A 57,671-nucleotide genomic window follows, 5' to 3' on the forward strand; every position below is an offset into this window, starting at 1 on the left:
GACCGGCCCCGACACCCTCACCCCCCTGATCACCACCCTCAACCGGCTCCGCCGCCGCCACCCCGCCCTCCAGCAACTACGGAACATCACCTTCCACGGGACCGACAACGACCGCATCCTCGCCTACTCGAAGAAGGCCATCACCCCTGACGGCCTGACCGACCACGTCATCACCGTGGTCAACCTCGACCCCCACCACGCCCAGGAAGCGACCGTGACCCTCGACAGCGACCACAGCTTGAGCGTGCACGACGAACTCACCGGCACCGCCTACACCTGGGCCAGGCACAACTACGTCCGGCTCGACCCCGCCACGGGCCCGGCCCACATCCTCACGGTTCGGAGGAACCCTCAGTGACAGTCAACGAGCCCGTCGCCGACACCTTCGCCGAAACCTCCCCCAGGAACCTGGATCCCGAGTGGTTCAAACGCGCGGTCTTCTACGAGGTCCTGGTCCGCTCCTTCCAGGACAGCAACGGCGACGGGATCGGCGACCTCAAGGGGCTCACCTCCAAGCTGGACTACCTCCAGTGGCTCGGCGTGGACTGCCTATGGCTGCCACCCTTCTTCGCCTCCCCGCTGCGCGACGGCGGCTACGACGTGGCCGACTACAAGTCGGTGCTGCCGGAGTTCGGCGACCTGGCCGACTTCGTGGAGTTCGTCGACGCCGCGCACAAGCGCGGCATGCGCGTGATCATCGACTTCGTGATGAACCACACCAGCGACCAGCACCCGTGGTTCCAGGCCTCCCGCAACGATCCTGACGGACCGTACGGCGACTTCTACGTCTGGGCGGACGACGACAAGCAGTACCCCGACGCCCGGATCATCTTCGTCGACACCGAGACCAGCAACTGGACCTACGACCCGGTCCGCAAGCAGTACTTCTGGCACCGGTTCTTCTCGCACCAGCCCGACCTCAACTACGACAACCCGCGGGTGCAGGAGGAGGTGATCGCGGCCCTGCGGTTCTGGCTGGACCTCGGCATCGACGGCTTCCGGCTCGACGCGGTGCCGTACCTGTTCGCGCGCGAGGGCACCAACTGCGAGAACCTGCCGGAGACCCACGACTTCCTGAAGCGCGTCCGCAAGGAGATCGACGCCGACTACCCGGACACCGTGCTGCTGGCCGAGGCCAACCAGTGGCCCGAGGACGTGGTCGACTACTTCGGCGACTTCGGCTCCGGCGGCGACGAGTGCCACATGGCGTTCCACTTCCCGGTGATGCCGCGGATCTTCATGGCCGTACGCCGGGAGTCGCGCTACCCGGTCTCCGAGGTCCTCGCCAAGACGCCGACCATCCCCTCCGGCTGCCAGTGGGGCATCTTCCTGCGCAACCACGACGAGTTGACCCTGGAGATGGTCACCGACGAGGAACGCGACTACATGTACGCGGAGTACGCCAAGGACCCGCGGATGCGGGCCAACGTGGGCATCCGCCGCCGGCTCGCCCCGCTGCTGGAGAACGACCGCAACCAGATCGAGCTCTTCACCGCCCTGCTCCTGTCGCTGCCGGGCTCACCGGTGCTCTACTACGGCGACGAGATCGGGATGGGCGACAACATCTGGCTGGGCGACCGAGACGGCGTCCGCACCCCCATGCAGTGGACGCCCGACCGCAACGCGGGTTTCTCCTCCGCCGACCCGGGCAGGCTCAGTCTGCCGCCCATCATGGATCCGGTGTACGGCTACCAGGTGACCAACGTCGAGGCGCAGCAGAGCAGTTCGTCCTCCCTGCTGCACTGGACGCGTCGCATGATCGAGATCCGCAAGCTCAACCCCGCGTTCGGCCTCGGCAGCTACACCGAGCTGCCCTCCAGCAATCCCGCGGTGCTGGCCTTCGTGCGCGAGCACGAGGGCGACCTGGTCATGTGCGTGAACAACTTCTCGCGGTTCGCGCAGCCGACCGAACTGGACCTGCGGCGTTACGGGGGGCGGTACCCGGTCGAGCTGATCGGGGGCGTGCGCTTCCCGTCCATCGGCGAATGGCCCTACCTGCTCACCCTGGCGGGGCACGGCTTCTACTGGTTCCAACTGCGCAACCCCCGCACCAGGTAAGGACGGTGGGAGCGGCGGCCGCCGGGAGACGGCCGGGAAGTAACGAACCATCAGGTTCCACCCCCCGGGGGCGCGCGAACCACCCCCCGCGCCCCCGGATTCTCTCTGCACCACCGCGTACGGCTAACAGCCCAACGGCCACCCACACTATGGCGTGACACCCGAGCCCACCTCGCGTGCCGTCGCCGCCGCGCCGCCGAAATCCGGAAGACTGACGGACCCGGCCAGACCCGTCGGGCAGTCGGCCCGCTTCCGGGGAAAGGGAGTCATGTCCGAAACCTCCCGTTCTCAAGCCCATGTGCACAGCGATCCCGCACAGCCGGCCACCGGGCCCGTCGGGACGCGCAGCACCGGGGTGCGGAGGACCAGCCCCGGGGTCAGCGAACTGGTCCAGGCCGCGCTGCCGCTGATCGCCGCCTGGCTGCCCGGTCAGCGTTGGTACGCGGGCAAGGGGCGTGCCATCACGGGCCTCACCCCGGTGGTGGGCACGCCGCTCCAGGTCGGCGACCCGACCCTGCTACACCTGCTGCTCAGGGTCGAGCACGCCGGCGACGGCTCCGCCGCGTACGGCGACATCTACCAGCTGCTGCTGGGCATCCGCTCGCAGCCGCCGAACTCGATCGCCCCCTCCGCGGTGCTGGGGCGGCTCAGCGGCGGCCAGCACGACGGCGCGCTGGTCTACGACGCGGTGCACGACCCCGAGCTGACCGGCCGCCTGCTCGAACACATGGCCACCGGGGACCGGTTCGGCTCGCTCTCCTTCCGCCGCACCCCGGGCCCCGGGCTGCCGGGCAACCTGCCGGGACGGGCCTCCACCGCCGAGCAGTCCAACACCTCGGTGATCTACGGCACCGCCTTCATCCTCAAGCTCTTCCGCCGGATCAGCCCCGGTACCAACCCGGACCTGGAGCTCTCGCTCGCCCTCTCCCGGGCCGGGTCCACCCGGATCCCCCGGGTCGCCGCCTGGTTCGAGTGCCGGCTGGAGCGATCGGAACCGGCCACCCTCGGCCTGCTCCAGCGCTACCTCCCGGACGCCGAGGACGGCTGGGAGCTCGCCCTGGACCAGGTCGCCAGGCTCAAGGGCGACCCGTCCCCGGGCAACTTCGCGATCGAGGCGCACCGGCTCGGCCGGGCCACCGCCGAGGTGCACCGGGTGCTGGCCAGGTCCATGCCGGTGGCCCGGCTCGACCGCGCCCAGATCAGCCTGATGGCCGGGGCGATGGCCGAGCGGCTGGACAGCGCTGTGGCCGCCGTCCCCGGCCTGATGCGCTACCGGGCCGCGCTGCGCACCGCCTTCCGTCAGCTGACCGCCGACCACCTGGACGGGCTGCCGGTGCAGCGCATCCACGGCGACCTCCACCTCGGCCAGGCCATGCGCACCCCGCACGGCTGGGTGCTGCTGGACTTCGAGGGCGAGCCCGCCAAGCCGCTCGCCGAGCGGCGGCTGCCGCAGCCCGCGCTGCGGGACGTCGCCGCGATGCTCCGCTCCTTCGACTACGCCGCCGCCCATCTGCTGGCCGGTGCGCCACCCGATCCCGAACTCGCCCACCTGGCGGCGGCCTGGGCGGGCCGCAACCGGACGGCGTACTGCGCGGGCTACACCGCGGGCGGCGGGAGCGACCCGTCCGCCTCGCCGGAGCTGATGCGCGCGCTGGAGATCGACAAGGCGGTCTACGAGGTGGTCTACGAGGCGCGGCACCGGCCCAGCTGGCTGCCCATCCCGCTGGCCGCCATCAACCGCCTGGCCCTGACCGTCTGACCATCCCCCACACCACGACGGGGGTCGGCCCGCCCGGTCCCCCGACATCCGATGCCCAGGAGGACTCCGCCGTGACCCCGCTCGGCCCGAAGCCCGACCGCTCCAAGCCCGCGGTGCCCGCCACCTTCCTGCCGGGGCGGACCGGAAGGTCCGGCGAAAGTGCTCAGTCCAAGGCTGCCGCCCCGGCGCCGGCGGCACGGCCGACGACACCGGACCGGGCACCGTCGCCCGCTCCGGCCCCCACCGTCCCGGACCGGCCCGAGCAGGCCGAGCGCCCCGAAGCGGCACCGGCGGCGCTGCGCCTCCCGGAGGCGCCGCTGCCACCGGCCGAGATCGAGCGGCTGCTGCGCGGCGAGCACCACGACCCGCACTCGCTGCTCGGCGCGCACGTCACCGCCGAGGGGATCGCGATCCGGGTGCTGCGCCCGTTCGCCGAACGGGTGGTGGTGGAGACCGAGCACGGCCCGGCCGAGCTGACCCACCTGCAGGGCGGCCTGTTCACCGGCCTGCTGCCGGGCCGCGTCATCCCGCCGTACCGGCTGCAGGTCAGTTACCCCGGCGGCGGGCCGCTGCCGCAGCACGACGGCTACCGGACCGGGCCCACCCTCGGCGAGCTCGATCTGCACCTGATCTCCGAGGGCCGGCACGAGCAGCTCTGGCGGGCGCTCGGCTCGCACGTCCGGGAGGTGGACGGCGTCCGCGGCACCGCCTTCGCGGTGTGGGCACCGAACGCCGTCGGGGTCCGGCTGATCGGCGACTTCAACCACTGGGACGGCACCGGCCACCCGATGCGCTCGCTGGGTTCCTCCGGCGTCTGGGAGTTGTTCGTCCCGGACCTGGGCGAAGGCGCCATGTACAAGTACGAGATCCACACCCGGCAGGGCTGGGTGCTGAAGAAGGCCGACCCGCTGGCCCGGGCCGCCCAGTGCCCGCCGGACACCGCCTCGGTGGTGACCGTCTCCCGGCACGAGTGGCAGGACGCCGAGTGGATGGCGCGCCGGGCGCACTCCGTGCACCACCGCGCGCCCATGTCGGTGTACGAGCTGCACCTGCCCTCCTGGCGCCCCGACCTCACCGGCTACCGCGAGATCGCCGCCGAACTCCCCGGCTACCTCAAGGACCTGGGCTTCACCCATGTGGAGTTCATGCCGGTGATGGAGCACCCCTTCGGCGGCTCCTGGGGCTACCAGGTCTCCGGCTTCTACGCCCCCACCGCCCGGCTCGGCAGCCCGGACGACTTCAGGTACCTGATCGACACCCTGCACCGGCACGGCATCGGCGTGATCGTCGACTGGGTGCCCGCGCACTTCCCCAAGGACGACTTCGCACTCGCCCGCTTCGACGGCGAGCCGCTGTACGAACCGGCCGACCCGCTGCGCGCCGAGCACCCCGACTGGGGCACCCTGGAGTTCGACTACGGCCGCACCGAGGTGCGCAACTTCCTGGTCGCCAACGCCGTGTACTGGTGCGAGGAGTTCCACATCGACGGCCTACGGGTGGACGCGGTCGCCTCGATGCTCTACCTCGACTACTCCCGCGAGGGCGGCGGCTGGAACCCCAACCAGTACGGCGGGCGGGAGAACCTGGACGCCGCCTCCTTCCTCCAGGAGATGAACGCGACCGTCTACCGCCGCTGCCCAGGCGTGATCACCATCGCCGAGGAGTCCACCGCCTGGGACGGCGTCACCCGGCCCACCCACAGCGGGGGCCTGGGCTTCGGGCTGAAGTGGAACATGGGCTGGATGCACGACTCGCTGGTCTACATGTCCAAGGACCCGGTGCACCGCAAGTACCACCACAACGAGATGACCTTCTCGATGGTGTACGCGTACTCGGAGAACTACATCCTGCCGATCTCGCACGACGAGGTGGTGCACGGGAAGCAGGCCCTGGTCGCCAAGATGCCCGGCGACTGGTGGCAGCAACGCGCCAACCACCGCGCCTACCTCGGCTTCATGTGGTCCCACCCCGGCAAGCAACTCCTGTTCATGGGGCAGGAGTTCGCCCAGGGCGCGGAGTGGCACCACGAGAGCGGACCGCAGTGGTGGGTGCTGGACGAGCAGTGGCCGGCCGCCGGGGAGCACCTGGGCGTCCAGCGGCTGGTGCGCGAGCTCAACCGGGTCTACCGCGACACTCCCGCCCTCTGGGAGCAGGACACCACTCCCGACGGCTTCCGCTGGCTGGACGGCGGCGCGGCCGACGACAACCTGTTCGCCTTCGTCCGCTACGCCGCCGACGGCTCTCCGCTGGTCGCGATCAGCAACTTCTCCCCCGTCGTCCGGCACGGCCACCGGGTCGGTCTGCCCTCGCTGCCGGGCCGCGACCAGCTCTGGAACGAGGTGCTCAACACCGACGCCGAGGTCTACGGCGGCAGCGGCACCGCCAACTCCCAGCCCATCAAGACCGAGACCACCCCGTGGAACGGGCAGCCCCGCAGCGCCGAGCTGATCGTGCCGCCGCTGGCCACCCTCTGGCTGCGGCCCGCCTGATTGGCCCCGCGATGAGCAGTCGGTAAACAGTCGGGGAACGACGTCCAGGTGTCTACGGCGCTGTAGTACGTTCGCGGGAGCCGACCTCTGAACACCCGTCGAGGTGCGTGGTCGTGCCCATCGAGAGCCGGATCTCAGAGCCGAGAGTGTGTGATGTCGTCCCTGACCTACCTGGAATCCGTCGGTGTGGGCCTGCTGCAGGGCGTCACCGAGCTCTTCCCGGTGTCCAGCCTGGGCCACAGCATCCTGATACCCGCGCTGATCGGCGGGCAGACCAAGACCGACCTGGACGTCACCGCGGACGGCTCGCCGTATCTCTCGGTGCTGGTCGGCCTGCACCTGGCCACCGCGCTGGCCCTGGTGGTGTTCTTCCGGCGGGACTGGATCAGGATCATCAAGGGCCTGTTCAGCTCGATCCGCGACCGCGAGGTCGCCTCTCCGGACCAGAAGCTGGCCTGGCTGCTGGTGATCTCCACCATCCCGGTCGGCATCGCCGGGCTCGCGCTGGACCACCTGCTGCGCGACGCCCTCGGCAAGCCCACGCCGGCGGCGATCTTCCTCGCACTGAACGGCCTGGTGCTGCTCGGCGCCGAGCGGCTCAAGCGCGGCGGCACCGGCCGCCGCCGGGCCGGGCAGTCCGCCGGCCACGCCCCGGACAGCGATCCCGAGCTGGAGTCCGACCGCCGGCTCGCCCGGCTGAACTACCGCCAGGGCGCCTGGATCGGGGCCGCGCAGATCCTCGCCCTCCTCCCCGGGATCAGCCGCTCCGGCGTCACCATGAGCGCCGGCGTGCTGCGCGGCCTGGGCCACGAGGACGCCGCCCGCTTCTCCTTCCTGCTCGCCACTCCGGTCATCCTGGCCGCGTCCGCGCTCAAGCTGCCGGAGCTTCTCAAGCCGGAGAACTCCGCCGTGCGCGGCCCGCTGCTGGCCGGCAGCGTGGCCGCCTTCGCCGCCGGGTACGTCTCGGTCCGCTTCCTCACCAAGTACTTCGAGAGCCGCAGCATGACGCCGTTCGCGGTCTACTGCACCCTCGCCGGGCTCGGTTGCCTGGTCTGGCTGAACTTCTAGGCCCGGCTGAACCGCCGGCCGGGGCGCCCCGGGACGCGGCGTCTGCGGCGGCACCCCGACCGCCCGGCCACGATCCGGATCGGGACCTTGGTCCCTTGCGTTCGGAGGTTGGAGCAGGCCCCGGCGGACACGCCGGGCTCGAAGGTATGGTCGATATGTCTTCTTCCTGCTGACCATGCCGACGAAACGGAGATTGCCACGTGGCGCGCAGCGTGTACGTGACCGGGATCGACCGGGGGGACGGCCGGCAGGCCGTGGAACTCGGGGTCATGGAACTGCTCACCCGCCAGGTGGACCGGGTCGGCGTCTTCCGGCCGCTGGTGCACGCCGCGGCCCCCGGCGAGAGCGGCACCGACCACGTGGTCGAGCTGCTCCGCGACCGGTACCGCCTGGACCTGTCGCCCACCGAGTTGTACGGGCTGACCTACGAGGAGGCCGCCGCCCTGCAGGCCGCGCAGGGCCAGGAGGAACTGGTGTCCGCCCTGGTGGACCGGTTCCGCGCGGTGGAGCGCAAGTGCCAGGCGGTGCTGGTGCTCGGCACGGACTTCGCCGGTACCAACATCCCGGACGAGCTGGCCTTCAACGCCCGACTGGCGAACGAGTTCGGCGCCTGGGTGCTCCCGGTGGTCGGCGGCCACGACGAGGACCCGCAGGCCGTGATCGCCGAGGTCCTGGGCGCCCACCGGGCCTACCTCGACCTGGGCTGTTCGACCCTGGCGATGATCGCCAACCGGGTCGCGCCCGGCCTCAAGCAGCAGGTCCAGCGGGCGCTCTCGGAGAAGCTCCCGATCCCCTCCTACGTGATCCCCGAGGAGTCGGCGCTGGCCGCGCCGACCGTGGCGCAGCTGGTGGAGGCGACCGACGCCGAAGTGCTGCTCGGCGACGCGGCCGGCCTCGCCCGGGACGTGCGCTCCTTCGTCTTCGGCGGCGCGATGCTGCCGACCTTCCTGGACGCGCTGACCGAGGGCGCCCTGGTGGTCACCCCCGGGGACCGCGCCGACCTGGTGGTGGGCTCGCTGGCCGCGCACGCCGCCGGCGCCCCGCCGATCGCGGGCGTGCTGCTCACTCTCGGCCAGCACCCGGGCCCCAACGTGATGGCGCTGGCCGCCCGGCTCGCCCCCGGCACCCCGGTCGCGGTGGTCCCCGAGGGCAGCTGGCCCACCGCCGCCGCGCTGACCCACCTTGAGGGCCGGCTCGGCCCGGCCAGCCCGCGGAAGGCCGATATCGCCCTCGGCCTGTTCGAACTCCACGTGGACACCGCCGAATTGACCAACCGGATCGAGCTGAGCCGGTCCGAGCGGGTCACCCCGATGATGTTCGAGCACGAGTTGCTGGAACGCGCCCGTGGCGACCGCCGGCACGTGGTGCTGCCCGAGGGCACCGAGGAGCGGGTGCTGCGGGCCGCCGAGATCCTGCTTCGCCGCAACATCTGCGACCTCACCTTGCTCGGCGAGCCGGAGGCGATCCGCCGCAAGGCCGCGAGCCTGGGCATCGACCTCCCGCGGGACGACGGCACCGACCGCGCCCAGGTGCGGATCGTCGACCCGGCGACCAGCCCGCTGCGCCAGCGGTTCGCCGAGCTGTACGCCGGGCTGCGCGCCCACAAGGGCATGACGGTCGAGCTCGCCCTGGACGTGGTCACGGACGTCTCCTACTTCGGCACCCTGATGGTGCAGGAGGGCATCGCCGACGGCATGGTCTCCGGCGCGGTGCACTCCACCGCCGCGACCATCCGCCCCGCCTTCGAGGTGATCAAGACCTCACCGGGCGCCTCGATCGTCTCCTCGGTCTTCTTCATGTGCCTGGCCGACAAGGTGCTGGTCTACGGCGACTGCGCGGTGAACCCGGACCCGGACGCCCAGCAGCTGGCCGACATCGCCGTCCAGTCCGCCGAGACCGCCGCCCAGTTCGGGGTCGAGCCAAGGGTCGCGATGCTCTCGTACTCGACCGGCACCTCGGGCTCCGGCGCGGACGTGGACAAGGTCCGCAGGGCCACCGAGCTGGTCCGCGAACTGCGCCCGGACATCCTGGTCGAGGGCCCGATCCAGTACGACGCCGCGGTGGACGCCCGCGTCGCGGCCACCAAGCTGCCGGGCTCCCCGGTGGCCGGCCGGGCGACCGTGCTGATCTTCCCGGACCTCAACACCGGCAACAACACCTACAAGGCCGTGCAGCGCTCGGCCGGCGCCGTGGCGGTCGGCCCGGTGCTCCAGGGCCTGCGCAAGCCGGTCAACGACCTCTCCCGCGGCGCCCTGGTCCAGGACATCGTCAACACGGTCGCGATCACGGCCATCCAGTCCCAGTCGCCCGCTGCCACCGAAGGAACGATCCAGTGAGCAATGGCACCCGCGTCCTCGTCCTCAACGCCGGCTCCTCGTCGGTCAAGTACCAGCTGATCGACATGCTCGACGGCTCCCGGCTGGCCTCGGGCCTGGTGGAGCGGATCGGCGAGGCCGGCGGGCGGCTGGTGCACACCCCGCGCGGCGGGGTGACACGGGAGACCGAGCAGGTCTACCCGGACCACGGTGCCGCGCTCAAGGCGGTCGCCGAGGAGCTGACCGCCGACGGGATCGGTCTGAACTCGCCGGAGCTGGCCGCGATCGGCCACCGGGTGGTGCACGGCGGCAAGCGGTTCACCGCCCCGACGCTGATCACCGACGAGGTGCTCACCGAGATCCGCCGGCTGATCCCGGTCGCCCCGCTGCACAACCCGGCCAACATCACCGGTATCGAGGTGGCCCGCGGGCTGCGCCCCGACCTGCCGCAGGTGGCGGTCTTCGACACCGCCTTCCACGCGAACATGCCCGAGTACGCGGCCCGGTACGCGATCGACAAGGCGGTGGCCGACGAGCACCGGGTCCGCCGCTACGGCTTCCACGGCACCTCGCACCAGTACGTCTCCCGGGCCACCGCCGCACTGCTCGGCAAGGACCCGGCCGAGGTCAACGTGATCGTGCTGCACCTGGGTAACGGCGGCTCGGCCTCGGCCGTCGCCGGCGGCGTCTGCGTGGACACCTCGATGGGTCTGACCCCGTTGGAGGGCCTGGTCATGGGCACCCGTTCCGGTGATGTGGACCCGGGTGTGGTCTTCCACCTGCACCGGGTCGGCGGGCTGAGCATCGACGAGATCGATGACCTGCTGAACCGCCGCAGCGGCCTGCTCGGCCTGTGCGGGGACAACGACATGCGCGAGATCATGCGCCGGGCCGAGGAGGGCGACGCGGACGCCAGGCTCGCCTTCGACACGTACATCCACCGGCTGCGCAAGTACATCGGCGGTTACTACGCGGTACTCGGCCGGGTGGACGCGATCGCCTTCACCGCGGGTGTCGGTGAGAACGCGGCGCCGGTGCGGGCCGCGGCCATGGCGGGCCTGGAGGAACTGGGCATCGCGGTGGACGCCGAGCTGAACGCGGTCCGCTCCGGCGAGGCCCGGGTGATCTCCCCGGAATGCTCCCGGGTCACCGTCGCCGTGGTGCCGACGGACGAGGAGCTGGAGATCGCACAGCAGACCTTCGCCCTGGTGGGCGCTGCGAGCTGAGCGCTTATCAGCCCGGCGTCCCGCCCGTCGAGATGGTTCGTTGGCGATACCTCAGCAATCGCACTAAATGCGCCTATAACACGAACGGATAGACTGACCGATATGCGCCGAGCGAAAATTGTCTGCACCCTGGGTCCGGCGACGGACTCCTACGAACAGCTGAAGGCCATCGTCGAAGCGGGCATGAACGTCGCCCGACTCAACATGAGCCACGGCTCGCACGCCGAGCACGAGGAGCGGTACCGCAAGGTCCGCCAGGTGTCCGAGGACACCGGCCGCACCATCGGTGTGCTGGCCGACCTCCAGGGCCCGAAGATCCGACTTGCGACCTTCGCCAACGGCCCGGTCACCGTCGACAACGGCGACGAGTTCACCATCACCACCGAGGACGTGCCGGGCGACCAGCACATCTGCGGCACCACCTACAAGGGTCTCCCGGGCGATGTGAAGCCCGGCGACCCGATCCTGATCAACGACGGCGTCATCGCCCTGGAGGTCGTCAGCGTCGACGGCCCGCGGGTGAAGACCGTGGTGGTCGAGGGCGGCGTGCTCTCGAACAACAAGGGGATCAACCTCCCCGGCGCGGCCGTGAACGTGCCGGCCCTGTCCGAGAAGGACAAGGAGGACCTGCGCTTCGCGCTCCGCCTGGGCGTCGACATGGTCGCGCTGTCCTTCGTCCGCAACGCCGCGGACGTCGAGGACGTCCACAAGGTGATGGACGAGGTCGGCATCCGCGTCCCGGTCATCGCCAAGATCGAGAAGCCGCAGGCCGTCGAGGCCATGGAGGAGATCGTCCTCGCCTTCGACGCGGTCATGGTGGCCCGTGGCGACCTCGCCGTCGAGTACCCGCTGGAGAAGGTCCCGCTGGTACAGAAGAAGCTGATCACGCTCTGCCGCCGGAACGCCAAGCCGGTCATCGTCGCCACCCAGATGATGGAGTCGATGATCCACGCCTCCCGGCCGACCCGCGCCGAGGTCTCGGACGTCGCCAACGCCATCCTGGACGGCACGGACGCGGTCATGCTCTCCGCCGAGTCCAGCGTCGGCAAGTACCCGGTCGAGACGGTCAAGACCATGAGCCGGATCGCCGAGCAGGCCGAGCAGGAGCTGCTGGCGCAGGGCCTCCAGCCGCTGAACCCGGGCCGCAAGCCGCGCACCCAGGGCGGTTCGATCGCCCGCGCCGCGTGCGAGCTGGGCGACTTCCTGCACGCCAAGTCGCTGGTCGCCTTCACCAAGTCCGGTGACACCGCCCGTCGGCTCTCCCGCTACCGCTCGCCGATCCCGGTGATCGCCTTCACTCCGGACGCCGCCACCCGCAACCAGCTCTCGCTGAGCTGGGGCGTCGAGGCGTACGTGACCGAGCAGGTCGACACCACCGACGAGATGGTGGTCCAGGTCGACCAGGAGCTGCTGAGCAAGCAGCTGCTCAAGACGGGCGACACGGTCATCGTCACCGCCGGCTCGCCGCCCGGCATCCCCGGCAACACCAACATGGTCCAGGTGCACCACCTGGGTGCTCGCTCGGGGCAGTAGTAGTCGTAGCGCCTGAGTAGCCCCGTAACACCCGTGGGGCGCTCCTCCGGTCTCTACCGGCGGGGCGCCCCACGGTCGTTTTCGGCGTGCTACTGGCCGTAGGGCAGTTTGTCGTTGTACATCTGCATGCCGGGGATCCGGAGAGTGCCGCCGAACTGACCGGCCTGGACGGCGGTGACGTTCTTCAGCTCCAGGTCGAGCGGGATCGGGATGCTGCCGATCAGGTCGTACAGCCACTGCGGCAGGGTGTCCGGGGTCAGCGTGATCTCGCCGAGGTCGATCGGGATGGGCAGTCCGAGGACCTTGCTGAGGTGACCGGAGAGTCGCTCCACGTACATGGTCACCTCGCCGTCGCGCAAGGTGGAGGTCGAGCCGGGGGCGCCCTTGACGTGGAAGGTCACGCCGTTGCCCTCCAGTGTCGACATGTCGAGATCGCCGATGTCGACCCGGTCCACCTTGAACTTCAGCACCCGCTTGGTACCGGTCGCGGTGCGGACGTCCACCACGCCGTAGAACTTGGATCCGTACAGGCCGAGGGTGGACGAGTGCAGCGTCCAGTTCTGCTCCGGGACGACGTGCCCCGGTTCCGCCGCAGCGGCGGCCAGGCCCCGGCTGTCCACCTGGCAGTTGGGGTTCTTGCTGGGCGAGGCGGACGGCGAGGGCGAAGCGGTCGCGGTGGACGTGGGCTTCGCCGTTGCGGTCGGGCTCTCCGACGGGGACTCGGAGGCGCTATCGGCCGGGGACGGCGGCTCGGCGGACCGGGTTCCGACCGCGGGCGCCTGCGTCTTCACGGGCGCCGGAGTGGACCTGGCCGTCGAGGTGGTCGTGACCGTCGAGGTGGGCGTGACCGTCGGTGTGGACCTCGGCGTCGGGCTGGGCGCGGGGGTCTGCCCCGGCGACGGGCTGCGAGGGCTGCCGAGGTGCAGGATCGGGTCGAGGATGTCGTCCAGGATTCCGGCTGGGCGGACCGAATCGGCCTTGGGAGCGGGCGAGTTGCCCACCGCCGTCTGCTGGGGTCTGGGATGCGTGGTCGCGGTGGCGCTCGCGGTCGGCGTCGGCACCGCCGTCGGCGAGGCGGTCGGCGTCTGCTCCTCGGCTGGCTGCTGCGTACGCGTCTTGGGCTGCGCGCTCGGCGACGCGGCCTTCGTGGACGTCGACTTGGGGTCCGGGACCGGGGTGATCTCGCTCTTCGGCACCGGCGTCTCTTCGAGCACCGTGTCGGGGGCGGTGGCACACGCCTTGTCCGGCTGGACGTCGGCCGAGGCGATACTCGGAACAGTCCCCATCAGCAGGGCGGTCGGCACGGCAGCGATCATGATCGCCTTGCCGCGCAGGCGGGTCCGGGCACTGGCCCTCGGTGCGGCGTGCCGGGGCCCCGAAACCCGGGCGGCCGCCGCCTCGCCCCTGTCGGTCACCGCTGCTCCCCAGGGTCGGCCATCGGCTGTACGGCCGGCGCGGGCTGCTCGGCGGGAGCTTTCTCCTGCGCCGGGACAGCGGTGGCCTGGTCGGGCTCGGCGGCGTACTCGGCGGTCGTGGGCGCCGCCGCCTCGGCCGGTTGGGCAGCCGGCTGCTTCAGCGGGGCCCAGGAGCAGAGCAGGCCGCCGGCGAGCAGGCCGAGGATCAGGCCCAGTCCGAAGCCACCCAGGTTCGCGACCGGAAGGGAGACCAGGGCCAGGATGGTGACGGCCACCCCGCAGAAGATCCGCACCAGCGGCTGGAACCAGGCCGTCACACCAAGGGTCATCATTAGCAGCCCGATGAGCAGCGAGCCCGCGCCGGCCGTGGTGGCCATCGTGAACGTCAGCTGCCCCAACTGCAGGTTCGCGTACGGGAAGTAGAGGATCGGGACACCGGCGATCACGGCCAGCAACCCGCCCCAGAACGGGCGGGTACGGCGCCAGGCCCTAAATCGCAGCCGGAGTCGGCCGAAGCCGCTCGCCCCTTCGGGCCACTCGATGGCAGTTGCGCTGGACACGATGCAAGCTCCTCGATTGCGGAAACGAGGGACGAACGGGTGGTACGACAGGGGCGGCAGCATCGCCACCACCCCTGCCACGGTGGACCGTTGACCGAAGGCGGAGCGCCTCCGGCCGTCAGTGACCTAGAAGCACTCGATGCCTGCACCCTCGCCCTTGACCAGGCCGAGCTTCAGGTTGTTGAGCGTGAACTTGCTGGCCGAGGTGGACCAGGCGGTCTGCTGGATGTCGGTCAGCGTGGCGTGGGTCGCGGTCTGACCGAACGCGCCGACCTGGCCCTGCGCGGGGCTCGGCAGGGTGGAGGCGTCCTGGCCGATGTTGATGTTGTCGAACTGGGCGTTCGCGTCGAGGCTGTTGAGCCCGAGCACCAGGTTCTCCGCCTGGACGTAGTCCTGGTCCTTGTCGCCGCCCGCGTTCAGCTGGAGGGTCCAGGTACCGAGCAGCGGGATCTTGGTCTTCACGGACTGGCACAGGTGGTGGATGGTCGCGTGGCTGAAAGTCGAGACGGCCACGACCTCGTGCTTGTTCGGGTCGCCGTCGCTCAGGTCGTGCGAGCCGCCCTTGTGATCGACCCAGTCGCCGTACTGGGCGAAGTCCTTGCCGTCCAGGTAGTCGGCCTTGACCTTGAACTGCTGGCCGGAGACGCTGAACGACGCCGCGAGCGCGTTGTTCGCCAGGCCGACACCGATCGCCGCGGTGGCCGCGATGCTCGGCACCATCACCAGCGCGAAGCGCTTCCAGCGGGTCTTGCCGTAAGTCTGGGACATGCGTGTCCTCCTTCTAGGACGTACATCTCCGACCGCGTCCGGCACTTGGCGCACCGGCCTGGGCCTGGGATGGGAGAGAGCTACGTCCTCGGTAGCGGAGAAGGCCGTGGGCATCGGCGGACCCGGGTCCGGCCGCATTCACGGCACACCCGTTCCAGGCACCGGCTGTCTTCGCGACAGCGGGTACGACCGACGACACCGGCGATCACCCCCGAGCGACAACCAGCGACCGCGCGGGGATGCGCGACCGCGAGAAGGACAGGAACCGCGCGTGGGATCCGCGGACACCCCCCTGTCCTCAAGCCTCCGGACCGGGCCTTCGGCTGCCCGGTGGGGATCCCCTTGTAGGGGACCGGGCGTGGCTGATCGTGCTTGAAACCAGGGCGAAGCACAAGGGGTTCATTACTGACGGGTAATCCAACAGCGCTCGACATCGATCATGAGATCGAGAAGAATGTCACACTGAGTGACAATCGAGCGCGTGTACGTCAGTGAAATTCGCCGGAAACACGGACGAAACACCTCCGGCGGTCACCCGTGGTGACCGCCGGAGGGCATTGTCAAGATTTGATAAAGCTCACAGCTTTTGCCTGCTTGTCGCCAAATCTCCGGCGGCACCGCAGGTCACCCGCCGTGCCACCGGACCACCGCGGGCGACTGCCTGACCGAGCGTCAGAACAGTACCCGGGCGAGCGCACTGCGCGCCTTCGTCACCCGCGGGTCCTCCGTGCCGATCACCTCGAACAGCTCCAGCAGCCGCAGCCGGGCGGCATCCCGGTCCTCGCCGAAGGTCCTGCCGACGGTGTCGACCAGGCGGCCGAAGGCATCCTCGACATGCCCGCCGACCAGGTCCAGGTCGGCAGCGTCCAGCTGGGCGGCGACGTCCTTCGGGTCGGCGGCGGCCGCCGCGCGGACCTGCTGCGGGTCCAGCGACTCGACCCGCAGCAGCAGCTGCGCCTGAGCCAGGCCCAGCTTGGCCTCGGTGTTGCCGGGCTGGTCGGCCAGCACGTTCTGGTAGGCCTGGACGGCGCCGCCCAGGTCACCGCGGTCGAGCGCGTCGTGTGCGGCGGACAGCGCCGGGTCCTCCGGCCGGCGAGGGGCCGCGGGGGCCTCCTCGCCGGGGGCTGCGGCGGTACCGACGACGCCGAAGCGCTGCTCGGCGACGGCGATCAGCTGGTCCAGGACCTTGCGGACGTTGGCCTCGTTCTCGGCACCCTGGAAGAGCGGGACGAGCTGGCCGGCGACCACGGCCATCACAGCCGGGATGCCCTGGATGCCGAACTGCTGGGCGATCAGCTGGTTGGCGTCCACATCGATCTTGGCGAGCACGATCCGACCGGCGTACTCCTCGGCGAGGCGCTCCAGGATCGGGCTGAGCTGCTTGCACGGGCCGCACCACTCGGCCCAGAAGTCGATGACCACCGGCACCTCGGTCGAGCGCTGCACGACCTCGGTCTCGAAGGTCTCCTCGGTGACATCGATGACGAACCGGTACGCCGCACCCTGCGGGGCGATCCCGGCCGCTTCGGCGGCGGCGTTCTGGCGGGCCCGCTCCGCCCTGGCCTGCTCGGCCTTCTGCGCGGCCTCACCGGCCGCCTTCACTGCGGCGAGGTCGACCGCACCACGCAGGGCGGAGCTGTTGAGACGCGAATTCCGTGGCTGCATGGATCCATCCTCCCCCGTCCGCGCGAGTGACGTGCACCAACCGGCGGAAGAAGGTCGCACCGGACCGGCTTCCCACCCCTCGGGAGTTCCCCCCTCCCGTACCGCAGCAGTGCCGAAGAGCCGGCGCGGATCCCCACCCGCGCCGCGCGCCCGCCCGATCCCTGGGTCATGGCGCGTGGTTGCCGCTCTTTCGCTACGAGTCGTAGCGTATCTGCATCCCGGCCCGGTGCCGCAAGACCCCCTCGGGAACTCGGGACGTGAGCTGTCCCACTTTCCCGCACGCGCCGCTGCCAGGGGGTGGACAAATCGCTACGGTTACCAGACCCACCCACGTTACTCACCGGTAGATCGCAAGGACGCGCATCGACCGGCCCTAGCAAGGAGGCTCGGTGGCCCCCACCACCCAGCAGCCCGCCGCTCCGGACCAGGCCGTCCCCCCGGCCACGCCCCCACGAGGCAAGGGACGCCCCCGCAGCGCGGCCGCCGACCTGGCGATCCTCGATGCCACCAGGGAGGCCCTCGCCGAACTCGGCTGGGGCGGACTGACCATGGGTGACGTCGCCACCCGGGCCGGCGTCGCCAAGACCACCCTCTACCGGCGCTGGCCGTCCAAGAACGAACTGGTGGTCGACGCGGTCGCCAGTCTCTTCGACGAACTGGAGATGGTCGACCTCGGCAGCCTGCGGGCCGACATCGAGGCAGTGGTCGCCCAGTTCGCCACCCTGCTGGCCCGCCCGGAGACCCAGGCCGCGCTGCTCGCCCTGTTCGCCGAGGGATCCCGCGACGCCCAGCTGCGCCGCCGGATCCGCGAACGCATCGTCGAGCCGCAGAAGTACCTGGTCCAGCAGGGCCGCGCCCAGGCCCAGTCCCGTGGCGAACTCGGCTCCGATCTCGACGAGGTCACCGCCGCCGAGGAGATCGACATCATCTTCGACACCATCGCCGGCACCGTCGAACACCGCCTGCTGGTGAGCGGCCACCCCATCACCCCCGCCTGGATCCACCGCTTCACCACCCTGTTGCTCAGCCCGCTGGGACGTCCGCAGGAAGCGGGCTGAGCACACCCCGGCGACGCCGGGGCGACGGACACCCGCGGAGTCGTGCGCGGGCCGGCCGGCCCGGCAACCGTGCGGGCCGGGCTCCGGGGGATCTTCCGGAGCCCGGCCCGCAGTGGACGGCCGGCTCTTCAGGTGGCCGGCTCTTCAGGTGGCCGGCTCTTCAGCCGGCCGGGTCTTCAGCCGGCCGGGTCTTCAGGTGAGCGAATCGTCAACCGGGCCCTTTCGGAGGATCAGTTCTTCGCCGGGATCACGGGGCCGAAGGAGGCCGCGGCGATCTTCAGGGTGAAGGGGGCCTCGGTGCCGTTGAGGTTGGTGGGGTTGACGGAGTAGACGATCCTGCGGGCGAGGTCGCGGGTGGCGAACACGCCGCTGGTGTAGCCGGGGCGGGAGCCGGTCTTGCCCCAGACCACGACGCCGTTGGAGGCCTTGACCCGCATCAGGCCCATGCTCATGCAAGCCCGGCCGGCGTCGGCCTCGGTGCGGCACTGGCTGCTGTGGTGGCTGGGGACGTCGGGGACGGTGAAGAGCTTGGCCTGCTGGGCGGGCGGGAGGAAGCGACCGCGGAAGAGCTCGGTGATGAAGCGGTCGAGGTCGGCGGGGGTGGAGATCATGCCGCCCTCGGCCCAGGGCCACGGGCTCTGCTCGGAGACGTCGACGGGGTGGGTGGTCCCGTCCGCGGACTTGACGGTCAGGTAGCCGTGGGAGTGCGGGCCGGGCAGGCGCGGGTCGTCGGCGTTCGGGACGTAGGTGTCGTGCAGGCCGAGCGGACGGGTGATCCTGGACTGCACCTCGTGGGCGAAGGTGTGCCCGGTGATCTTCTCGACCAGCATGCCGGCGACGTAGTAGTTCATCCCGTTGTACTGCTGCGCGGTGCCCGGCGCGAACTCCATCGGCTGACCGGCCATCAGGTCGACCGTCTGCTGCGGGGTGAAGCTCTTGAGGCGGTTGGCGGCGAACCACTCGGCGCTACCGTCGCCGAAGTCCGGGGTGGCGACGCCGCGCGGCAGACCGCTGGTGTGATCGAGCAGCTGGCCGACCTTGACCGGCGGGATGTCGGCGGGCAGGACGCCCGGCAGGTACTGCTGGACGGGCTCGTCCAGGTCGATCCGGTGCTCGGCGGCGAGCTGGAGCACGATCGTGGCGGTGAAGACCTTGGAGATGCTGCCGATCCGGATGTGCGCGTTCTGCGGGACGCCCTGACCGGTCTCCAGGTCACCCACGCCCGAGGTGCCCGACCAGTGGCCCGCGCTACCGGTGATCCGGACCAGCGCACCGGTGACGTCCGCATTCGGCAGGCCGCCGATCGCCGCCTTGAGCTTGGCCGGGTCGAGCCCCGGCAGCGGCGCGGCGGTGGCAGCGGCGGCGGCCGGGGCCGGGGTGGCAGCGTAGGCGGGAGCGGCCACACCCGCGGCCAGGGCGACCAGCAGAGCGCCGGAGGCAGCCATGGTGGACCAACGGGTGCGGCGGACAGAGGAGTTCACGGTCAAGCTCTCCGAGGTGGTCGTGGTCGGACCGGCGATCGACCGGCCCGACCACGAGTCTGCCCCGCCCGGATGTGACCGATCATCAGGGAACTTCCCTGAGCGACCCCTGAGTGACCCCCGACAGCCGACCGGGGATCAGACCGTGTAACGGTCGGGGCGCAGGCGACTGCGGCTGCAGCGGGCGCCGCTCGCCGATCGGCACGGTGATCGCGGTGCCGTGGGCCTCGCTGCGACCTGCGCGCCCTGCGGTACGCCCGGCGGCACCCCGGGCCACCCGGGCGCCGGCGAGGCGCCGCGCCGGGGTGGATGTGGCCTCCGGTGCCGCCCGCGCCGATGACCACCGACAGGTGTGTTGTCCGCGTGGCCTCGACGTCGCGCCCCGGTCGGTCTAAGAGAGTTCTAATAGCCGTATTTGAGAGGCTTGCCCCATGAGCAGCGTGCCCGAGAACAACAGGACGCCCAGGATCCTGGTGGTGGACGACGACCCCGAGGTGCGGGCCGCCGTCGAGGACGGCCTCGCGGTCGCCGGATACACCGTCCGCGGCGCGGGCGACGGCCTGGCCGCGCTGAGCGAGGTGGCCGCCTGGCAGCCGGACGCGCTGGTGCTGGACCTGATGATGCCGGTGCTGGACGGCCTGGCGGTCTGCCGCCGGCTGCGGGCGCTCGGCGACCGCACCCCGATCCTGGTGCTCACCGCCCGGGACTCGGTCAGCGACCGGGTGGACGGGCTGGACGCGGGCGCCGACGACTACCTGGTGAAGCCCTTCGCGCTGGACGAGCTGACCGCCCGGCTACGTGCCCTGCTGCGCCGGGCCGCACCCGCCGCGGCGGACCACGGCTACGTGCTGGGCGATCTGACCCTCGATCCGGTCAGCCGTACCGGCAGCCGGGCGGGCCGGGCGCTGGAGTTCTCCCGGACCGAGTTCGCCCTCCTCGAAGTGCTGCTGCAGAACCCGGGGCAGGTGCTGCCGCGTGAGCTGATCATGGAGCGGGTCTGGGGAGCGGACTTCGGACCCGACTCCAACTCCCTCGCGGTGTACATCGGTTACCTGCGCCGCAAGCTGGAGGCGGCCGGTGAGCCCCGGCTGGTGCACACCGTGCACGGCGTCGGCTACCGGCTGGACGCCCCGTGAGCGACCGGACCGCCGCGCCCGGCGACGAGCGCTCCCGGCACGCCCGCTGGCGCCGCCGCAGGCCGCTGCGCACCCGGCTGGCGCTGGCCGCCTCGGTGGCGGTCGCACTGGTCGCCCTCGGGGTGGGCGTGGCCGGATTCACCATCATGCGCTACGAGTTGGTGCACCAGCTCGACCTGCAGCTGACCCAGCACGCCACCCTGGTCCAGCAGCAGAACCGGGGACAGGGCCCGCAGGTGCTCTACGCCGAGTGCGGCTACCTGGCCGCGCCCGCCTGCACCCAGATCGTTCCGGCCGACCCGGCCGAGGACCCCGCCGCGCCCTACCTGCTCCCGGTCACCCCCGCTGCGCGGGCGGTCGCGGCCGGGCAGCGCGGCGGCTACTTCAGCACCGTCACGGTGAGCGGGCACCCGGCACGCATGCTCACCACCCCGTTCGGCTCGGGCACCGGAAAGGCCGTGCAGGTGGCGCTGCGCTCCGACGCCGTCCAGCAGGGAGTGCGGCAGGCCGGGGAGCTGATGGCCGCGGTCGCCGGTGCGGGCGTGCTGCTCGCCGGGGTGCTCGGCCACACGGTCGCCCGTACCGGCCTGGCGCCGCTCGCCCGGCTGACCGCCACCGCCGAGCGGATCGCGGCCACCCGGGACGCAGCCGTACGGATCGACCTGCCGCCGGGGACTCCGGCCGGCGCGGACGAGGTGACCCGGCTGGCCGGGGCGTTCAACGCGATGCTGGGCGAGCTGGAGCAGTCGGTGACCGCCCAGCGGCGGCTGGTCGCGGACGCCTCGCACGAGCTGCGCACCCCGCTCACCGCGCTGCGCACCAACGCCGAGCTGCTGGCCAAGGCCGAGCGGTTGACGCCCGGGCAGCGGGAGCGGGCGACGGCCGGGCTGCAGCGGCAGCTGCGCGAGGTGACCGGGATGGTCAACGACCTGATCGAACTCGCCAGGGACGAGGAGCCGCAGGCGCTGGTCGAACTGGTCCGGCTCGAACCGCTGGTGGCGCACTGCGTGGAGACCGCCCGGGACCACTGGCCCGCGGTCGTCTTCGAGTACGCGGCGCAGGGTGGTCCGACACTGCCCGCAGTGCCCGCGCGGCTGGTCCGGCTGGTGGGCAACCTGCTGGACAACGCCGCCAAGTTCAGCCCGCCGGGCGGACCGGTGGAGGTGACGCTCACCGAGGAGCAGCTGACGGTCCGCGACCACGGCCCCGGAATCGCGCCGGAGGACCTCCCGTACGTCTTCGACCGGTTCTACCGGGCCTCAGCCGCCCGCGCCCTCCCCGGCTCCGGCCTGGGCCTCGCCATGGCCCGCCAGATCGCCCGCGCCCACGGTGCCGAGCTCACCGCCAGGGCCGCGCCGGGCGGCGGCGCACTCTTCCGCCTCACTTTCTGAGCGCACCCGGGCAACCCCCCTGGAGGCTTGCCCGGGTGCCCCTTGTGAGCTGCCCGGTGGCTAGAAGGCGGCAGCCTCCCGGTAGATGCCCCACTCGGTGCGGAGGGTGTTGCAGATCTCCCCGAGAGTGGCCTCCGCGCGGATCGCGGTGAGCATCGGCGGAATCATGTTCTCCCCCGAGCGGGCAGCGGCCAGCATGGCGTCGAGCCCGGCCCGGACGGCGGCCTCGTCGCGGGCGGTCTTGCGCGCCCCGAGCACCCGCACCTGCTCGCGCTCGACCTCGTGGCTGACCCGGAGGATCTCCAGCTCCGGAGTGACGCTGCGCGGGTGGCAGTTGACGCCGACCACGCGCTTCTCGCCCTTCTCCAGGGCCTGCTGGTACTGGAAGGCGGCCTCGGCGATCTCGCCGGTGAACCAGCCCTCCTCGATGCCGCGCAGGATGCCGGAGGTCATCGGGCCGATCGGGTGGTCGGCCACCGCCTTGTCCAGGATGCGCTGGAAGATCGCCTCGGCCTGGGCCTCGATCCGGTCGGTGAGCGCCTCGACGTACCAGGAACCGCCCAGCGGGTCGGCCACGTTGGCGACCCCGGTCTCCTCCATCAGCACCTGCTGGGTGCGCAGCGCGATCTCCGCCGCCTGCTCCGAGGGCAGCGCCAGGGTCTCGTCCAGCGCGTTGGTGTGCAGCGAGTTGGTGCCGCCGAGCACCGCCGAGAGCGCCTCGACGGCGGTGCGCACCACGTTGTTGTACGGCTGCTGGGCGGTGAGCGAGACGCCGGCGGTCTGGGTGTGGAAGCGCAGCCACTGGGCCTTGTCGGTCTTGGCGCCGAAGCGGTCGCGCATCCAGCGGGCCCAGATCCGGCGGGCGGCGCGGAACTTGGCGATCTCCTCGAAGAAGTCCAGGTGGGCGTCGAAGAAGAAGGAGAGCCCGGGCGCGAAGACGTCCACGTCCAGACCGCGTGACAGCCCGAGCTCGACGTAGGCGAAGCCGTCGGCCAGCGTGTACGCGAGCTCCTGGGCGGCGGTCGCCCCGGCCTCGCGGATGTGGTAGCCGGAGACCGAGAGCGGCTTGTACGCCGGGATGTTGGCGGCGCAGTACTCCATCAGGTCGCCGATCAGGCGCAGGTGCGGCTCGGGGGCGAAGAGCCACTCCTTCTGCGCGATGTACTCCTTGAAGATGTCGGTCTGCAGGGTGCCGTTGAGCACTCCCTGGTCGACGCCCTGGCGCTCGGCGGCGACCAGGTACATGCAGAAGATCGGGACGGCCGGGCCGCTGATCGTCATCGAGGTGGTGACCTCGCCGAGCGGGATGCCGTTGAACAGCACGTCCATGTCGGCGGCGGAGTCGATGGCGACGCCGCAGTGCCCGACCTCGCCGAGTGACTTGGCGTCGTCGGAGTCGTACCCCATCAGGGTCGGCATGTCGAAGGCGACCGAGAGGCCACCACCGCCGGCCTCCAGGATCATCCGGTAGCGCTCGTTGGTCTGCTGGGCGTTACCGAAGCCGGCGAACTGCCTTATCGTCCAGGTCCGACCCCGGTACCCGGTGGGGTGCAGGCCACGGGTGAAGGGGTACTCCCCGGGCCAGCCGATCCGCTCGAAGCCCTCGTAGGGCTGCCCGGCGGGCGGGCCGTAGACCGGTTCGACCTCGTCGCCGCTCAGGGTGGTGAAGTCCGCGTCGCGCTTGCGCGCCTTGTCGTACCGCTGCTGCCAGCGCCGGCGGCCGGCCTCGATCTCGTCGGCGTCCATCGACTCCGAACTCCACTCCGTACGGCCGCCACCGCTTGGGGACGGCACAGCTACTAGGACGTCCTACCAATTTACTCGGACGTCCTAGTATCTGTCGATGGCCGCCCGCCGGCCGGGGCGTCGGGGCACGCGGTGTCGGGGCTTGCGGCGTCGGGGCACGTGGGCGTCGGGGCACGCAAAAGGGCACCCTCTCCGACGCGGGAGAGAGTGCCCTTCGGACGGCGGGGTCAGGCGCTCGCCGGCTCCGGGACGGCGACCAGCGGCGCCACCTCGCGGGAGACCCTGCGCTCGACGAAGAAGACCGCGGTCGGGATCGTGCCGGCCAGCAGCACCCAGGCCAGCCTGCCGATCGGCCACTTCGCCTTGGTGCCCAGATCGAAGGCGAGCACCAGGTAGACCACGTAGAGCCAGCCGTGCGCGATGCCGACGGCGGTGGTGAAGCCGGCCGCACCCGAGATGCCGAGCACGTACTTGGCGATCACACCCAGGGTCAGCAGGATCAGGAGGACACCCGTGACGTAGGCCATCGTCCGGTAGCGGGTCAGCACACTCTGCTTCATGCCATCGAGGGTAACCGCCCGCTTAGGGTGCATTTGCGGCACCCCTACTCGGCGGGCGGGGTGAAGTCGCCCGCCGCCACCCGCAGCGGCCGGAGCAGCTCGAACACCTGCTCGCACTGCTTCTCGTCATAGCCCTCCAGGCCGAAGTCCATCGCCATCAGCGCCCGGGTGGCCTCCTCGACCACCGCCCGGCCGCGCTCGGTGATGGCGGCGAGCACGCCCCGACCGTCCAGCGGGTTGGGGCGGCGGGAGACCAGGCCGGCACCCTCCAGTCGGACGATGGTGTTGGTGACGCTGGTCGGGTGGACCATCAGCCGCTCGCCGATCTTGGAGAGGGAGAGCTCGCCCTTCCGGCTGAAGGTGAGCAGCACCAGTGCCTCGTACCGGGCGAAGGTCAGCCCGAACGGTCTGACCACCGCGTCCACCCGGGAGAGCAGGATCTGGTGCGCGCGCATCACCGAGGTGATCGCCGCCATCGCGGGGACGCTCCCCCAGCGCCGGGTCCAGAGTTCGTCGGCGCGGGCGATCGGGTCGAAGTCGAGAGCTAGGGGCTTGGCCACCTCCCCACCGTACCGGCGCGCCTGATGGCGGGTACCGGCCGTCCACGATGCTGGACGGCCATCCATTGCCCGCCCACTCACCTCCGGACCTCGCGCCCGGTGTCGACGTCCGCGCCTCGCCCTCCTCTCCCGCCATCGGGCGGGAGTACCCATCCCCCAGCCTCCGGCCGGGAGGCGCCCTGGACCGAAGGCTGGGGCGAGGGGCCCGCACTCCCTCGCACCTCGGACGCTTGCCACCCCTCCCTTGCGCGCGCCGCACATCAGCGGCTGCTCCGCCGCGGGCGGCGGGCCCTTCGACCCAGGGCGGGACGGCCGGCCATCACCGCCGCAAATCAGGACATAAAGTCCCGGCTTTCCTTTGCGAGTGTTTCCGACTGCCCGAATTCACCGACCACAAGGTCTCGATTTGTTCAAAAGACGCCATACCGGACCAGCGATTTGCCCGATTTCTCCGGCATTCTGATGCTCTATCAACCCCCTGGGCACGATAACCCCATGGCACCGTTCTGCCAACTGCTGCTAAATATTTGTCACTCCATCAGCATGTTCGGTCATGCCATCTGCCCTGTTCCGCCCTAGTCGGTGTCAATTCCTGGCGCCCCGGAACGCGGCACGACCGCGGGCACGCGGTTGACATGGAAGGAATCCCACTTGAAGCGCAAGCTCAGCGCTGTTCTCTCCGCCTCGGTGGTCCTCGCCGCCGCGATCCAGGTCAGCTCCGGGACGGCGCAGGCGCTGTCCTTCACCGCCGATGGCGAGGTGGCCGCGGCCGCTCCGCAGCCGGCCGAGGCCGACATGATCGCCCTCGCCGATTCGCAGATCCCGGCCGCCACCAAGGCCCTGGGTCTGGGCGGCCAGGAGAAGCTGGTGGCCAAGGACGCCGTGGTGGACCCGGACGGCGCCCGCCACCTGCGCTACGAGCGCACCTTCAGCGGCCTGCCGGTGCTCGGCGGCGACGTGATCGTGCACCAGGACGCCAAGGGCGCCATCAAGTCCGCGGACCGCGCGCTCGACGGCAAGCTCGCCCTGCCGAGCCTGACCCCGCAGCTCTCCGCCGACAAGGCCGCGGCCAAGGCCGCCGGCGCGGTGAAGTCGACCACGGGCATCGCCAAGGACGCCGACGAGCCCGCGCTCAAGGAGGTCGGCAGCACCGGCCAGGCCAAGCTGGTGGTCTGGGCCGCCTCGGGCACCCCGCGCCTGGCGTACGAGACGGTGGTCGAGGGCATGCGCGCCGACGGCACCCCGAGCCGTCAGCGGCTGGTCACCGACGCCGCCAGCGGCGAGGTGCTCTCCTCCCACGAGGAGATCCAGACCGCTGGTGCGGCCGGCATCGGCCGGGGCGTCCACGACGGCGCGGTGCGGCTGACCACCACGCCGTACCGGACCTGGTTCCAGCTGAAGGACCCGACCCGCGGCAACCAGTACACCACCACGCTGAAGGGCGGCACCTCCGGCAAGGGCACGCTGTACATAGACACCGACAACCGCTGGGGCACCGGGAACGTCTCCAACACCCAGTCCGCCGCCGTGGACGCCCAGTTCGGCGCGGCGGCCACTTGGGACTTCTACAAGAAGACCTTCGGCCGCAACGGCATCCGCAACGACGGCGTCGGTGCCTACAGCCGCGTCCACTTCGGCCAGAACTACATGAACGCGTTCTGGGACGACAGCTGCTTCTGCATGACCTACGGCGACGGCCGGGGCAACACCCACCCGCTGACCTCGATCGACGTGGCCGGCCACGAGATGAGCCACGGCGTCACCGCGGCCACCGCCAAGCTCAACTACTTCGGCGAGTCCGGCGGTCTGAACGAGGCCACCTCGGACATTCTCGGCACCGGCGTCGAGTGGTACGCCAACCTGCCCGCCAACAAGCCGAACTACCTCATCGGCGAGGCCATCGACTACTTCGGCAACGGCAAGCCGCTGCGCTACATGGACCAGCCCTCCAAGGACGGCACCTCGCCCGACTTCTGGTCCTCCTCGCTCGGCAACCTGGACGTGCACTACTCGTCCGGCGTCGCCAACCACTTCTTCTACCTGCTGTCCGAGGGCGGCGGCACGAAGACCATCAACGGCTACACGTACAACTCGCCGACCTTCGACGGCAAGCCGGTGGCCGGCATCGGCCGGGCCAGGGCCCTCCAGGTGTGGTACCGCGCGCTGACCGTCTACATGACCTCGAGCACCAACTACCAGGGCGCGCGCGCCGCGACCCTGAAGGCGGCGGCCGACCTGTACGGCGGCACCGACTCCCTGGCGTACAAGCGGGTCGCGGCCTGCTGGGACGCCGTGAACGTCAAGTAGGACCTCCGCTCGGCCTGTTCACCGCAGACTGTTCACCGCAGCCGGGTCCCCGTCCGACGGGGGCCCGGCTGCGGTGCGTCCCGGGACGGCTAGCAGGGGTGGAGCGGGCCGGGCAAGAGGGTCCGATGGCGGAGTCCCGCCATAGGCCTGACCCCACCCACCGGGACATCAAACGTTCACAATGTTGCGGCAATGCGCACCCCACGGACGGATCATGGCCGAATCTAGCCACCGTCCGGGCTCGGTTCGGGCCGGAACCCATCCGTCGGCCACCCGACACACGCGCCCGAGGACATCTGCCTGACACATTCTCACCACAGACGTATGGCTGGGAGTTGGCGGAAGTTTGCCAATTGTTGCCCGAGACCTGTCATTTCATCAGTTCGATTGTCATGCTTCTGGCCAGCCCCGTACCGGCATCGGCCGCCCCACCTTTCCGGCCGATGCCGTCTGACCGCACGGAGCAGCACGTCAGCGCCCGTTCCGCCCCAGCAGGCACTACCCCGGTGCCCCGGAACGCGGCGCGACCGCGCAGACGCGGTTGAACCGGAAGGAACCGTACGTGAAGCGAAAGCTGACAGTCGGAGCCGTTCTCTCCGCCTCGGCGATCCTCGCCGGGGTGATACAGGTCGGCGCCGGGACGGCGCAGGCCAGCCCCTCTCCGGCCGCCGGGACGCTCGCCGGCCGGCAGCAGGCCGAGCTGATCGCCCTCGCCGACTCCCAGGCCACCACCGCGGCCAAGGCCCTGGGCCTGGGCAGCCAGGAGAAGCTGGTGGCCAAGGACGTCGTGGTGGACGCCGACGGGACCAAGCACCTGCGCTACGAGCGGACCTTCGGCGGGCTGCCGGTGCTCGGCGGCGACCTGATCGTGCACCAGGACGCCAAGGGCGCCGTCAAGTCGGTGGACCGCGCGGTGGAGAGCAAGCTGGCCCTCACCAGCCTGACCCCGAAGCTCTCCGCCGACCAGGCCGCCGCCAAGGCGGCCGGCACGGTCAAGGCCGCCATCGGCGCCAGGGACTCCGACGACGCCGCGCTCACCTCGGTCGACCGGACCAGCCCGGCCAGGCTGGTCGTCTGGGCTTCCACCGGCACCCCGCGCCTGGCCTACCAGACCACCGTCGAGGGCATGCGCGCCGACGGCACCCCGAGCCGCCAGCGCCTGGTCACCGACGCCGCCACGGGCGAGGTGCTCTCCACCCACGAGGAGATCCAGACCGCCAACGCCACCGGCAGCGGCAAGGGCGTCTTCGTCGGCACCGTGCCGCTGACCACCAACTCCGCCAGCGGCAAGTACCAGTTGAAGGACGCCACTCGCGGCAACCAGTACACCACCAACCTGAGCGGCCGCACCTCGGGCAACGGCACCCTCTACACCAACTCGACCAACACCTGGGGCAACGGCCTGGCCTCCAACACCCAGTCCGCCGCCGTGGACGCCCAGTACGGCGCCGCCGTCACCTGGGACTTCTACAAGGCCACCTTCGGCCGCAACGGCATCCGCAACGACGGTGTCGGCGCCTACAGCCGGGTCCACTACGGCAAGAACTACGTCAACGCCTTCTGGGACGACAGCTGCTTCTGCATGACCTACGGCGACGGCGTCAGCAACACCCACCCGCTGACCGAACTCGACGTGGCCGGCCACGAGATGAGCCACGGCGTCACCGCGGCCACCGCGAACCTCGACTACTTCGGCGAGTCCGGCGGTCTGAACGAGGCCACCTCGGACATTCTCGGCACCGGCGTCGAGTGGTACGCCAACCTGTCCGCCAACAAGCCGAACTACTGGCTCGGCGAGCTGATCGACATCAACGGCGACGGCACCCCGCTGCGCTACATGGACAAGCCTTCCAAGGACGGCACCTCGCCCGACTCCTGGTCCTCCTCGCTCGGCAACCTGGACGTGCACTACTCGTCCGGCGTCGCCAACCACTTCTTCTACCTGCTGTCCGAGGGCAGCGGGCAGAAGACCATCAACGGCTACAGCTACGACTCGCCGACCTCCAACGGCCAGTCCGTGGCCGGCATCGGCCGGGACAAGGCCCTCAAGGTCTGGTACCGCGCGCTGACCACCTACTTCACCTCCACCACCGACTACAAGGCGGCCCGCACCGGCACCCTGAAGGCCGCCGCCGACCTGTACGGCGCCACCTCCACCGAGTACAAGCAGGTCGCCGCGGCCTGGTCCGCCGTGAACGTCAACTGACGCTCCACGACCGGCGACAGCAGCAGCCGGGCCCCTCGCTCCGTCGGGAGAGCGAGGGGCCCGGCTGCGGCGCGATCCCGGGATCAGGCGGTGGCGGGCACGGCGTTCTCGCCGCGCTCCTCCTTGGCCAGCATCCGCTCGGCGAAGAAGCCGCCGGTCGGCAGCACCGACAGCACGAACAGCAGCGCACTGCGCTTGGCCGGCCAGCGCTGCTGCTGAGCGGCGAGCGCCAGGAAGACCACGTACAGGATGAAGAGCACGCCGTGCACCATGCCCATCACCGGCACGGCGTTGAAGCTGGTGGTCCGCTTCAGCACCGAGCAGACCAGCAGCAGCAGGAAGGAGAGGCCCTCGGGGCCTGAGACAAGGCGCAAGCGGTGGACGGCGCTGCTCTTCACGGTGGATACCTCGCGGGTCGGGGGTCGGCGGGCGGGCTTGTGAACGGACGCACAAGCCGCCGGTCCATTATCACCGACCCGACACCGGTGCGAGCTCCGGGGGCGCGGGGTGCTCCACGGGGGCGCGGAGCTCTGCGCGCACGACCGCCGGCCCGGACGACCCGCCCGCCGGACTTGGGAGCCCGGAGTCGTCCGGAGGTCCTATATTGCTGCCGCACGACCTGACGGTCAGGTCGGCGAAGACCGCGGGGGAAATCACCGTTGTTCACCATTGACTGGAACCGCCGGACCTGCTCCCGGCGCGGCCACACCACCTACGCGCCCAGCGAGCCCGAGCTGCGGGAGCGGCTGCACGCGCAGACCTCGCTCGGCGACGCCTGGCGCTGCCTGCGCTGCGGTGACTTCGCGCTGGGGGCACCGCACGGCTCGGGACCGGCCGAGAACGCCCCGCTGGTGCCCCGCGGCAAGGCGCTGCGCGACATCTTCATCCTGCGCTTCCTGGCGATCGAGCGGCTGCTGCGCGGTGTGCTGATCATCCTGGTCGCCTGGGCGGTGTGGAGGTTCTCCAACAGCCAGGACGCGGTCAGGGACCTCTTCAACGACAACCTGACCGTCTTCAAGCCGGTCACCGACCACTTCCACTGGGACCTGGAGAACTCTCCCATCGTGGAGACCATCCGCAAGACCTTCGACTACAAGCGCAGCACCCTGCTGGGCGTGGCGGGCGCGCTGCTGGCGTACGCGCTGATCGAGGTGGTCGAGGCGTTCGGACTCTGGCTGGGCCGCCGCTGGGCCGAGTACCTGACCGTGGTCGCCACCGCCGCGTTCCTCCCGCTGGAGGGGTACGAGCTGTCGCACCACGTCACCGTGTTCAAGATCTGCACGCTGCTGCTGAACATCGCCGCGGTGGTGTGGATCCTGCTCTCCAAGCGGCTGTTCGGCCTGCGCGGCGGTGTGGTGGCCTTCGAGGCCGAGCGGCACTCCGCCTCGCTGCTGGAGGTCGAGCAGGCGGCCGGGACCGTCCGAGTGGCGGTCTGATCCGCACCCGCTCCGTCGCAGTCTCGTACCAATCGGGCGCTGCTTGCTGTCACTGTGCCACCGCGCCAGCTACATTCGGCCGGTGGCACAGTTTCGTCTCCAGGGCTCCAAGGTGCTCGCCGTCGACATGGCGGGCGACGCGGTCAAGGCCCGCAACGGTTCGATGGTCGCGTACACCGGCCAGATGTCGTTCAAGAAGCTCACCGGCGGCGGTGACGGCCTGCGCGGCATGGTCGCCCGCCGCCTGACCGGCGAGCAGATGGCGGTCATGGAGGTGAAGGGGCAGGGCACCTGCTACTTCGCCGACAAGGCGACCGAGATCAACCTGGTCCGGCTGAACGGCGAGGCGCTGTACGTCGAGGCGGACAACCTGCTCTGCACCGAGGCCGGCCTGCACACCGGCACCAGCTTCACCGGGCTGAACGGGATGGCCTCGGGCAACGGCCTGTTCACCACCAAGGTCGAGGGCAGCGGCTGGGCCGCGCTCACCTCCAACGGCCCGGCGATCATCCTGCGGGTCACCAAGGGCACCCCGCTGCGGGTGGACCCGGGCGCGTACGTCGCGCACACCGGCAGCCTCAGCCGGCATCTGAAGTCGGGCGCCGGCTGGACCACGCTGATCGGCGAGGGCGGCGGCGAGGCGATGCAGGTCGAGTTCACCGGCGAGGGTCTGGTCTACGTCCAGCCGTCCGAGAAGACCACCTTCGGAGGCGACGTCTGATGCCCTTCACGAAGATCAACAGCAAGCTGGTCGAGGCCCGGGTGGTCCCCGGACGGCAGTTGTTCAGCCAGCGCGGCGCGATGGTCGCGTACACCGGCGAGGTCACCTTCAGGCCCAACCTGATGGGCGGCCAGGGCGGGGTGATGTCGATGATCGGCCGCCGGGTGGCGAACGAGGACACCCCGCTGATGACGGTCGAGGGCCAGGGCAGCGTGCTGTTCGGCCACGGCGGCCACCACGTCCACGTGATCGAACTGGCCGGCGACACCCTCTGCGTGGAGGCCGACCGGCTGCTCGCCTTCGAGGGCTCGCTCCAGCAGTCCACCATGTTCATGGGCTCCCAGGGCGGCGTGATGGGCATCGTCCGCGGCCAGGTCACCGGCCAGGGCCTGTTCACCACCCAGCTGACCGGCCACGGCTCGGTCGCGGTACTGGCCCACGGCGGAGTGATCGAACTGCCCATCACCCAGGGCCAGCCGGTGCACGTGGACCCGCAGGCGTACGTGGCGCACCGCGGCGACGTGCGCAACAAGCTGTCCACCGCGCTGGGTTGGCGCGAGATGATCGGACGGGGCTCCGGCGAGGCGTTCCAGCTGGAACTGTCCGGCCAGGGCGTGGTGTTCGTGCAGGCGAGCGAGGAGAAGCTCTGATGTCCTACCCTCCGCAGCAGCCGCCGTACGGGCAGCCGTACCCCCAGCAGCCCGGGCAGCCCTACTCCCAGCAGCAGTACGAGCAGTCCTACCAGCCGACCCAGCCCGGGATGCGGATGCCGCCGGTGCCGCCCGCAGCGCCCTCGGCACAGCCGCAGCAGCAGGGCGGCGGCCCGGTGGTGTACGACCCGCACACCCTTCCGGTCGACGACAACGTCAACCCGTACGCCTTCTCGGTGGACCTCAACGGCCCGTACTACCTGCAGAAGGGCAAGATGATCGCCTACTACGGCGACGTCCGCTTCTCCGGTATCGGCCGGGGCGTGCTCGACCAGGTACTGGAGCGGAACTTCAACTCCCCGCTGCACGCCTCGGACTGGGTGGTGGCCGAGGGCCGGGGGAAGCTGCTGCTCGCCGACCGGGCGTTCGACCTGAACTCCTACGACCTGGAGAACGGCAACCTGACGGTCCGTTCTGGCAACCTGCTGGCCTTCGAGCCCTCGCTTGCCCTCAAGCAGTCGATCATCCCGGGGTTCCTCACCCTGATCGGTACCGGGAAGTTCGTCGCCGCCTCCAACGGCCCGGTGCACTTCGTGGAGCCGCCGATCCGGGTCGACCCGCAGGCGCTGGTCGGCTGGGCGGACTGCCCGGCCCCCTGCCACCACTACGACCACAGCTACCTGCACGGCGTGATCGGCGGGATCCGGCACCTGACCGGGCTCGGCGGGGCCTCCGGCGAGGAGCACCAGTTCGAATTCATCGGGGCCGGGCAGGTGCTGGTGCAGTCCAGCGAGAAGCTGATGGCGGAGCGCTCGGTGGGCGTCGTGGAGAGCGAGCCCGGGGTACCCGGGGGCGGAGTGCCGCAGCAACCGGGGCACGGCGGGCAGCAGTTGCCGGGCCTCCCCGGCTTGGGCAACCTCGGTGAGCTGGGGCGGCGCTTCGGGCTGTGACCACAGCCCGGCTTGGACTACTTATAAGTTTGTACAACATTTAACAACCTCGGCTATGCTTGTCCCATGGACATGCGCAGCACCGACACCGAGGCCTCCTCCCACCCCCGCAAGGAGGAGACTCCCTGGCTCACGGCCAAGGAGCAGCAGTTCTGGCGTGCCCATCTCGAGGTGGCCAAACTGCTGGACTACCAACTGGGCCGTGAGCTCCAGCCGCACAACCTGGCCGGCAACGACTACGAGATCCTGGTCGCCCTGTCCGAGTCCCCCGACCGCCGGATGCGGATGACCGACCTGGCCACCGCCACCCTCCAGTCCAAGAGCCGGCTCTCGCACCAGATCACCCGGATGGAGAACGCCGGCCTGGTGCTCCGCCAGGAGTGCCCCGGCGACCGCCGCGGCCTCTACGCCCACCTGACCGAACTGGGCTGGGAGACCATGCAGAAAGTCGCCCCCGACCATGTGCGCAGCGTGCGCCACCACTTCATCGACCGGCTCACCCCCGAGCAGATCGACGCGATGTACGCCGCCCTCGCCCCCGTCGCCGAGCACCTGCGCAACCTCCGCGGCCGCGCCTGAGCCCGGCGCCCGCTCGCGGGGCGGGCCCGCGCCGTCCCGTCAGCACTCAGGACCGGCTCCGACCCGCCCCGACGCACTCGGGCGTGCTCCAGGGGCGCAGTGAACTCCTCCTCGGGAAAGCCGAAAGGGTTCACACCTCCCGGTGAGGATTCACACCGCTGAAGGCCCCGTGCGGGGTTCCTCCCCAGGAGGCTTGCCCCGGCGGCCCTACGCCCCCGTCAGGTCCGCGACGAGCTGGTCCGCCGCGCCGTACGGGTCGAGCTCGCCCGCGGCGACGCGTTCCGCGAGCGCCCCCAGGTGCCGGTCGCCGTGCAGGTCGCCGATCCGGGCCCGGAGGGCGGCGAGCGCGATGGCCTCGATCTCGTCCGCAGCCCGGCGGCGCCGCCGGACGGCGAGCTCGCCGGTCTCGGCCAGCCAGGCCCGGTGCTTCTCCAGTGCCTCGACGACCTCGTCCATGCCCTCGCCGCGCGCCGCGACGGTCTTGACGATCGGCGGCCGCCAGTCACCGGGCTCGCGTGCCTCGCCGAGGCCGAGCATGTGGTTGAGCTCGCGCGCGGTGGCGTCCGCACCGTCCCGGTCGGCCTTGTTGACCACGAAGACGTCGCCGATCTCCAGGATCCCGGCCTTGGCGGCCTGAATCCCGTCGCCCATACCGGGGGCCAGCAGCACCACCGAGGTGTCCGCCTGCGCGGCGATCTCCACCTCGGACTGCCCGACGCCGACGGTCTCCACCAGGATGACCTCGCACCCGGCGCCGTCCAGCACCCGCAGGGCCTGCGGCGCGGCCCAGGAGAGCCCGCCGAGGTGGCCCCTGGTGGCCATCGAGCGGATGAACACCTCGGGGTCGGTGGCGTGCTCCTGCATCCGTACCCGGTCGCCGAGCAGCGCCCCGCCGGAGAACGGCGAGGAGGGGTCGACGGCGAGCACCCCGACCCGCTTGCCTAGCCGCCGGTAGGCGGTGACCAGCGCGGAGGTGGAGGTTGACTTGCCCACCCCGGGTGAGCCGGTCAACCCGACCGTGTAGGCCTGCCCGGTGTACGGGGCAAGCGCGGCCATCGCCTCGCGCAGCTGGGGAGCGGCGTTCTCCACCAGCGTGATCAGCCGGGCGACGGCGCGCGGCCGGCCCTGCCGCGCCTGCTCGACCAGCGTCGGCACATCGACCATGTTCAGTCCGCTCCTCGCTCAAGAGCCCGGCCGCGGCTCCGCCCCGGCGGGCGGACCGCAGACGGGAGGGGCCGCCGGCCGCCGGTGCGGCCGACAGCCCCGACGCCATGTCAGACGCTGTGCCGTCCGGTCAGGCCTGCGGGACCCGGACGATCAGGGCGTCGCCCTGGCCGCCGCCGCCGCAGAGCGCCGCCGCACCCACGCCGCCACCGCGGCGCTGCAGCTCGAGCGCCAGGTGCAGCACGACCCGGGCACCGGACATCCCGATCGGGTGGCCCAGCGCGATCGCACCGCCGTTGACGTTGACCTTCTCCTCGGTGACGCCGAGGTCCTTCATCGACTGGTGGGCGACGGCCGCGAACGCCTCGTTGATCTCGATCAGGTCGAGGTCCTCGACCGCGATGCCCTCCTTGGCCACCGCGTGCTTGATGGCGTTGGACGGCTGCGACTGCAGCGAGTTGTCCGGGCCGGCCACGTTGCCGTGCGCGCCGATCTCGGCCAGCCAGGTCAGGCCGAGCTCCTCGGCCTTTGCCTTGCTCATCACGACGACCGCGGCGGCACCGTCGGAGATCTGCGAGGAGGTGCCGGCGGTGATGGTGCCGGCCCCGCCGGGGGCACCGCCCGGGAACGCCGGGCGCAGCTTGGCCAGGCCCTCCACGGTGGTGTCGGCGCGGATGCCCTCGTCCTGGCTGAAGAGGACCGGCTCGCCCTTGCGCTGCGGGATCTCGACCGGGACGATCTCGGCCTCGAAGACGCCGTTCTTCTGGGCGGCGGCGGCCCGCTGGTGGGAGAGCGCGGCGATCCGGTCCTGGACCTCGCGGCCGATCCCCAGCCGGGTGTTGTGCTTCTCGGTCGACTCGCCCATCGGGATGTTCTCGTACGCGTCGGTGAGGCCGTCGTGGGCCATCGCGTCGAGCATCTCGATCGAGCCGTACTTGTAGCCCTCGCGGGACTTCGGCAGCAGGTGCGGGGCGTTGGTCATCGACTCCTGTCCGCCGGCCACCACGATGTCGAACTCGCCGGCGCGGATCAGCTGGTCGGCCAGCGCGATGGCGTCCAGGCCGGACAGGCAGACCTTGTTGATCGTCAGGGCCGGCACGTTCATCGGGATGCCGGCCTTGACCGCCGCCTGCCGGGCCGGGATCTGGCCCGCGCCCGCCTGCAGCACCTGGCCCATGATGACGTACTGCACCTGCTCGGCGGAGATGCCCGCCCGCTCCACGGCCGCCTTGATGGCGAAGCCGCCGAGGTCCGCTCCGGAGAAGCCCTTGAGCGAGCCGAGCAAGCGACCCATCGGGGTCCGGGCACCGGCGACGATCACTGAAGTAGTCATGAGACGAGCCCCTTCGCGCGTCAAGGCCAGGTGGGGTCCCCCTGCCGGAGGCCGGGGGCGTGTGGGGATGCCGCTCAATGTACTGACCCGTAACCCGTGCGTCACCGCAGCGAAGGTGTGATCAGCAGCACTGGCACTACCCAGTCAACACCGTGTCAGCACGCGCCGGGGTGAAGTTTTTCCGGTGCGCGCCCGGCGCGTGACTCGGTGCGACCCCGGACGCGGCACGGTGGACCCCGGGGCGCGACGCGGTGTGAGCAGACTCGCACGGGCGGCTCTGGCGCCGCCGAACCCCGATGCGCTGCACTGGTGCCCACCTGACCGCGACCGCCCTGGAGGACCCGCCGTGCTGACCCGTATCGACCACATCGGCATCGCCTGCTTCGACCTGGACAAGACCGTCGAGTTCTACCGCAACACCTACGGCTTCGAGGTGTTCCACAGCGAGGTCAACGAGGAGCAGGGGGTGCGCGAGGCCATGCTCAAGATCAACGAGACGGACGACGGCGGCGCCTCCTACCTCCAGCTGCTGGAGCCTACCCGGGAGGACTCCACGGTCGCCAAGTGGCTTGCCAAGAACGGGGAGGGCGTGCACCACATCGCCTTCGGCACCGCCGACGTGGACGGCGACGCGGCCGCGATCAGGGAGAAGGGCGTCCGGGTGCTGTACCAGGAGCCGCGCCGGGGCTCGATGGACTCCCGGATCACCTTCCTGCACCCCAAGGACTGCCACGGCGTCCTGACCGAGCTGGTCACCTCCGCACAGCCCTCGGAGCACACCGAACACTGAACGACTCGTCAGTAACCTCGGAAAGGACCCATGCACCCGTTCCCCCCGGAGCCGCGCACACTACAATGCCCAGGTGCACTGAGGCTCCGGGGAGGACCGGTCCGCAGAGCACGGCCAAAGGCGGGAGAAGCCGAGCAGCTGACGGCTGGTCCTGTTGTCGGGGAGTCCACTACGCGGACACGGGCTGAACAGTCGCAGTCCGGATCTGTCACCATTCTCCACTAGGCAAGAGTTCGCTCAGGAGTCCACCCGGACGGCGGAGCGCGGAGATCCGCGTACCCACCTGCCGAAGACTCCGACCGCGGCACCCGCCGCGGCTGCAAGGACCAGTCGGTCCGGCCCCGACAACAGAGGGGGCGGGCCGGCCGGGTCGAGGACGCGACCAGGGGACGGATGGACCGCGGAGTGCGGGGCTACGACCGCTACGAGGGTGACGATCACCTCTCCCAGTTCGAGGCCGAGATGGAGCGGACTCGCAAGGAGCGGGACAAGTCCATCCAGCATGCCGAGGATCTCGCCTACCAGGTGGAGGTACTCCGGGCCAAGCTGCACGAGTGCCGGCGGCAGCTCGCCCAGCCGCGCGCCTTCGACGCCGTCTCGGGACAGGCCGAGCAGATCCTGCAGAACGCGGAGATGCAGGCGCAGGCGCTGCGCGCGGACGCCGAGCGCCAGCTGCGCGAGTCGCAGGCTGCCACCCAGCGACTGATGGCCGAGGCCGCCGAGCGCACCGCCCGGCTCGAAGCCGAGTTCGCCGCCCGCCGACGCCAGCTCGACGATGAGCTCGCGGAGCTCCGTCGCAGCGCCGAACGGCACGTCAGCGAGAACGTCAACTGGGCCGAGCAGACCCGGGCCGGCACCGAGCAGGAGGCCCAGCGCCTGCTCCAGGAGGCCCGCGGCGAGGCCGACCGGCTGGTCGCCGCCGCCCGCGCCGAGGCCGCCGCCCTCGCCGACCAGGCCCGCGCCCGGACCGCCGCCGACGTCGACGCCGCCCGGGGCGAGGCGAAGGCCGCCGCCGAGGCGGCACTGCTGCGCGCCCAGAGCGACGCCGAGCGCCTGCTGCGCGCCGCGTCCGAGCAGGCCCAGCAGGCCAGCGCCCAGGCCGAGGAGCTGCGCGACAGCGCCGCCAGCCAGGCGGAGAAGCAGCTGGCCGCCGCCCGCGCCGAGATCGACGAGCTCAAGCGGCGGGCCACCGCCGACCAGGAACGGGCCGAGGCCGCCCTCACCCAGGCCCAGGCGGAGATAGAGCGGCTGCGCGCCGAGGCGCTGGCCGAGGCCGAGCGGGCCCGCAAGGAGGCCGCCGAGCTGCACGCCCAGGCCGAGGCCGCCGCCAGCCGGCTGCAGGCGGAGGCGACCGCCGCCGCCGAGCAGAAGGTGGCCGACGGCGAGGCCGCCAGCGAGCAGCGCGCCCAGACCGCCAAGGCCGAGGTCTCCCGCATGGTGGCCGCCGCCACCCGCGAGGCCGAGCTGATCAAGGCCGAGGCCGCCAACGCCACCGCCCAGGCGGAGGCCGCCAAGGCCGCCGCCGCCGAGGAGAGCGAGCGCCTGCGTGGCGCCGCCGAGTCCGTCGCGACCCAGCTGCGGGCCGAGGCCGAGGCCGCCATCGCCGAACTGCGCGCCGAGACCGAACGCGAGCTCGCCGACCTGCGGGCCCAGGCCGAGACCGCCGCCGAGGCGCTGCGGGCCGAGGCCGTGGAGCAGGGCCGCGCCGAGGCCGCCAAGGACGCCACCACCCAGCTGGCCAGGGCCGCCAAGCAGGCCGAGGAGATGCTCTCCGGCGCCTCCTCGGACGCCAGCACCACGGTCGAGAAGGCCGCCGCCGAGGCCGAGCGGATCCGGACCGAGGCCGCCGCCGAGGTCGAGCTGCTCCGCGAGCAGGCCAAGGCCGCCGTCCAGCAGGCCCAGAACGCCGCCCTGGACGACGCCGCCGGAATCCGCCGCGAGATGGAGCGGATGCACGACGAGGCCGCCCGCCTGCGGGCCGGGGCCGAGGAACTGCGCGCCCAGGCCGCCGCCGAGGCCGAGCGGGTCCGCAATGACGCCCGCCGCCAGGCGGTGGTGCAGATCGAGGAGTCCGCCAGGCAGGCCGAGGAGCTCCTCACCAAGGCCAAGGCCGACGCCGACGAGCTGCGCGGCGGAGCCGCCGGCGAGGTCGAGAAGATCCGCGAGCAGGCCAAGGCCCAGGCCGTCGAGATGCAGGGCCGCGCCGAGCAGACCCTCGCCCGGGCCCGTACCGAGGCCGCCAAGCTGGCCGCCGCCGCCGAACAGCACCACCAGGAGGCCGTCGCCGCCGCGAAGGCCGCCGCCGCCGAGAACCGCGCCGCCGCCGAGCGGGAGACCGCGGAACTGCGCCGCGAGGCCGCCGAGTACGACCAGCGGGTCCGTGCCGAGGCCACCAGCGCGGCCGAGAAGCTCCGGACCGAGGCCGTCGCCGCCGCCGAGGCGCTGCGCACCGACGCCGCGCACCACGCCGAGACGGTACGGGTCGAGACCGAGCGGGCCGCAGCCGAACTGCGCGCCGACAGCGCCCGTGCCGCCAAGGCCGTCCGTGCCGAGGCCGCGCACGCCGCCGAGGCGATGCGCGCGGAGGCCGAGGACTGGGCGCACGCCCAGCGCTCCGAGGCCGAGAACTGGGTCCAGGCCCACCGCACCGCCGCCGAGGAGTGGGCCCAGGCGCACCGCACCGCGGCCGAGGAAGCGGCCAAGCGGGAGCGCGGCGAGGCCGAGGCCGCCGCGAACGCCCTGCGCGAGGAGAGCCGCCGGGCCTACGAGGAGGCCGCCGACGGGCTGGAGCGCGAGCGCGAGGAGACCGCCGAACAGCTCGCCGCCGCCCGCAGTGCACGGGAGACCGCCGAGCAGGCCGCCGCCGAACTGCACACGGAGGCCGAGCAGGCGCTGGCCGCCGCCCGTACCGAGGCCGGCGAGCGGTTGACCGAGGCCGAGACCGCCGCCCGGACCATCCGCACGGAGGCCGAGACCGCCGCCGAGGCGCTGCGCGCCGAGGGCGCCGAGGAACTGGCCGGTGCCCAGCGGCACGCCGCCGAACTCCGCCGCGAGGCGGGGGAACTGCGCGAGCAGGCCGAGGCCGAGCTCGCCGAACTGCGCGCCACCGCGGAGCGTGAGACCACCGAGCAGCGCGAGCAGGCCGAGGCCTACGACCGCGAACTGCGCGCCACCGCGGAGCGCGAGACCGCCGAACTGCGCGCCACCGCCGACCGTGAGACCGCCGAACTGCGCGAACTGGCCGCCGCCGAGGCCGAGGAGACGGCCGCCAAGGCCGCCGCCGAGGCCGAGCAGGCGATCACCGCCGCCGAGCGCCGGGCCGCCGAACTGGTCGGCGCGGCCGAGGACGAGGCATCCGAGGTCCGCCGGTCCGTCGCCGGACTGCACGAGGCCGCCGCCCAGCAGATCGCCGAACTCCGCGCCACCGCGGAGCGTGAGACCACCGAGCAGCGCGAACAGGCCGAGGCCTACGACCGCGAACTGCGCGCTGCCGCCGACCGCGACACCGCCGAGCAGCGCGAACAGGCCGAGGCCTACGACCGCGAACTCCGCGCCACCGCGGAGCGCGACACCGCCGAACTGCGCGAGCAGACCGACGCCGAGGCCGCTGAACTGCGCGCGCGGACCGCCGCCGAGCTGGCCGACCTCCGCGAGGTCGCGGCCGCCGAGATCTCGCAGCAGCGGGCCGAGGCGCAGGCCTACGAGGAGCAGCTGCGCGCCGAGGCGGAGGCCGAGCGGCAGAGCGCCCACGACTGGGCCGAGCAGCACCGGGCGGAGGCCGAGGCCCAGGCCCGGCAGACCGTCGCCGAGGCCGAGGAGCAGGCGGCGGCCACCCTGGCGGAGGCCGAGGAGTTCACCGCCGCGCTGCGCACCGAGGCCGAGGAGTACGCGCTCGCCACCCGCACCCTCGCCGAGGAGTACGAGGCCGCGACCCGGGGCCGGGCGGACGCCTACGACACGGAGACCCGCGAGGCCGCCGAGTCCTACGACAGGACGACCCGCCAGAAGGCCACGTCGGTGCTGGAGAAGGCCTTCGCGGACGCCGAGGCGCTGGCCGAGGACGCCCAGACGACCGCCCTGGCCACCACCGCCGCCGCCGAGGAGCAGGCGGACGCAATGGTCGCCGCCGCCCGCAAGGAGGCCGACCGGCTGGTCGCGGCCGGTGAGGCGGCCGGGCAGGCCGAGGTGGAGCGGGCACGCTCGGACGCCGACGCGCTGCTGTCCGAGGCCCGCCGGGACTCCACCGCGATCCGCGAGCGTGCGGAGGAACTGCGCGAGCGCACCGACGCCGAGATCGAGGCGCTGCACGAGCGGGCCCGTAAGGAGAACGCGCAGGCCATGAAGTCGGCCGGCGAGCGGGTGGACGCGCTGGTGACGGCGGCCCAGGAGCAGCTGACCGAGGCCGAGGAGCAGGCCGTCGCCACCGTGGCCGAGGCCGAGGAGCGTGCGACCGCGCTGGTCACGGCGGCGGAGGAGCGCGCGACCGAGCTCACCTCGGAGGCGTCCGCCGAGGCCAGCAAGGTCCGGATCTCCGCCGTACGCAAGGCGGAGGGCCTGCTCAAGGAGGCGGAGCAGAAGCTCGCCGACTCCACCGCCAGGGCCGAGGAGCTGCGCACCGAGGCGGAGTCCAGGCTCAAGGCCGCCCAGGACGAGGCGGAGGAGCAGATCGAGGCGGCGGCCGACGAGGCCGAGAAGCGGCTGCGCCGCGCCGACGAGAGCGCCGACGAGCAGCTGCGCCTGGCCAAGGAGGAGGCCGAGCGGCTGCTCGCCGAGGCCAAGGCCGAGGCCACGCGCGTGACCGACCAGGGCCGGCGGGAGTTGGAGGAACTGGTCCGCCGCCGCAAGGACATCAACACCGAGATCTCCAGGGTGCAGGACGTGCTGTCGGCCCTGGAGGCGTTTGAGGCACCGACACCTGCGCCGCAGGAGAAGGCCAACGGGGGATCGAACAACAAGAAGTCCGGGTCCGCCGGCCGCGAGGGCGGCTCGAAGACCAGGGCTGGAGTGGGTGCTCCCCGATCGGGTGGCAATCGCTCCGGAAGCGCACCACCCGATTGAGCGGACATTGTCCGCGAAGGTTCGGCATTCCGCGGATGACACTCCGGTAACGTGTCAGGATTCCCCGGAACACCTCAGCGGTCCGACGACAGGAAGTCCTAAGTCCCATGAGCGACAGTCACTCCCCTCACGGCTTCGACCTGGTGCGTCGTGGGTACGAGCGTGCCCAGGTCGACGAGCGGATCACCAAGCTGGTGGCCGACCGTGACAGTGCATTGGCCCGGATCAGCGCCCTCGAGAAGCGGATCGAGGAGCTGCACCTGGAGACCCAGACCGCCCAGGCCGCGGTGGCCGAGGCCGAGCCCTCGTACGCCGGTCTCGGCGCCCGGGTGGAGAAGATCCTCCGGCTCGCCGAGGAGGAGGCCAAGGACCTGCGCGAGGAGGCGCACCGCGCCGCCGAGCAGCACCGCGAGCTGGCCGAGGCCGCCGCCCAGCAGGTCCGCACCGAGGCGGAGAACTACGCGAAGGACCGCAAGGCCAAGGCCGAGGACGAGGGCATGCGGATCGTCGACAAGGCCAAGGGCGACGCCGCCCAGCTGCGCGCCGAGGCCAACAAGGACGCCCAGAACAAGCGCGAGGAGGCGGACGCCCTCTTCGAGGAGACCCGCACCAAGGCCGCCCAGGCCGCGCTGGAGTTCGAGACCAACCTGGCCAAGCGGCGCGAGCAGTCCGAGCGCGACCTCGCCGCCCGGCAGGCCAAGGCCGAGAAGCGGCTCGCCGAGATCGAGCACCGGGCCGAGCAGCTCCGCCTGGAGGCCGAGAAGCTCCGTACCGACGCCGAGCGCCGGGCCCGCCAGACCGTCGAGACGGCACAGCGCCAGTCCGAGGACATCGTGGCCGACGCCAACGCCAAGGCCGACCGGATCCGCAGCGAATCCGAGCGCGAGCTGGCGGCCCTGACCAACCGCCGCGACTCCATCAACGCCCAGCTCACCAATGTCCGCGAGATGCTCGCCACCCTCACCGGTGCCGCCGTCGCGGCCGCCGGCGTCCCGGGTGACGACACCCTCGGTGTCCCGGCCCAGCAGTCCCGCTGACCTCAGGTCCCGCAAGCGGCCCCCGCCGATCCGGCCGGGGCCGCTTCCGCCGTGGTGGCCGGGCCCTCCAGCCGAAGGAGCCCCGGCCGGAGGATCCGGCTCCGCGCCGGGCGCCGCGCAGCGCCCCCAGGGGCCACCGCCACGGCCCTCCCGGACGCCCGGCGGACGGTCAGTGGCCCCTCAGTGGCCCACGCGCCGGAGCAGCCCCCGTACCGCCGCGTTGAAGGTCTCCGGCGCCTCCAGCGAGCTGAGGTGCCCGACGCTCGGGATGACCGTGAGCTGGGCGTCCGGAAGCGTGTCGGCCATCAGCCGCGCCTCGGACAGCGGCGCGAGGGCGTCGAACTCGCCGACGATGACGGCCGCCGGAACGGCGACCGAGGCGAGGATGTCGAGCGAGTCCTCCCTCGCGATCATCGCGCGCTGCGCCCACGCCACCGCCCGCGGCGTCGACTCGGCGATCATCTCCCTTACCCGGGCGACCAGTTCGGGATCGGCTCCGGGCCCGAGCAGCCCCTCCTCGATCTTCTCCTCGGCGAGCAGCCGCACGCTGTCGCGGGCCAGTACGGCCTGCGCGATCCGCTCCCGGTTGGCCCGGGCCTGCTCGGTGTCGACGGTGGCCTTGGTGTCGGCGAGCAGCAGCCCGGACAGGCGGTCGCCGTGGCGGCGGGCGAAGGCCATCGCCACGTACCCGCCCATGGACAGACCTCCGATCACAGCCCGGTCGATCCCCACGGCGTCCAGCAGCCGGGCGACGTCGTCGGCGATCAGGTCGATCGACGGCTCCTGATCGCCCAACTCCGCCCCGCCGAAGCCTCGCTGGTCCATCGTCAGCACCCTGGCCCGGTCCCCGCTCGGGCCGGGGAGCAGTTCCAGTTGGGCCTCCCACATCCGGGCCGAGAGCGGGAAGGCGTGCAGCAGGACGAGCGGGGTACCGGTGCCGTTCTCGCGGAACGCCGGTGTGCTGGGGAACGTCATACCGCCACCGTAGAGCGGCACGCCGAGTAGCCGCGACCAACGCACCCTTATGACTTCCTCCCCCGGGTGAAGCCCGGGTGGGTGGCCGCGGAAGGAACCCGGTGCTCCGCCTGTTCGCGGCCGAGGCCGCCGCGATGCCGCACGACCGGACCACGGCGCCGGGCGTCCTGCCCGAGAGGCGCGACACCTGAGGCCTTCGGCACCGCGCGCCTCAGTACCGCGGAGCCCCCCGCCCCCGCTGGAGGTTGGCAGTCCGCCGCTCGCGGGCGTTCCAGCAGGCCCGGTGCCAGTGCCGCCGGTCGTCCACCCCGGCGCCGTGGCCCGGCCAGGCGACGACATGGCCGACGCCCGGCGGGATCTCCTGGTCGCACCCCGGGCAGCGGTAGTACCGTCCCGCCGTCCCGGCGACCGTCCGCACCACCCATTCCTCGCCCTGGAAGGTCTCCGTCCGCTGCAGCGAACCCCCGAGCGGCGCGGACGGCGGCAGTTCCTCGGCGGCACTCCTGCTCCGGCTGCTGGGGATCCGGTTACGGCGAGGCGACACGTCAACTACCTCTCGGCGGCGCGGGGTCTTCGGGGCGTTCTGCGGTCTTCCAGGGTACGGCGCGGCCCAGCCTCCGAATACCGTCGGTCACGCCACTATCACGGTGGGGACGGGCACTTCGGCGTTTCCCCCGAGATCCACCCGTTCCCCGGCGAAATTCGGAGACCGGCGTGCCAATGGCACATGACATCGGTTACTCACAGGGGGACAACGCGGGGCTCGCACACCCTGCGGCCCCCGAGGAGGCACCCGATGACCATGACCAGCCCGCTCCCCGGCACGCACCCGCCGGCCGACCCCCACCCGTCGGCCGGCTCGTCCCGCAGTCCGCTCCCCGAGCCCTCCGACGGGCACCCGGCGGCCGTTGACGCGATCCGGGTCGGCACCTTCCAGCTCTCGGCCCAGTTCCCCGGACAGAGCCACGCCGAGGCGCTGGAACGCACCGTGCACAGCGCGGTCGCCGCCGAACGCGCGGGCCTGGACAGCGTCTGGCTGGCGGAGCACCACTTCGTGCCGTACGGCGTCTGCCCCGACGCGGCGACGCTCGCGGCGATGCTGCTCGGCCGTACCCGCCGGATCGGCGTCGGGACGGCGGTCAGCGTGCTCTCCACCACGCACCCGGTGGCGCTGGGCGAGCGGGCCGCACTGCTGCACCTGGTCTCGGGCGGCCGGTTCACCCTTGGGGTCGGCCGCGGCGGCCCCTGGATCGACCTGGACGTCTTCGGCACCGGGCTGGCCGCCTACGAGGAGGGCTTCCCCGAGCGGCTCGACCTGTTGCTGCGCTGGCTGCGCGGCGTCCGGGTGGGTGCGGACGGACCGCAGTTCCGCTTCCCCGAGGTGGCCGTGGTGCCCCGGGCCGCCGAGCCCGCACCGGGCACGGCCGCCCGGGTGCCCGACCTCGCCGACTGGCTCGGCGTGGACCCGGGGGCGGGCACCCTGCTGCGCTTCCCCCGCCAGCGCCGCGACGGCATGACCGGAGGCTCCCTGCCCGGCGACCAGCCGCAGAGCGGCCCACCGGTGATCGCCGCCTGCACCTCCCCCACCGGCGTGCGGACGGCCGCCGAGCGGGGCCTGCCGATGCTGCTCGGCATGCACTCCGGCGACGAGGACAAGCAGCAGATGCTGGCCGCCTACCGGACCGCCTGGCGGGCCTGCGGCCGCGGCGAGGAGCAGTTGGCCAGGGTCGAGCGGGAGCACGTCGCGGTCGGCGTGGTGCAGATCGAGGACCGCATCGCGACCGCCCGCGACGGCCTGCTGCGGTCGATGCCCGGCTGGTTCGAGTACGGGCTCGGCGCGCACCGCACGGTGGACGGCCGCGAACGGCGGATGCGCGATCCGCACGCGTACACCGAACTCCTCTGCGACCTGCACGCGGTGGGCACGCCCGGGCACTGCGCGGACCGGCTGCTGGCCACCGCCGAACGCACCGGTATCCGGCGCTTCGCCCTGCTCGCCGAGGGCTCGGGCGACCGCGCGGCGACCCTGAACAACATCGCCCGCCTCGGCGCCGAGGTACTGCCGCAGCTGAGCTGAGCCCGGCACCCGGCAACTCCCTTGCGGGAGCGCCGGGTTGCCCGGCGCTGCAGCTCCGGGGGGCGCGGCAGCCGCCCGGTCGGCCCCGCACCTGCGCACGGGGTCTGCCGTGCGGCTCCCCGCGCCCCCCGGAGGCTCCGTTCAGCAGTCCCGCAGCTCCGGCGACTGGTTGAGCAGCTGGGCCCGGATCGAGGTGAAGCGCCGGTGGCGCTCCTCGTTCGCCTCGGACGAGGTGAAGACCGCGACCCGGTGGCAGTTCTGGAACGCCAGCCGGACACCGAAGTGGCGCTCCAGCGAGCCCCGGATCGCGTCGCTGGCCATCGCCCGCAGCAGCTGGCCCCGCTCCCGCTCGCTGGGCGGCGGTACCTGGTTGTCGGCGAAGTCGGTGCCGTCGACCTGGACCTGGGCGACCAGCGAGCTGATCAGCTCCCAGGCGTACGGCAGGGAGACGCGGACGCAGTCCACGAACTCCCGCTCGTCGACCTCTCCTCTCTCGGCCTTCTCCAGCAGGGCCGGTGAGACGTCGAGCGACATGGGTTCTCCTCTCGCGGTCCACCGCGGCGCGGCCGCCACGGTGGTCGTGCGGTTGGTGCGGATGGTGCCGTGCCGTGCTCGGCCGATGCCCGATGGTGCAGGGTCGCGCACGGTGCCTTGGGCCCGACCCGGTCCTCGGACGGGCTTACGCATGAACGCTGCTGTGACGCTTGGGGCTCTGACGCTGGGGTGACGCTTGAGTGACGTGCGAACCGGCACACGGCCGGGCCCGCGGCGGTGTGCGCCGCGCCCCGACGGGCCGGACGACCCCCGGGACGGCGGACGGTCCGGCGGCCACCGGGTCGAGCGACGACCGCTCACCACAGAGTGACAGGCGATTGTCAGCACGGCTGGCGAATCCGGCGCATTGCACCGGATTAACCGCCCGGAAGACCAGATTGGCCGGATTCCGTCGGACCGTTCATCTCACGTCTCCATCCCCGTCGAGCGGCCCCGGGCAGCGGAGGGCGTGCGCCGTGTGCGCCGGCGCGCGGGTGCCGCACTCCATGGTTCGCCGTGTCCGGGGTTTCTTCACCCGGCCGTCGCGGAATCGCTTCAACTGGCCCCGGTGGGCTAGCGTGGTGGACCGTGCGTCTCGTAATTGCCCGTTGCTCAGTCGACTATGCCGGTCGGCTCTCCGCCCATCTCCCGTCCGCCACCCGGCTGATCCTGGTCAAGGCCGACGGCAGCGTCAGCATCCACGCCGACGACCGCGCCTACAAGCCGCTCAACTGGATGTCGCCGCCCTGCAGCCTCAAGGAGGCCGAAGGCACCTGGACGGTCACCAACAAAGCCGGCGAGAAGCTGATCATCAGCCTGGAGGAGGTGCTGCACGACTCCTCGCACGAGCTCGGGGTCGACCCCGGTCTGGTCAAGGACGGCGTCGAGGCCCACCTCCAGGAGCTGCTGGCCGACCGGATGGAGGTGCTCGGCGCCGGCTGGTCGCTGATCCGCCGCGAGTACCCGACCGCCATCGGCCCGGTCGACATCCTCTGCCGCGACGCCGACGGCACCACGGTCGCCGTCGAGATCAAGCGGCGCGGCGAGATCGACGGTGTCGAGCAGCTGACCCGCTACCTGGAGCTGCTCAACCGCGACCCGCTGCTCGCCCCGGTGAAGGGGATCTTCGCCGCCCAGGAGATCAAGCCCCAGGCCCGCGTCCTGGCCACCGACCGCGGCATCGGCTGCGTCGTCCTGGACTACGACGGGCTGCGCGGCATCGACGACGACAAGCTCAAGCTCTTCTGAGAGCGGCCGGGTCTCCCGGTGAGCCCGGCCCCGCCCCGGCCCCCGGAGGCGCCCAAAAGGCCGTACACCCGGGGGCGGGCATCACGCGCCCGCCCCCGGGTGCGGTTGGCTCACGGGGTCCCGGAGGCCGAGCCGCTGGTCTTCGGCGTCGACGGAGCCGAACTCGGCGGATCGGTCTGCGACTTCGTGGGGGAGGGATCGGTCGACGGCGGCGCGGACGTGCTCTTGGACGGCCCCGGGTCCGGCGAGTGGTCCGGTGAGGGGCCCGTCGACGGACCGCCGGTCGGAGACGGCGTGCCACCGCCGCCCGGTCGGTGGGTGGGCGAGGGTCCCCAGGTCTCCTCCGAGGACGGGTCGGTGACCGACGGGCCGGGCCCGTCCCCGCCCGTGGGCCGGTGGCTGCCGCCGTGGGCCGTACCGCCGCCCTTCGTCCCGGCCGCCCCGGTCCCGCCGGGCCCGGGAACCGCCGTACCGCCCGCCGGGGCCCGGCCGCCGGCCGGAGCCGACCGGTGGGGACCGGCCGTGGTGCTCCCGGCCGTGGGCAGGTTGTCGGTGATCGGGGTCTCCTCCAGCGAGCCGCCCGGCTGCACCGTCCTGGTCCGGTCCGAGTGGGAGCCGGCCAGGCTGAGCCCGACCGCCGTACCGAGGACGGAGAGCGCCAGCACCGCCGTACCGACGGTCAGGACGACCCGCCGGGTGCGCTCGGGCACCTGGGCGTTCCCGAACCGCCACGGGACCGCGATCCCCCGGATCCCGGGGCGCCGGCCGTCGGCCTCGGGCGCGCTCTCGACCACCGGCAGCTGTACGGTCTGCGCCTGCATCAGGTCGAGCATCCGCCGGGCCGCCGCGCTCCCGCGCGCCCCGCCGGGGGCCGCCCGCAGCGTCACGGCCGTCTCCAGCTCGGCCCGCGCCCGCTCCGGCGCCCCCTCGCAGAACGCCAGCACACCCAGCTCCTGCCGGAAGTGGGCCTGGTCCGCAGTCGAGCCCAGCGACTGCGCGGCCTCCAGACCGAGCTCCAGTACCCGCTCCCAGGCTCCCCAGCGCAGCGACAGCGCGAGGGCCGGGGCCGCCGCCCTGGCGAGCTGCAGCACCTCCTGCCACCGGCCCGCGGCCCGGTCGGCGAGCAGTGCGCCGATCACCACCTCGGCCTCGGCGGCGATCTGTCCGAGGTCCACCGAGCCGTGCCCGACCCACCAGGAGAAGTGCCGGGCCGCGCCGTGTGCGACCGTGCCGGGCGCCCAGTGCGGCGCCAGCAGGTCGAGTACGCCGGAGGAGAGCCGGTGGTGCCCGCCGATCGGGACCGCGAGACCGCAGTCGACCAGCTCCCGCAGGACGCTCTCGCCCAGGTCCTCGTCGATCAGCGCGGGCAGGTGCGGGGCCGTCGGCAGCTCGCCGCCGAACGCCACCGCCAGCCGCAGCACCGCCTGCGCGGGCTCGCTCAGCCCCTCAGCCAGCCGTACCGCGGGCGAGGCGCTCTCCGCGACCGAGGGCAGCCGGACGGTACGGCGCAGCTCGCTCTCCAGTTCGGCCGGGTCCTCCGGTTCGGGTAGCTCGTTCACCAGCCCGAAGACGCTGTGCCGCTCCTGCCGGGCCGCGACCAGCCCGTCGACCTCCGCGTCGCGCCGGCGCAGCAGCGCGGCCGCCTGGACGAAGCGCAGCGGCAGGCCCTCCGACTCGAACCAGAGGTCGACCACCCAGGACCGCTCGTGCTCCTCCAGCGGCCGCCCCGCGAGCCGGGCCACCAGCCCCAGGCAGGCGGGCCGCGAGAGCCCGGCCACCGGTCGGTCCTCCAGCCGGGAACCGGGCGCCGGTGGCGGGCCGTCCGGGGCGACGGTGATCAAGAAGGCGCAGTCGGGCGCGGTGGCGAGCAGCTCCTCCAGCTCCTCACCGGACGGCTCCACGTCGTCGATCACGACGATCGCGCCGACCGGCGCCAGCAACGCGGGCAGCTGGTGGCGGTCCGGTCGGTAGCCGGGGTTGTGGTGGGTGACGGCGAAGAGGTCCTGGAGCAGGTCCTGAGCGGTCCTGCGGTAGCCGCTCAGCCGGACCACACCGTCCGGCGCGATACCGGCGGCCGCGTCGGCGACGGCCGCCAGCAGGGCGCTCCGGCCGGAACCCGGCTGACCGACCAGGCGCACCGACCGTCCCTCGGAGAGCAGCCGCAGCAGCTCAGCGATCTCGGTCTCCCGGTCCAGCAGCGGCGCCTCGACCGAGGCGCGGCCGGACGCCTGCGCGCCGGCCGGTGCCCCCGCGCCACCCCGGCGGCGCGGGGAGGGACGCCAGTCCTCCGGGCACGGCCGGGCCTCTGAGCCGTCCGGGCCGCCGATGGTCAGCAGCAGACTGCCGGAGACCACCTCACCGGTCCTGGGCCGCAGTCCGTCCTGCCGGAGGTCTCCGGATGGCTGTACCACGTGTTCCGCTCCGCCCCTGCTCTGCCGTCAACTCCTGAGCGCAGACTTTTCCACACTCGTCCGCCCGATCGCAGCCCCGGGCGAGCCTTCCGGGGCGCGCCCCGGGAGGTCGGCACCGCCTGGCCCGGCACCGTCCGCGAAACGCCCTCAGAGGTAGGGCGCGACCAGCGGGTTCGGCTGGGTGACGCCGAGTGCGGGGAGGCTGGTTCCGTACGCGTCGGCGACGGTGCCCTCGACGGCCAGGATGCGGTGCAGGCGGGTGGCCACCAGCAGCCGCTGCAGCTGCGCCGGAACGGCCCGCAGGACCAGCCTGCGCCCCAGCCGCCCGGCCCGCCGGTGCGTGCCCATGATCACGCCCAGACCGGTGGCGTCCCACGACTCCAGACCGGACAGGTCGAGCACCAGGTCGCCCTGTCCGCCGTCCACCGCCTGGTGCAGCCGGACCCGGGCATCGGCGGCGCTGCGGACGTCGAGGCGGCCCTCAATGGCCAGACCGCCGTGGTCGCCGGTGATGCGCACGCTCTCATCCTCCGCTCTGCCGGTGAGGGCTGCCGGGGCTCCGTCCCGGACCGACGCCTCGGTCGCGCCGTGCTCCGGGGGCCACGCCTGCACTCCCCCTCATCTGACGGTGAAGCCGCTGTGCAGGTTGCTGGTCACTGTCAGATCTGAAGCAACTTCACTCGTCCGAGGGAATATACGCAGTCGGACCCCACGCCCACGCTCGATTACCGCCCAAATCACCCGTCTGCGGCAGAGGCGTGAGCAAACTCACCCACTGCCCCTGCCGCAGGACGGCCGATCAGCCTGTTCTCCGGCCCGTTTCCCGCTTGCTTCCCGTCCTACTTCTCGTACCCGTAGAAACCGCGGCCACTCTTCCGGCCGAGATCCCCGGCGGTCACCATGCGGGCCATCACCTCGGGAGCGGCGAACTTCTCGTCCTTGGTCTCGGCGTAGATGTTCTGCGCCGCGTGCAGCAGGATGTCGACACCGGTCAGGTCGGCCGTCTGCAGCGGGCCCATCGGGTGGCCGAAGCCGAGGCGGCAGGCGGTGTCGATGTCCTCGGCGGTGGCCACGCCCGACTCGTACAGCTTGGCGGCCTCGACGACCAGGGCGGTGATCAGGCGGGTGGTGACGAAGCCGGCCACGTCGCGGTTGACCACCACGACCTCCTTGCCGACGCCCTCGGCGTAGGCGCGGGCGGTGGCCAGCGTCTGGTCGCTGGTCTTGTAGCCGCGCACCAGCTCGACCAACTTCATCAGCGGCACCGGCGAGAAGAAGTGCACGCCGACCACGCTCTCCGGACGCGAGGTCGCGGCGGCGATCCGGGTGATCGGGATGGCCGAGGTGTTGGAGGCCAGCACCGCGCCGTCCTTGGCCAGCTTGTCGAGCTCGCGGAAGACGCCCTCCTTGACCTCCAGCTGCTCGAACACCGCCTCGATCACGATGTCGGCCTCGGCGACCGCGCCCAGGTCGGTGGTGGTGGTGATCCGGCCGAGCGCCGCCTCCGCCTCCTCGGCCGTCATCCGGCCCTTGGCGACGAACTTGTCGTACGAGGCGCGGATACCGTCCAGACCCCGCTGCAGCGCGGCGTCCGTCACATCCCGCAGCACCACCGGGTGACCGGCCTGCGCCGAGACCTGGGCGATGCCTGCGCCCATCAGTCCGGCGCCGATCACGGCGATCTGCTGGGTGGATGCGTTGCTCATTGGCTGTCTCCCGAGTGCCGGTCTGATGGCGGCTCAGGGCAGGGGTCGCCTCCCGCGAGCCGCACCGCTCATGTGCTGCCCAGCATCGCTCGGCAGTCTCTTCGCGAAGCGCGCCTCCCCCCGAGGGTGCCGCCCGCTTCACTCACTCACGCGCCGGACTCTAATGCCCCGGGACGCTCCGTGGTGAACTTGTGCGGTGTGATCTGCGCCCGACCGCTGGGAGGTTGAACCGTGCGCACCCTGACGCTGATGCTGATCTCCTTCGCGGTGCTCGGTGTTCTGGTCCTGCTGCTGCGCTGGACGTACGGCTCGGGCAAGTCCCTGGTGGCCCGCCCGCCACGCAGCGGCAAGCCGGAGGAGTACGGCCTGCTGGTACCCGTGGCCGCCCCCGGCGACCAGGCCGAGGCCCGTCAACTGGCCGCGCTGCTGAGGTCCGCCGGGATCAGGTACACCCTGGCGCGCACCAGCGAAGGACTGCGCCTGATGGTCTGGCCCGCCGACCTCCCCGCCGCCCGCAAGGCGCTCCACCTCGACTAGACCGGCGGATCCCGTCGCCGGTCGGCTACTCCATGACGAGCCCCAAGTCCTGGGCCAGGATGGCCGCCTGGACCCGGCTGCGCAGTTCCAGCTTGGCCAGGATCCGGCTGACATGGGTCTTGGTGGTCGCCTCCGCCATCGCCAGCCGGACGGCGATCTCACCGTTGGAGAGCCCGGCACCGAGACAGCACAGCACCTCGCGCTCGCGCGGCGTCAGCCCCTCGACGGCGGCCTTCGCCCGGGGCTGGTCGGGCCGGTCGGGGCGGGCGAAGGTACCGATCAGGCGGCGGGTGACGGAGGGCGCGAGCATGCCGTCTCCCCGTGCGACCGTACGGATGCCCTCGACCAGGGTGTCCGCCTCCAGGTCCTTGAGCAGGAACCCGGCGGCGCCCGCCCGCAGCGCGCCGTACACGTACTCGTCCAGGTCGAAGGTGGTGAGCACCAACACCTGCGCCGCGCCGGCCGCGACCACCTGCCGGGTCGCCGAGACCCCGTCCAGCCTGGGCATCTGCACGTCCATCAACACCACGTCCGGCCGCAGTTCCAGCGCCAGTCGGACCGCCTGCTCGCCGTCACAGGCCTCGCCGACCACCTCGAGGCCGGGGTCGGCCCGCAGGATCATCACCAGCGCGGCCCGTACCGCCGCCTGGTCCTCGGCCACCAGCACCCGGATCGTCACGACCCCTCCTCACCCCTGGGTTCCCTGGGCAGCACCGCCCGCACCTGCCACCGCCCGCCGTCGGGGCCGGTCACCGGTCCGGCCTCCAGACTGCCGCCGAGCAGCCCGGCGCGCTCGCCCATCCCGACCAGGCCGGCCCTGGCCCCCGGCGCGGCGGGCCACCCGCCGTCCCGGTACGGGCTGTCGGCGACGATCTCCAGGTGCTCGGGCCGGTAGGCCAGGCTGAGCCGGACGGTGCCGGGGGCGGCGTGCTTGAGCGCGTTGGTGAGCGACTCCTGGACGATCCGGTAGGCCGCCAGCTCGACGGGGGCGGGCAGTTCGCCGCGCTCGCCGTCCTCGCTCAGTTCGAAGACCAGCCCGCCGTCCCTGCCCGTCGCCCGCGCGTGCGTCAGCAGGGAGTCCAGTGCATCCAGCCTGGGCGCCTCGTACGAGCCCTGGTCCTTCTCCCGGAGCAGACCGATCATCCGGCGCATCTCGGCCAGGCCCTGGACACTGTTCTCCCGGATCACCGCCATCGCCGCGAGCAACGGGTCGTCCGCCGGACGCTGCTGCCGACGGGCCAGCGACTGGGCGCCGGTGGCGTGGATCGCGATCGCGGACAGGTGGTTGGCCACCACGTCGTGCAACTCGCGTGCCATCCGCGAGCGTTCCGCGACCACCGCCTCGCGCCGGTCCAACTCGGCGAGCAGCGCGGTCTGTTCGGCCCGCAGGCGCTCGGTGTCGGCGCGGTCCCGGTGCTCGCGCAGGATGTCGGCGGTCCACACCGGGGCGATGAAGACCAGCCCGGCGAACCCCGCCACCAGTAGCGCCTGCCCCACCGAGCCGTACCAGAGCACCAGGCTGGACAGCACCACCGTCACCCCGGCACCGCTCAGGTGCAGCACGGTGGCCATCCGGCGGCTGCCGTAGAGCGTGGCCGCGTAGAGCAGATCGGTGTACATGACCACCGTGGCCATGTTCGATCCGGCGAAGACGTTCGCGGTGAAGAGCAGTGCGCCGAGGCCCACCGTCCACCACGGGCGGGTGCGCCGCAGCAGTTCGAGACCGGACATCGCCGCCAGCGGCACCAGGTTCACCCCGGGCGGGACGCCGGTGTGGTCGTACGCGTCGAACGCCGTCAGCACCACGCCGGCCAGCAGCCCGGCGACGGCGATGAACGAGTCCTCCTGACGCGGCCCGAGAGCGATCTTTCGCACCCCACCATCACACCATCCGCCGCCGCGCCTGCCGAGGGCCGGACGGCGGAGAAGGCGTACATCGAAGGATGCAGCCGCGGATCGGCAGCCGCGACGATGCGCGCCCACCGCCCGTTCCCGGACGATCGAGGGCATGGTTTCCCTGATCGTCGCCGGCGAGATCGGCTTCTGGGTGGTTCTCGCGGCCGCGCTGGCCGCACGCTACCTGCTCGGGTGGCGACGGGTGAGCGCGGCCCTGCTGGTGGCCCTGCCGCTGATCGACCTGATGCTGCTCGCCGCCACCGTGCGGGACCTGCGGCACGGCACGGTGGCCGACTGGACGCACGGCCTGGCCGCGTCGTACGTCGGCTTCTCCGTCGGCTACGGGCACTACCTGGTGACCTGGGCGGACGGCCACTTCGCCCACCGCTTCGCGGGCGGTCCGCCGCCGGCGAAACCACCGCGGTACGGAAGCGCCCGCGCCGTCCACGAGTGGAGGATCTTCGCCCGTACCCTGGTCTCCGCCGCCGTCACGGTCGCCCTGATCGCCGGGATGACCGCCCTGGTCGGCGATGCCGCCAGGACCGCCGCCCTCACCCAGTGGTACCGCACCATGGCCTGGGTCATCGGCGTCAGCCTGGTCATCGCCGCCAGCTACACGATCTTCCCCAAGCGCCCCCGCTAGCGGTTCTCCCCCGGCACCCACAGCACGTCCCCGCGCTCCTTGTTCGCCGCCCGCGCCAGGATGAACAGCAGGTCCGACAGCCGGTTCAGGTACTTCGCCGTGAGCGGGTTCACCGACTCACCGTGCACCTCTATCGCCGCCCAGGTCGCCCGCTCGGCCCGCCGGACCACCGTGCACGCCAGGTGCAGGTACGCCGCGCCCGGGGTCCCCCCGGGCAGGATGAAGCTGCGCAGCTTCTCCAACTGCTCCAGGTAGTGGTCGCAGTCGGCCTCCAGCCGGTCGATGTAGCTCTGCTGCACGCGCAGCGGCGGGTACTTGGGGTTCTCGACGACCGGCGTGGCGAGGTCCGCCCCCACGTCGAAGAGGTCGTTCTGCACCCTGGTCAGCACGGCGACCACGTCCTCGGGCAGCGCGCCGGCCGCGATGGCGACGCCGAGCGCCGCATTGGCCTCGTTCGCGTCGGCGTACGCGATCAGCCGCGGGTCCGTCTTGGTGGTGCGGCTCATGTCCCCGAGCGCGGTGGTCCCGTCGTCGCCGGTACGGGTGTAGATACGCGTGAGATTGACCATGTCCGCAGCCTAGTCACGCCTCGCACGGCCCACCCGTGATTGCGGTACCGATCACAGAACCCTTGGCCGGCCCCTCGGGCAGGATCACGGCTCCAGGGCCATAGCAGTCATCAAAACCCGGACGAAACAGCCCGAACGGGCGATCAAAAGTCACCCGACGGTGACCCGCCCCCACCCTCCGGGCGGGTGGTGCCCCCGACCCGAGGGTCCGTCGCTACGCGACGTTGACCCGCCCCCACCCTCCGGGCGGGTGGTGCCCCCGACCCGAGGGTCCGTCGCTACGCGACGTTGACCCTCTGCCCGGGCGGGGCGGCTTCCAGCCAGGCGAGGAAGCCGGTGAGGGCGTCCTCGCTCATGGCGAGTTCGAGGGGGGCACCGTTGTGGAGGCAGCGGAGCACCACCGAGCCGGAGAGCAGGGCGAGTTCCTCCTGGCCCTCGGGGTAGCGCCGGCCGAGCACCTCGATCTCGGTACGGGGGAGGATCTTGCGCGGACGGGGCGCGTAGGAGAAGACCCGGAACCACTCGATGCAGTCGCCGCTGTACCGCCCGATACCAAAAACCCACCCCTTGCCGTCTGCCCCGGACTTCGGGGTGGAGGCTGGGATGGGCTTGCCGGTCTCGTCGAGGTCTGGCTGCGTGGAGGCGCCTGCCGGCATTTTGAGGCGGTAGCTGCAGTCGAACGTCCCGCCCACGCGCTGGATCACACGGCGGCGCACCGCGAAGACCACCAGCCCCAGGATCCCAAGGCCCACGACGGCCGCACACACCACAAGGGCGAGGACCATGCTCACCGACCTCCTCGCTGCCTGCGTTCCCCGTATCGGTCGTATCAAGCGACCGCACTGACCTACCAACTGATACGACAGTCCCGGGGTCACGCTCTCGCGTCCCCGGGACCGTCGGTCAAACTACGCTCAGGCGGCCTTCAGGCCGCGAGCCGCGAAGAGGCGGACCTCGGCGCGGCGCTCGGCGTGCTCGTCCAGCTCGAGCTTCGCCTGCTCGAGCGCCCGCTCGGCACGGGCGACGTCGATCTCGTCCGCCAGCTCGGCGATCTCCGCGAGCAGCGACAGCTTGTTGTTGGCGAACGAGATGAAACCGCCGTGCACCGCGGCGATGACGGTGCCGCCATCGGTGGTGCGGATGGTGACCGGGCCGGTCTCCAGCACGCTCAGCACCGGGGTGTGTCCCGGCATGATGCCGGTGTCACCGGAGGCCGTACGGGCGACAACGATGGTGGCCGCACCGGACCACACCTTGCGGTCGGCTGCGACCAGCTCGACGTGCAGCTCAGCCAACGTGGGCTCCTAGGCTCTCGCCGAGAAGTCGGAGCAGGCCCCGATTACTCGGCAGTTTCGGTAAGAATAACGGGCCCGCGCCCCCGGGATGAAACCAAGGACACGGAGATGACCGGGATCACAGCCGCTTGCGCCGTGAGGGGTGGCCCCCAGGAGACGGGGACCACCCCTCACGGTCATTCAGCCATCATCCGGCCGGGCGATTACTTCTTCGCCAGCTCGGCAGCGTTGCGCTCGAGGTCCTCGATGCCACCGCACATGAAGAAGGCCTGCTCCGGAACGGAGTCGTACTTGCCGTCCGCGATCGCGTTGAAGGCCTCGATGGTCTCCGACAGCGGGACGGTCGAACCCTCGACACCGGTGAACTGCTTCGCCACGTAGGTGTTCTGCGAGAGGAAGCGCTCGATGCGGCGGGCACGCTGCACCGTGATCTTGTCTTCCTCGGACAGCTCGTCGATACCGAGGATCGCGATGATGTCCTGGAGGTCCTTGTACTTCTGCAGGATCCCCTTGACGCGCACGGCGCAGTCGTAGTGGTTCTGCGCGATGTAACGCGGGTCCAGGATGCGGGACGTCGAGTCCAGCGGGTCGACGGCCGGGTAGATGCCCTTCTCCGAGATCGGGCGCGACAGAACGGTGGTCGCGTCCAGGTGGGCGAAGGTGGTGGCCGGGGCCGGGTCGGTCAGGTCGTCCGCGGGGACGTAGATCGCCTGCATCGAGGTGATCGAGTGACCGCGGGTCGAGGTGATGCGCTCCTGCAG

General features: G+C 71.8%; 47 protein-coding genes and 1 pseudogene (1 of these 48 running past the window's edge). 25 read left to right on the plus strand and 23 right to left on the minus strand.

Translation table 11 applies throughout. The features are described 5' to 3' along the window. The 8 genes and pseudogenes from ACZ5ON_RS11870 to pyk all read left to right on the plus strand — a co-directional run. Nucleotides 1–358, plus strand: a pseudogene (locus ACZ5ON_RS11870) (alpha-1,4-glucan--maltose-1-phosphate maltosyltransferase); the annotation flags it as partial. Beyond that, complete coding sequence (treS, locus tag ACZ5ON_RS11875) at nucleotides 355–2,058, plus strand: maltose alpha-D-glucosyltransferase (protein ID WP_465589459.1); 1,704 nt, start codon at nucleotides 355–357, stop codon at nucleotides 2,056–2,058. The pseudogene ACZ5ON_RS11870 and the gene treS, both read left to right, overlap by 4 nt. A gap of 268 nt (nucleotides 2,059–2,326) precedes the next feature. After that, nucleotides 2,327–3,817: a maltokinase N-terminal cap-like domain-containing protein gene (locus ACZ5ON_RS11880; protein ID WP_465589462.1), complete on the plus strand. Its 1,491-nt coding sequence runs from the start codon at nucleotides 2,327–2,329 to the stop codon at nucleotides 3,815–3,817. Nucleotides 3,818–3,888: 71 nt separating this feature from the next. Beyond that, nucleotides 3,889–6,306, plus strand: a complete 2,418-nt coding sequence (gene glgB, locus ACZ5ON_RS11885) for a 1,4-alpha-glucan branching protein GlgB (protein WP_465589465.1) — start codon at nucleotides 3,889–3,891, stop codon at nucleotides 6,304–6,306. A gap of 153 nt (nucleotides 6,307–6,459) precedes the next feature. After that, a complete protein-coding gene (locus ACZ5ON_RS11890; RefSeq protein WP_465589468.1) occupies nucleotides 6,460–7,374 on the plus strand; it encodes an undecaprenyl-diphosphate phosphatase in 915 nt (304 codons plus the stop codon). Nucleotides 7,375–7,574: 200 nt separating this feature from the next. Continuing rightward, complete coding sequence (gene pta, locus ACZ5ON_RS11895; protein WP_465589471.1) at nucleotides 7,575–9,710, plus strand: phosphate acetyltransferase; 2,136 nt, start codon at nucleotides 7,575–7,577, stop codon at nucleotides 9,708–9,710. Next, nucleotides 9,707–10,915: an acetate kinase gene (locus tag ACZ5ON_RS11900; protein WP_465589474.1), complete on the plus strand. Its 1,209-nt coding sequence runs from the start codon at nucleotides 9,707–9,709 to the stop codon at nucleotides 10,913–10,915. The genes pta and ACZ5ON_RS11900 overlap by 4 nt, the downstream gene beginning before the upstream one ends. A 102-nt stretch (nucleotides 10,916–11,017) precedes the next feature. Continuing rightward, nucleotides 11,018–12,448: a pyruvate kinase gene (gene pyk / locus ACZ5ON_RS11905; RefSeq protein WP_465589477.1), complete on the plus strand. Its 1,431-nt coding sequence runs from the start codon at nucleotides 11,018–11,020 to the stop codon at nucleotides 12,446–12,448. Nucleotides 12,449–12,537: 89 nt separating this feature from the next. Here the strand turns inward: pyk and ACZ5ON_RS11910 are convergent, their stop codons facing one another. The 4 genes from ACZ5ON_RS11910 to trxA all read right to left on the minus strand — a co-directional run bounded on the left by ACZ5ON_RS11910 (nucleotide 12,538) and on the right by trxA (nucleotide 16,856). Further along, entirely contained in the window at nucleotides 12,538–13,863 is a 1,326-nt protein-coding gene (locus tag ACZ5ON_RS11910; RefSeq protein WP_465589480.1) for a hypothetical protein, read from the minus strand. Continuing rightward, entirely contained in the window at nucleotides 13,860–14,423 is a 564-nt protein-coding gene (locus ACZ5ON_RS11915; protein ID WP_465589483.1) for a DUF6114 domain-containing protein, read from the minus strand. Before ACZ5ON_RS11915 ends, ACZ5ON_RS11910 begins: the two co-directional genes overlap by 4 nt. Before the next feature lie 126 nt (nucleotides 14,424–14,549). Next, nucleotides 14,550–15,191: a DUF6230 family protein gene (locus ACZ5ON_RS11920; protein WP_465589486.1), complete on the minus strand. Its 642-nt coding sequence runs from the start codon at nucleotides 15,189–15,191 to the stop codon at nucleotides 14,550–14,552. A 672-nt stretch (nucleotides 15,192–15,863) separates the two neighbouring features. Beyond that, nucleotides 15,864–16,856 carry a thioredoxin gene (gene trxA / locus ACZ5ON_RS11925; protein ID WP_465589489.1) on the minus strand — a complete coding sequence of 331 codons (993 nt, stop codon included), beginning with the start codon at nucleotides 16,854–16,856 and terminating at the stop codon, nucleotides 15,864–15,866. Nucleotides 16,857–17,245: 389 nt separating this feature from the next. On the opposite strand from trxA, the gene ACZ5ON_RS11930 reads away from it, so the two are divergent. Beyond that, nucleotides 17,246–17,914, plus strand: coding sequence for a TetR/AcrR family transcriptional regulator (locus ACZ5ON_RS11930; protein WP_465589492.1), 669 nt, complete (start codon nucleotides 17,246–17,248; stop codon nucleotides 17,912–17,914). 230 nt (nucleotides 17,915–18,144) lie between these two features. Here ACZ5ON_RS11930 and ACZ5ON_RS11935 read toward each other — a convergent pair whose 3' ends face one another. Then, nucleotides 18,145–19,395 (minus strand): serine hydrolase domain-containing protein, encoded by a 1,251-nt coding sequence (locus ACZ5ON_RS11935; RefSeq protein ID WP_465589496.1) that lies wholly within the window; start codon nucleotides 19,393–19,395, stop codon nucleotides 18,145–18,147. Nucleotides 19,396–19,826: 431 nt separating this feature from the next. Here ACZ5ON_RS11935 and ACZ5ON_RS11940 point away from each other — a divergent pair, with 431 nt between their 5' ends. Both ACZ5ON_RS11940 and ACZ5ON_RS11945 read left to right on the plus strand, forming a co-directional pair. Then, nucleotides 19,827–20,531 carry a response regulator transcription factor gene (locus tag ACZ5ON_RS11940; protein ID WP_465589501.1) on the plus strand — a complete coding sequence of 235 codons (705 nt, stop codon included), beginning with the start codon at nucleotides 19,827–19,829 and terminating at the stop codon, nucleotides 20,529–20,531. Between the two features lie 65 nt (nucleotides 20,532–20,596). Further along, complete coding sequence (locus ACZ5ON_RS11945) at nucleotides 20,597–21,922, plus strand: sensor histidine kinase (RefSeq protein ID WP_465590028.1); 1,326 nt, start codon at nucleotides 20,597–20,599, stop codon at nucleotides 21,920–21,922. Between the two features lie 60 nt (nucleotides 21,923–21,982). On the opposite strand, the gene ACZ5ON_RS11950 is transcribed toward ACZ5ON_RS11945, so the two are convergent. The 3 genes from ACZ5ON_RS11950 to ACZ5ON_RS11960 form a co-directional block, all read right to left on the minus strand. Then, entirely contained in the window at nucleotides 21,983–23,668 is a 1,686-nt protein-coding gene (locus tag ACZ5ON_RS11950) for an acyl-CoA mutase large subunit family protein (RefSeq protein WP_465589505.1), read from the minus strand. 227 nt (nucleotides 23,669–23,895) lie between these two features. Further along, complete coding sequence (locus tag ACZ5ON_RS11955) at nucleotides 23,896–24,228, minus strand: DUF3817 domain-containing protein (protein ID WP_465589508.1); 333 nt, start codon at nucleotides 24,226–24,228, stop codon at nucleotides 23,896–23,898. 44 nt (nucleotides 24,229–24,272) lie between these two features. Next, the gene (locus ACZ5ON_RS11960) at nucleotides 24,273–24,788 is read right to left on the minus strand and encodes a MarR family winged helix-turn-helix transcriptional regulator (protein ID WP_344639490.1); all 516 of its coding nucleotides are present in this window, start codon (nucleotides 24,786–24,788) and stop codon (nucleotides 24,273–24,275) included. A 651-nt stretch (nucleotides 24,789–25,439) separates the two neighbouring features. Between ACZ5ON_RS11960 and ACZ5ON_RS11965 the strand changes: the two genes are divergently transcribed. Beyond that, entirely contained in the window at nucleotides 25,440–27,095 is a 1,656-nt protein-coding gene (locus ACZ5ON_RS11965) for a M4 family metallopeptidase (RefSeq protein ID WP_465589512.1), read from the plus strand. A 562-nt stretch (nucleotides 27,096–27,657) separates the two neighbouring features. Then, nucleotides 27,658–29,301 carry a M4 family metallopeptidase gene (locus ACZ5ON_RS11970; protein ID WP_465589515.1) on the plus strand — a complete coding sequence of 548 codons (1,644 nt, stop codon included), beginning with the start codon at nucleotides 27,658–27,660 and terminating at the stop codon, nucleotides 29,299–29,301. A gap of 83 nt (nucleotides 29,302–29,384) precedes the next feature. Here ACZ5ON_RS11970 and ACZ5ON_RS11975 read toward each other — a convergent pair whose 3' ends face one another. Continuing rightward, a complete protein-coding gene (locus ACZ5ON_RS11975; RefSeq protein WP_465589518.1) occupies nucleotides 29,385–29,699 on the minus strand; it encodes a DUF3817 domain-containing protein in 315 nt (104 codons plus the stop codon). 270 nt (nucleotides 29,700–29,969) lie between these two features. On the opposite strand from ACZ5ON_RS11975, the gene ACZ5ON_RS11980 reads away from it, so the two are divergent. The 5 genes from ACZ5ON_RS11980 to ACZ5ON_RS12000 all read left to right on the plus strand — a co-directional run bounded on the left by ACZ5ON_RS11980 (nucleotide 29,970) and on the right by ACZ5ON_RS12000 (nucleotide 33,637). After that, on the plus strand, nucleotides 29,970–30,737 hold the full coding sequence (locus tag ACZ5ON_RS11980) for a DUF2127 domain-containing protein (protein WP_465590031.1): 768 nt from the start codon (nucleotides 29,970–29,972) through the stop codon (nucleotides 30,735–30,737). 82 nt (nucleotides 30,738–30,819) lie between these two features. Further along, nucleotides 30,820–31,458, plus strand: coding sequence for an AIM24 family protein (locus ACZ5ON_RS11985; RefSeq protein ID WP_465589522.1), 639 nt, complete (start codon nucleotides 30,820–30,822; stop codon nucleotides 31,456–31,458). Then, on the plus strand, nucleotides 31,458–32,108 hold the full coding sequence (locus tag ACZ5ON_RS11990; RefSeq protein ID WP_465589524.1) for an AIM24 family protein: 651 nt from the start codon (nucleotides 31,458–31,460) through the stop codon (nucleotides 32,106–32,108). Before ACZ5ON_RS11985 ends, ACZ5ON_RS11990 begins: the two co-directional genes overlap by 1 nt. 110 nt (nucleotides 32,109–32,218) lie before the next feature. Further along, nucleotides 32,219–33,058, plus strand: a complete 840-nt coding sequence (locus ACZ5ON_RS11995; RefSeq protein ID WP_465590035.1) for an AIM24 family protein — start codon at nucleotides 32,219–32,221, stop codon at nucleotides 33,056–33,058. Between the two features lie 66 nt (nucleotides 33,059–33,124). Beyond that, entirely contained in the window at nucleotides 33,125–33,637 is a 513-nt protein-coding gene (locus tag ACZ5ON_RS12000; protein WP_465589527.1) for a MarR family winged helix-turn-helix transcriptional regulator, read from the plus strand. Between the two features lie 207 nt (nucleotides 33,638–33,844). On the opposite strand, the gene meaB is transcribed toward ACZ5ON_RS12000, so the two are convergent. Both meaB and ACZ5ON_RS12010 read right to left on the minus strand, forming a co-directional pair. Continuing rightward, nucleotides 33,845–34,801 carry a methylmalonyl Co-A mutase-associated GTPase MeaB gene (meaB, locus tag ACZ5ON_RS12005; RefSeq protein ID WP_465589530.1) on the minus strand — a complete coding sequence of 319 codons (957 nt, stop codon included), beginning with the start codon at nucleotides 34,799–34,801 and terminating at the stop codon, nucleotides 33,845–33,847. A 130-nt stretch (nucleotides 34,802–34,931) separates the two neighbouring features. Continuing rightward, entirely contained in the window at nucleotides 34,932–36,134 is a 1,203-nt protein-coding gene (locus ACZ5ON_RS12010) for an acetyl-CoA C-acetyltransferase (RefSeq protein WP_465589533.1), read from the minus strand. 346 nt (nucleotides 36,135–36,480) lie between these two features. Between ACZ5ON_RS12010 and mce the strand changes: the two genes are divergently transcribed. The 3 genes from mce (at nucleotide 36,481) to ACZ5ON_RS12025 (ending at nucleotide 43,019) form a co-directional block, all read left to right on the plus strand. Then, nucleotides 36,481–36,924 carry a methylmalonyl-CoA epimerase gene (gene mce, locus ACZ5ON_RS12015; RefSeq protein WP_427393790.1) on the plus strand — a complete coding sequence of 148 codons (444 nt, stop codon included), beginning with the start codon at nucleotides 36,481–36,483 and terminating at the stop codon, nucleotides 36,922–36,924. Between the two features lie 393 nt (nucleotides 36,925–37,317). Beyond that, entirely contained in the window at nucleotides 37,318–41,982 is a 4,665-nt protein-coding gene (locus ACZ5ON_RS12020) for a hypothetical protein (RefSeq protein WP_465589536.1), read from the plus strand. 107 nt (nucleotides 41,983–42,089) lie between these two features. Further along, nucleotides 42,090–43,019: a cellulose-binding protein gene (locus tag ACZ5ON_RS12025; RefSeq protein WP_465589539.1), complete on the plus strand. Its 930-nt coding sequence runs from the start codon at nucleotides 42,090–42,092 to the stop codon at nucleotides 43,017–43,019. 180 nt (nucleotides 43,020–43,199) lie between these two features. Here ACZ5ON_RS12025 and ACZ5ON_RS12030 read toward each other — a convergent pair whose 3' ends face one another. Then, nucleotides 43,200–43,994: an alpha/beta fold hydrolase gene (locus ACZ5ON_RS12030; RefSeq protein WP_465589542.1), complete on the minus strand. Its 795-nt coding sequence runs from the start codon at nucleotides 43,992–43,994 to the stop codon at nucleotides 43,200–43,202. 211 nt (nucleotides 43,995–44,205) lie between these two features. Then, complete coding sequence (locus ACZ5ON_RS12035; protein ID WP_465589544.1) at nucleotides 44,206–44,538, minus strand: ATP/GTP-binding protein; 333 nt, start codon at nucleotides 44,536–44,538, stop codon at nucleotides 44,206–44,208. Between the two features lie 372 nt (nucleotides 44,539–44,910). Here ACZ5ON_RS12035 and ACZ5ON_RS12040 point away from each other — a divergent pair, with 372 nt between their 5' ends. Next, nucleotides 44,911–46,071, plus strand: a complete 1,161-nt coding sequence (locus ACZ5ON_RS12040; protein ID WP_465590040.1) for an LLM class flavin-dependent oxidoreductase — start codon at nucleotides 44,911–44,913, stop codon at nucleotides 46,069–46,071. 141 nt (nucleotides 46,072–46,212) lie between these two features. Here ACZ5ON_RS12040 and ACZ5ON_RS12045 read toward each other — a convergent pair whose 3' ends face one another. Next, nucleotides 46,213–46,605, minus strand: coding sequence for an SCO5389 family protein (locus tag ACZ5ON_RS12045; protein WP_344639477.1), 393 nt, complete (start codon nucleotides 46,603–46,605; stop codon nucleotides 46,213–46,215). 588 nt (nucleotides 46,606–47,193) lie between these two features. Here ACZ5ON_RS12045 and nucS point away from each other — a divergent pair. After that, on the plus strand, nucleotides 47,194–47,853 hold the full coding sequence (gene nucS / locus ACZ5ON_RS12050; RefSeq protein ID WP_465589548.1) for an endonuclease NucS: 660 nt from the start codon (nucleotides 47,194–47,196) through the stop codon (nucleotides 47,851–47,853). Nucleotides 47,854–47,963: 110 nt separating this feature from the next. Here the strand turns inward: nucS and ACZ5ON_RS12055 are convergent, their stop codons facing one another. The 3 genes from ACZ5ON_RS12055 to ACZ5ON_RS12065 all read right to left on the minus strand — a co-directional run bounded on the left by ACZ5ON_RS12055 (nucleotide 47,964) and on the right by ACZ5ON_RS12065 (nucleotide 51,970). Beyond that, entirely contained in the window at nucleotides 47,964–50,264 is a 2,301-nt protein-coding gene (locus ACZ5ON_RS12055) for an ATP-binding protein (RefSeq protein ID WP_465589551.1), read from the minus strand. A 147-nt stretch (nucleotides 50,265–50,411) separates the two neighbouring features. Beyond that, the gene (locus ACZ5ON_RS12060) at nucleotides 50,412–50,783 is read right to left on the minus strand and encodes an STAS domain-containing protein (protein ID WP_344639474.1); all 372 of its coding nucleotides are present in this window, start codon (nucleotides 50,781–50,783) and stop codon (nucleotides 50,412–50,414) included. A gap of 320 nt (nucleotides 50,784–51,103) precedes the next feature. Next, nucleotides 51,104–51,970, minus strand: coding sequence for a 3-hydroxyacyl-CoA dehydrogenase family protein (locus ACZ5ON_RS12065; RefSeq protein ID WP_465589555.1), 867 nt, complete (start codon nucleotides 51,968–51,970; stop codon nucleotides 51,104–51,106). 231 nt (nucleotides 51,971–52,201) lie between these two features. On the opposite strand from ACZ5ON_RS12065, the gene ACZ5ON_RS12070 reads away from it, so the two are divergent. Then, complete coding sequence (locus ACZ5ON_RS12070; RefSeq protein ID WP_465589559.1) at nucleotides 52,202–52,507, plus strand: hypothetical protein; 306 nt, start codon at nucleotides 52,202–52,204, stop codon at nucleotides 52,505–52,507. Between the two features lie 25 nt (nucleotides 52,508–52,532). Here ACZ5ON_RS12070 and ACZ5ON_RS12075 read toward each other — a convergent pair whose 3' ends face one another. Next, a complete protein-coding gene (locus ACZ5ON_RS12075; protein ID WP_465589562.1) occupies nucleotides 52,533–53,186 on the minus strand; it encodes a response regulator in 654 nt (217 codons plus the stop codon). Beyond that, on the minus strand, nucleotides 53,183–54,382 hold the full coding sequence (locus tag ACZ5ON_RS12080; protein WP_465589565.1) for a sensor histidine kinase: 1,200 nt from the start codon (nucleotides 54,380–54,382) through the stop codon (nucleotides 53,183–53,185). The genes ACZ5ON_RS12075 and ACZ5ON_RS12080 overlap by 4 nt, the downstream gene beginning before the upstream one ends. A gap of 133 nt (nucleotides 54,383–54,515) precedes the next feature. On the opposite strand from ACZ5ON_RS12080, the gene ACZ5ON_RS12085 reads away from it, so the two are divergent. After that, nucleotides 54,516–55,046, plus strand: a complete 531-nt coding sequence (locus tag ACZ5ON_RS12085; RefSeq protein WP_465589568.1) for a hypothetical protein — start codon at nucleotides 54,516–54,518, stop codon at nucleotides 55,044–55,046. On the opposite strand, the gene ACZ5ON_RS12090 is transcribed toward ACZ5ON_RS12085, so the two are convergent. From ACZ5ON_RS12090 to atpD, 4 genes are all read right to left on the minus strand, one after another. Then, the gene (locus tag ACZ5ON_RS12090; protein WP_465589571.1) at nucleotides 55,043–55,615 is read right to left on the minus strand and encodes a cob(I)yrinic acid a,c-diamide adenosyltransferase; all 573 of its coding nucleotides are present in this window, start codon (nucleotides 55,613–55,615) and stop codon (nucleotides 55,043–55,045) included. The two genes, ACZ5ON_RS12085 and ACZ5ON_RS12090, sit on opposite strands and share 4 nt — an antisense overlap. A 278-nt stretch (nucleotides 55,616–55,893) precedes the next feature. Further along, complete coding sequence (locus tag ACZ5ON_RS12095; RefSeq protein ID WP_465589574.1) at nucleotides 55,894–56,400, minus strand: DUF2550 domain-containing protein; 507 nt, start codon at nucleotides 56,398–56,400, stop codon at nucleotides 55,894–55,896. A 129-nt stretch (nucleotides 56,401–56,529) separates the two neighbouring features. Further along, nucleotides 56,530–56,910 carry a F0F1 ATP synthase subunit epsilon gene (locus ACZ5ON_RS12100; protein WP_344639466.1) on the minus strand — a complete coding sequence of 127 codons (381 nt, stop codon included), beginning with the start codon at nucleotides 56,908–56,910 and terminating at the stop codon, nucleotides 56,530–56,532. Between the two features lie 203 nt (nucleotides 56,911–57,113). Further along, a protein-coding gene (gene atpD, locus ACZ5ON_RS12105) for a F0F1 ATP synthase subunit beta (protein WP_465589577.1) crosses the window boundary here: on the minus strand, nucleotides 57,114–57,671 show its final stretch. 897 nt of this gene lie beyond the right edge of the window; the window shows 558 of its 1,455 coding nt (coding positions 898–1,455); its start codon lies beyond the right edge, outside the window; it ends in the stop codon at nucleotides 57,114–57,116.

The organism is Kitasatospora sp. NPDC032150 (assembly GCF_055579945.1).

Coding starts and splice junctions, on each gene's coding strand:
- pyk (WP_465589477.1), top strand. CDS start 11,018: ATGCGCCGAGCGAAAATTGTCTGCACCCTGGGTCCGGCGACGGACTCC.
- trxA (WP_465589489.1), bottom strand. CDS start 16,856: ATGCAGCCACGGAATTCGCGTCTCAACAGCTCCGCCCTGCGTGGTGCG.
- ACZ5ON_RS12010 (WP_465589533.1), bottom strand. CDS start 36,134: ATGACTACTTCAGTGATCGTCGCCGGTGCCCGGACCCCGATGGGTCGC.
- ACZ5ON_RS12020 (WP_465589536.1), top strand. CDS start 37,318: ATGGACCGCGGAGTGCGGGGCTACGACCGCTACGAGGGTGACGATCAC.
- ACZ5ON_RS12045 (WP_344639477.1), bottom strand. CDS start 46,605: ATGTCGCTCGACGTCTCACCGGCCCTGCTGGAGAAGGCCGAGAGAGGA.
- ACZ5ON_RS11950 (WP_465589505.1), bottom strand. CDS start 23,668: ATGGACGCCGACGAGATCGAGGCCGGCCGCCGGCGCTGGCAGCAGCGG.
- ACZ5ON_RS12095 (WP_465589574.1), bottom strand. CDS start 56,400: ATGGTCCTCGCCCTTGTGGTGTGTGCGGCCGTCGTGGGCCTTGGGATC.
- ACZ5ON_RS11995 (WP_465590035.1), top strand. CDS start 32,219: ATGCGGATGCCGCCGGTGCCGCCCGCAGCGCCCTCGGCACAGCCGCAG.
- ACZ5ON_RS12085 (WP_465589568.1), top strand. CDS start 54,516: ATGGTTTCCCTGATCGTCGCCGGCGAGATCGGCTTCTGGGTGGTTCTC.
- ACZ5ON_RS12025 (WP_465589539.1), top strand. CDS start 42,090: ATGAGCGACAGTCACTCCCCTCACGGCTTCGACCTGGTGCGTCGTGGG.
- ACZ5ON_RS11940 (WP_465589501.1), top strand. CDS start 19,827: ATGAGCAGCGTGCCCGAGAACAACAGGACGCCCAGGATCCTGGTGGTG.
- ACZ5ON_RS12090 (WP_465589571.1), bottom strand. CDS start 55,615: ATGGTCAATCTCACGCGTATCTACACCCGTACCGGCGACGACGGGACC.
- meaB (WP_465589530.1), bottom strand. CDS start 34,801: ATGGTCGATGTGCCGACGCTGGTCGAGCAGGCGCGGCAGGGCCGGCCG.
- ACZ5ON_RS11880 (WP_465589462.1), top strand. CDS start 2,327: ATGTCCGAAACCTCCCGTTCTCAAGCCCATGTGCACAGCGATCCCGCA.
- ACZ5ON_RS11920 (WP_465589486.1), bottom strand. CDS start 15,191: ATGTCCCAGACTTACGGCAAGACCCGCTGGAAGCGCTTCGCGCTGGTG.
- ACZ5ON_RS12030 (WP_465589542.1), bottom strand. CDS start 43,994: ATGACGTTCCCCAGCACACCGGCGTTCCGCGAGAACGGCACCGGTACC.
- ACZ5ON_RS12065 (WP_465589555.1), bottom strand. CDS start 51,970: ATGAGCAACGCATCCACCCAGCAGATCGCCGTGATCGGCGCCGGACTG.
- ACZ5ON_RS11890 (WP_465589468.1), top strand. CDS start 6,460: ATGTCGTCCCTGACCTACCTGGAATCCGTCGGTGTGGGCCTGCTGCAG.
- ACZ5ON_RS11990 (WP_465589524.1), top strand. CDS start 31,458: ATGCCCTTCACGAAGATCAACAGCAAGCTGGTCGAGGCCCGGGTGGTC.
- ACZ5ON_RS12000 (WP_465589527.1), top strand. CDS start 33,125: ATGGACATGCGCAGCACCGACACCGAGGCCTCCTCCCACCCCCGCAAG.
- ACZ5ON_RS11955 (WP_465589508.1), bottom strand. CDS start 24,228: ATGAAGCAGAGTGTGCTGACCCGCTACCGGACGATGGCCTACGTCACG.